Origin of the sequence: Rhizohabitans arisaemae (assembly GCF_025996515.1) — a bacterium.
GTDB classification, from domain to species: domain Bacteria; phylum Actinomycetota; class Actinomycetes; order Streptosporangiales; family Streptosporangiaceae; genus Rhizohabitans; species Rhizohabitans arisaemae.
On sequence record NZ_BLRH01000024.1, the window covers coordinates 1 to 56915 of the forward strand.

Annotated in this window: 51 protein-coding genes (1 of these 51 running past the window's edge); 28 read left to right on the top strand and 23 right to left on the bottom strand. The window is 69.6% G+C overall.

Annotated elements, in window-relative coordinates:
* Positions 1 to 356: 356 nt before the first annotated feature.
* The gene (locus RUR_RS10305; protein WP_283134740.1) at positions 357 to 884 is read left to right on the top strand and encodes a DUF6939 family protein; all 528 of its coding nucleotides are present in this window, start codon (positions 357 to 359) and stop codon (positions 882 to 884) included.
* 136 nt (positions 885 to 1020) lie between these two features.
* On the opposite strand, the gene RUR_RS10310 is transcribed toward RUR_RS10305, so the two are convergent.
* From RUR_RS10310 to RUR_RS10320, 3 genes are all read right to left on the bottom strand, one after another.
* Complete coding sequence (locus RUR_RS10310; protein WP_283134960.1) at positions 1021 to 1908, bottom strand: 1,4-dihydroxy-2-naphthoate polyprenyltransferase; 888 nt, start codon at positions 1906 to 1908, stop codon at positions 1021 to 1023.
* Positions 1909 to 1952: 44 nt separating this feature from the next.
* Positions 1953 to 2501 (bottom strand): GNAT family N-acetyltransferase, encoded by a 549-nt coding sequence (locus RUR_RS10315; protein ID WP_283134741.1) that lies wholly within the window; start codon positions 2499 to 2501, stop codon positions 1953 to 1955.
* A gap of 108 nt (positions 2502 to 2609) precedes the next feature.
* A complete protein-coding gene (locus RUR_RS10320) occupies positions 2610 to 3143 on the bottom strand; it encodes a CGNR zinc finger domain-containing protein (RefSeq protein ID WP_283134742.1) in 534 nt (177 codons plus the stop codon).
* A 146-nt stretch (positions 3144 to 3289) separates the two neighbouring features.
* Here RUR_RS10320 and RUR_RS10325 point away from each other — a divergent pair, with 146 nt between their 5' ends.
* The 10 genes from RUR_RS10325 to RUR_RS10370 all read left to right on the top strand — a co-directional run bounded on the left by RUR_RS10325 (position 3290) and on the right by RUR_RS10370 (position 14318).
* Positions 3290 to 4309, top strand: a complete 1020-nt coding sequence (locus RUR_RS10325; RefSeq protein WP_283134743.1) for a hypothetical protein — start codon at positions 3290 to 3292, stop codon at positions 4307 to 4309.
* Between the two features lie 248 nt (positions 4310 to 4557).
* A complete protein-coding gene (gene dapA / locus RUR_RS10330; RefSeq protein WP_283134744.1) occupies positions 4558 to 5478 on the top strand; it encodes a 4-hydroxy-tetrahydrodipicolinate synthase in 921 nt (306 codons plus the stop codon).
* 61 nt (positions 5479 to 5539) lie between these two features.
* Positions 5540 to 7225, top strand: a complete 1686-nt coding sequence (locus RUR_RS10335) for a ribonuclease J (protein WP_283134745.1) — start codon at positions 5540 to 5542, stop codon at positions 7223 to 7225.
* A 131-nt stretch (positions 7226 to 7356) separates the two neighbouring features.
* Complete coding sequence (locus RUR_RS10340) at positions 7357 to 9891, top strand: DNA translocase FtsK (protein ID WP_283134746.1); 2535 nt, start codon at positions 7357 to 7359, stop codon at positions 9889 to 9891.
* 117 nt (positions 9892 to 10008) lie between these two features.
* On the top strand, positions 10009 to 10758 hold the full coding sequence (locus tag RUR_RS10345) for a helix-turn-helix domain-containing protein (RefSeq protein ID WP_283134747.1): 750 nt from the start codon (positions 10009 to 10011) through the stop codon (positions 10756 to 10758).
* A gap of 41 nt (positions 10759 to 10799) precedes the next feature.
* Positions 10800 to 12206 (top strand): 30S ribosomal protein S12 methylthiotransferase RimO, encoded by a 1407-nt coding sequence (gene rimO / locus RUR_RS10350; RefSeq protein ID WP_283134748.1) that lies wholly within the window; start codon positions 10800 to 10802, stop codon positions 12204 to 12206.
* The gene (gene pgsA, locus RUR_RS10355) at positions 12203 to 12790 is read left to right on the top strand and encodes a CDP-diacylglycerol--glycerol-3-phosphate 3-phosphatidyltransferase (protein ID WP_283134749.1); all 588 of its coding nucleotides are present in this window, start codon (positions 12203 to 12205) and stop codon (positions 12788 to 12790) included. Before rimO ends, pgsA begins: the two co-directional genes overlap by 4 nt.
* On the top strand, positions 12780 to 13244 hold the full coding sequence (locus RUR_RS10360) for a CinA family protein (protein WP_283134750.1): 465 nt from the start codon (positions 12780 to 12782) through the stop codon (positions 13242 to 13244). The genes pgsA and RUR_RS10360 overlap by 11 nt, the downstream gene beginning before the upstream one ends.
* Before the next feature lie 196 nt (positions 13245 to 13440).
* A complete protein-coding gene (locus RUR_RS10365) occupies positions 13441 to 13791 on the top strand; it encodes a helix-turn-helix domain-containing protein (RefSeq protein ID WP_283134751.1) in 351 nt (116 codons plus the stop codon).
* A gap of 59 nt (positions 13792 to 13850) precedes the next feature.
* Positions 13851 to 14318, top strand: a complete 468-nt coding sequence (locus tag RUR_RS10370) for a Dps family protein (protein ID WP_283134752.1) — start codon at positions 13851 to 13853, stop codon at positions 14316 to 14318.
* A gap of 62 nt (positions 14319 to 14380) precedes the next feature.
* Here RUR_RS10370 and RUR_RS10375 read toward each other — a convergent pair whose 3' ends face one another.
* The 3 genes from RUR_RS10375 to RUR_RS10385 all read right to left on the bottom strand — a co-directional run bounded on the left by RUR_RS10375 (position 14381) and on the right by RUR_RS10385 (position 17697).
* On the bottom strand, positions 14381 to 15301 hold the full coding sequence (locus RUR_RS10375; RefSeq protein WP_283134753.1) for a sulfite exporter TauE/SafE family protein: 921 nt from the start codon (positions 15299 to 15301) through the stop codon (positions 14381 to 14383).
* A gap of 103 nt (positions 15302 to 15404) precedes the next feature.
* Positions 15405 to 15854, bottom strand: coding sequence for an RrF2 family transcriptional regulator (locus tag RUR_RS10380; RefSeq protein WP_283134754.1), 450 nt, complete (start codon positions 15852 to 15854; stop codon positions 15405 to 15407).
* A 7-nt stretch (positions 15855 to 15861) separates the two neighbouring features.
* Positions 15862 to 17697 (bottom strand): endonuclease/exonuclease/phosphatase family protein, encoded by a 1836-nt coding sequence (locus tag RUR_RS10385; protein ID WP_283134755.1) that lies wholly within the window; start codon positions 17695 to 17697, stop codon positions 15862 to 15864.
* A gap of 387 nt (positions 17698 to 18084) precedes the next feature.
* Between RUR_RS10385 and RUR_RS10390 the strand changes: the two genes are divergently transcribed.
* Positions 18085 to 19275 (top strand): ROK family transcriptional regulator, encoded by a 1191-nt coding sequence (locus RUR_RS10390; RefSeq protein WP_283134961.1) that lies wholly within the window; start codon positions 18085 to 18087, stop codon positions 19273 to 19275.
* A gap of 75 nt (positions 19276 to 19350) precedes the next feature.
* On the opposite strand, the gene RUR_RS10395 is transcribed toward RUR_RS10390, so the two are convergent.
* The 4 genes from RUR_RS10395 to RUR_RS10410 form a co-directional block, all read right to left on the bottom strand.
* Positions 19351 to 20787: a glycoside hydrolase family 3 protein gene (locus RUR_RS10395; protein WP_283134756.1), complete on the bottom strand. Its 1437-nt coding sequence runs from the start codon at positions 20785 to 20787 to the stop codon at positions 19351 to 19353.
* Between the two features lie 115 nt (positions 20788 to 20902).
* Positions 20903 to 21832: a carbohydrate ABC transporter permease gene (locus tag RUR_RS10400; protein WP_283134757.1), complete on the bottom strand. Its 930-nt coding sequence runs from the start codon at positions 21830 to 21832 to the stop codon at positions 20903 to 20905.
* Positions 21829 to 22845 carry a carbohydrate ABC transporter permease gene (locus RUR_RS10405; RefSeq protein ID WP_283134758.1) on the bottom strand — a complete coding sequence of 339 codons (1017 nt, stop codon included), beginning with the start codon at positions 22843 to 22845 and terminating at the stop codon, positions 21829 to 21831. Before RUR_RS10405 ends, RUR_RS10400 begins: the two co-directional genes overlap by 4 nt.
* 2 nt (positions 22846 to 22847) lie before the next feature.
* On the bottom strand, positions 22848 to 24164 hold the full coding sequence (locus tag RUR_RS10410; protein WP_283134759.1) for an extracellular solute-binding protein: 1317 nt from the start codon (positions 24162 to 24164) through the stop codon (positions 22848 to 22850).
* Between the two features lie 246 nt (positions 24165 to 24410).
* Here RUR_RS10410 and RUR_RS10415 point away from each other — a divergent pair, with 246 nt between their 5' ends.
* Together RUR_RS10415 and RUR_RS10420 are read left to right on the top strand one after the other, a co-directional pair.
* Complete coding sequence (locus RUR_RS10415; RefSeq protein ID WP_283134760.1) at positions 24411 to 25580, top strand: ROK family transcriptional regulator; 1170 nt, start codon at positions 24411 to 24413, stop codon at positions 25578 to 25580.
* A gap of 19 nt (positions 25581 to 25599) precedes the next feature.
* Entirely contained in the window at positions 25600 to 26250 is a 651-nt protein-coding gene (locus RUR_RS10420) for a M15 family metallopeptidase (RefSeq protein WP_283134761.1), read from the top strand.
* On the opposite strand, the gene RUR_RS10425 is transcribed toward RUR_RS10420, so the two are convergent.
* From RUR_RS10425 to RUR_RS10435, 3 genes are all read right to left on the bottom strand, one after another.
* The gene (locus RUR_RS10425) at positions 26238 to 27158 is read right to left on the bottom strand and encodes an oxidoreductase (RefSeq protein ID WP_283134762.1); all 921 of its coding nucleotides are present in this window, start codon (positions 27156 to 27158) and stop codon (positions 26238 to 26240) included. The two genes, RUR_RS10420 and RUR_RS10425, sit on opposite strands and share 13 nt — an antisense overlap.
* Before the next feature lie 63 nt (positions 27159 to 27221).
* A complete protein-coding gene (locus RUR_RS10430; protein WP_283134763.1) occupies positions 27222 to 28748 on the bottom strand; it encodes an NAD(P)-binding domain-containing protein in 1527 nt (508 codons plus the stop codon).
* A gap of 256 nt (positions 28749 to 29004) precedes the next feature.
* A complete protein-coding gene (locus RUR_RS10435; protein WP_283134764.1) occupies positions 29005 to 33567 on the bottom strand; it encodes an ATP-dependent helicase in 4563 nt (1520 codons plus the stop codon).
* 673 nt (positions 33568 to 34240) lie between these two features.
* Between RUR_RS10435 and RUR_RS10440 the strand changes: the two genes are divergently transcribed.
* A complete protein-coding gene (locus RUR_RS10440) occupies positions 34241 to 34435 on the top strand; it encodes a DUF3046 domain-containing protein (RefSeq protein WP_283134765.1) in 195 nt (64 codons plus the stop codon).
* Here RUR_RS10440 and RUR_RS10445 read toward each other — a convergent pair.
* Positions 34432 to 34704, bottom strand: a complete 273-nt coding sequence (locus RUR_RS10445; protein ID WP_283134766.1) for a hypothetical protein — start codon at positions 34702 to 34704, stop codon at positions 34432 to 34434. The genes RUR_RS10440 and RUR_RS10445 overlap by 4 nt on opposite strands.
* A gap of 569 nt (positions 34705 to 35273) precedes the next feature.
* Between RUR_RS10445 and recA the strand changes: the two genes are divergently transcribed.
* From recA to rny, 3 genes are all read left to right on the top strand, one after another.
* Positions 35274 to 36377 (top strand): recombinase RecA, encoded by a 1104-nt coding sequence (recA, locus tag RUR_RS10450; RefSeq protein WP_283134767.1) that lies wholly within the window; start codon positions 35274 to 35276, stop codon positions 36375 to 36377.
* A 2-nt stretch (positions 36378 to 36379) separates the two neighbouring features.
* Positions 36380 to 37018 (top strand): recombination regulator RecX, encoded by a 639-nt coding sequence (recX, locus tag RUR_RS10455; protein ID WP_283134768.1) that lies wholly within the window; start codon positions 36380 to 36382, stop codon positions 37016 to 37018.
* Between the two features lie 312 nt (positions 37019 to 37330).
* Complete coding sequence (gene rny / locus RUR_RS10460; protein ID WP_283134769.1) at positions 37331 to 38926, top strand: ribonuclease Y; 1596 nt, start codon at positions 37331 to 37333, stop codon at positions 38924 to 38926.
* Between the two features lie 33 nt (positions 38927 to 38959).
* On the opposite strand, the gene RUR_RS10465 is transcribed toward rny, so the two are convergent.
* The gene (locus tag RUR_RS10465) at positions 38960 to 40732 is read right to left on the bottom strand and encodes a prolyl oligopeptidase family serine peptidase (protein ID WP_283134770.1); all 1773 of its coding nucleotides are present in this window, start codon (positions 40730 to 40732) and stop codon (positions 38960 to 38962) included.
* Positions 40733 to 40921: 189 nt separating this feature from the next.
* Between RUR_RS10465 and RUR_RS10470 the strand changes: the two genes are divergently transcribed.
* The gene (locus RUR_RS10470) at positions 40922 to 41092 is read left to right on the top strand and encodes a hypothetical protein (RefSeq protein ID WP_283134771.1); all 171 of its coding nucleotides are present in this window, start codon (positions 40922 to 40924) and stop codon (positions 41090 to 41092) included.
* Here RUR_RS10470 and RUR_RS10475 read toward each other — a convergent pair.
* From RUR_RS10475 to RUR_RS10490, 4 genes are all read right to left on the bottom strand, one after another.
* Entirely contained in the window at positions 41089 to 41955 is an 867-nt protein-coding gene (locus RUR_RS10475; RefSeq protein WP_283134772.1) for an amino acid ABC transporter permease, read from the bottom strand. The genes RUR_RS10470 and RUR_RS10475 overlap by 4 nt on opposite strands.
* On the bottom strand, positions 41955 to 42620 hold the full coding sequence (locus RUR_RS10480; RefSeq protein ID WP_283134773.1) for an amino acid ABC transporter permease: 666 nt from the start codon (positions 42618 to 42620) through the stop codon (positions 41955 to 41957). The genes RUR_RS10475 and RUR_RS10480 overlap by 1 nt, the downstream gene beginning before the upstream one ends.
* A gap of 73 nt (positions 42621 to 42693) precedes the next feature.
* Positions 42694 to 43545 (bottom strand): glutamate ABC transporter substrate-binding protein, encoded by an 852-nt coding sequence (locus RUR_RS10485; protein ID WP_283134774.1) that lies wholly within the window; start codon positions 43543 to 43545, stop codon positions 42694 to 42696.
* 20 nt (positions 43546 to 43565) lie between these two features.
* Positions 43566 to 44333, bottom strand: coding sequence for an amino acid ABC transporter ATP-binding protein (locus tag RUR_RS10490; RefSeq protein ID WP_283134775.1), 768 nt, complete (start codon positions 44331 to 44333; stop codon positions 43566 to 43568).
* Positions 44334 to 44484: 151 nt separating this feature from the next.
* Between RUR_RS10490 and miaB the strand changes: the two genes are divergently transcribed.
* On the top strand, positions 44485 to 45987 hold the full coding sequence (miaB, locus tag RUR_RS10495; protein ID WP_283134776.1) for a tRNA (N6-isopentenyl adenosine(37)-C2)-methylthiotransferase MiaB: 1503 nt from the start codon (positions 44485 to 44487) through the stop codon (positions 45985 to 45987).
* Positions 45988 to 46005: 18 nt separating this feature from the next.
* Positions 46006 to 46707 carry a class III extradiol dioxygenase subunit B-like domain-containing protein gene (locus tag RUR_RS10500; RefSeq protein ID WP_283134777.1) on the top strand — a complete coding sequence of 234 codons (702 nt, stop codon included), beginning with the start codon at positions 46006 to 46008 and terminating at the stop codon, positions 46705 to 46707.
* Between the two features lie 24 nt (positions 46708 to 46731).
* On the opposite strand, the gene RUR_RS10505 is transcribed toward RUR_RS10500, so the two are convergent.
* The gene (locus RUR_RS10505) at positions 46732 to 47088 is read right to left on the bottom strand and encodes an Rv0909 family putative TA system antitoxin (RefSeq protein ID WP_283134778.1); all 357 of its coding nucleotides are present in this window, start codon (positions 47086 to 47088) and stop codon (positions 46732 to 46734) included.
* 127 nt (positions 47089 to 47215) lie between these two features.
* Here RUR_RS10505 and miaA point away from each other — a divergent pair, with 127 nt between their 5' ends.
* The 7 genes from miaA (at position 47216) to RUR_RS10540 (ending at position 54090) form a co-directional block, all read left to right on the top strand.
* A complete protein-coding gene (miaA, locus tag RUR_RS10510) occupies positions 47216 to 48100 on the top strand; it encodes a tRNA (adenosine(37)-N6)-dimethylallyltransferase MiaA (RefSeq protein ID WP_428846989.1) in 885 nt (294 codons plus the stop codon).
* A gap of 83 nt (positions 48101 to 48183) precedes the next feature.
* The gene (gene dapF, locus RUR_RS10515) at positions 48184 to 49005 is read left to right on the top strand and encodes a diaminopimelate epimerase (RefSeq protein WP_283134780.1); all 822 of its coding nucleotides are present in this window, start codon (positions 48184 to 48186) and stop codon (positions 49003 to 49005) included.
* A 50-nt stretch (positions 49006 to 49055) separates the two neighbouring features.
* On the top strand, positions 49056 to 49802 hold the full coding sequence (locus RUR_RS10520; RefSeq protein WP_283134781.1) for an SCO6745 family protein: 747 nt from the start codon (positions 49056 to 49058) through the stop codon (positions 49800 to 49802).
* 48 nt (positions 49803 to 49850) lie between these two features.
* Entirely contained in the window at positions 49851 to 52046 is a 2196-nt protein-coding gene (locus RUR_RS10525; RefSeq protein ID WP_283134782.1) for a tetratricopeptide repeat protein, read from the top strand.
* A 26-nt stretch (positions 52047 to 52072) separates the two neighbouring features.
* Entirely contained in the window at positions 52073 to 52837 is a 765-nt protein-coding gene (locus tag RUR_RS10530; RefSeq protein WP_283134783.1) for an SDR family NAD(P)-dependent oxidoreductase, read from the top strand.
* Positions 52838 to 52887: 50 nt separating this feature from the next.
* A complete protein-coding gene (locus tag RUR_RS10535) occupies positions 52888 to 53262 on the top strand; it encodes a phosphomannose isomerase type II C-terminal cupin domain (RefSeq protein WP_283134784.1) in 375 nt (124 codons plus the stop codon).
* A 105-nt stretch (positions 53263 to 53367) separates the two neighbouring features.
* A complete protein-coding gene (locus RUR_RS10540) occupies positions 53368 to 54090 on the top strand; it encodes an HNH endonuclease family protein (RefSeq protein WP_283134785.1) in 723 nt (240 codons plus the stop codon).
* Positions 54091 to 54185: 95 nt separating this feature from the next.
* On the opposite strand, the gene RUR_RS10545 is transcribed toward RUR_RS10540, so the two are convergent.
* From RUR_RS10545 to RUR_RS10555, 3 genes are all read right to left on the bottom strand, one after another.
* Positions 54186 to 54938: an IclR family transcriptional regulator gene (locus RUR_RS10545; protein WP_283134786.1), complete on the bottom strand. Its 753-nt coding sequence runs from the start codon at positions 54936 to 54938 to the stop codon at positions 54186 to 54188.
* A complete protein-coding gene (locus tag RUR_RS10550) occupies positions 54935 to 56161 on the bottom strand; it encodes a (Fe-S)-binding protein (protein ID WP_283134962.1) in 1227 nt (408 codons plus the stop codon). The genes RUR_RS10545 and RUR_RS10550 overlap by 4 nt, the downstream gene beginning before the upstream one ends.
* Before the next feature lie 87 nt (positions 56162 to 56248).
* Positions 56249 to 56915, bottom strand: partial view of an FAD-binding oxidoreductase gene (locus RUR_RS10555; protein WP_283134787.1) — the 3' portion only. Its footprint extends 560 nt past the window's final position; the window shows 667 of its 1227 coding nt (coding positions 561–1227); its start codon lies off the right edge, out of view — the gene reads right to left on this strand; its stop codon occupies positions 56249 to 56251.

Here is a 56915-nt window from a genome sequence, read left to right on the forward strand (position 1 = left end):
CACTGGGGACGGTGTGGGAGAGTAGGACGCCGCCGGACAATTTTTGTGGGAGGGGTCAGCCGTGTAGGCTGGCCCTTTTCTGCTTTTGTGGGGGTCATCTGGGTGGGGTGGCTTTTTCTGTTTTGTGGGGGGGGTGGCCTGTGGGGGTGGCCCCCTTTTTTTGTTTCACGGGGGGTTTCTGGCTGGGGTGGTATGTGGCTGGGTCTTCTGGCGGGGTCCGCGTTTTCGTGGTCTTGGTTTGGCTGGTTGTTGTTCGGGTGTCGTATGTCCGGGGTCGCCTGGCGAGGCGGCCTCTTCCTTCTTGGCGGTACCTCGCGTCGCACCGGACTGTCAGGGCCACGTGGCAGGCTCACGCCATGCCTGTTCACGTTGTGAGCCGCCGCCGTACCACCCTCCATCGGGACTTCCCTGATGCACTGATCCTTGATGTGACGTCCCGCGCCGCCGAGCCCTGGGTTCGCCTCAGCCCGTTCTATCCGCATGGCGGTATCCCGGTGCCGGGCCATCCCGATCGAACCTCGCAGTCCGTCGAGGGCGTCTGGCAGGCGCTGAAGGTGTTCACCACCGAACCGGAGGACTTCACCAAGCTGGACATCACCACGATGAAGGGGATCAAGCGAACGGTCCGGCGACTCGGCCCGCCTCTTGGCCACCGGCTCGACGGCCGGCTGCTCGGCTACGGGGAGGCCAGGCGTGTGCTCTACCTCCCGACCTATCGCTGGATGCTCGACCACAGAACCCCCGAGCTCGTCGACGAACTCCGCGAACTCGACGGTCGTCGAACCGTGGTCCTCCTCGACTACACCACCAACGGGGACGTGGCGGACCTCTCAACGCCGCTGTCGCATGCGGCGCTCATCGCACAACGCATTCGAGAGCCTTGACGGGTTCGCGCACATCGGCGGAGACCCGACCTCACGCTCATGGCTCGGGCATCCCCCCGGGCCGAGCCGAGCCCGGCCCGGGGAGGCAGGCCCGCAGGCCGTACGGAACGGGTCTGCGGGAGGCCTGAGCGTCCGATCAGACGGTGAACGCGAGTCCGACGGAGAAGAAGACGCCGAAGGCGAGCTGGAGGCGGCCGGTCTGCTGGAGGACGCCGATGAGGATGGGTCCCGTCGCGCCGCGGAGGACCCGGGTGGTCGGTTTGATGGCGAGGAAGGCGACGAGCAGGGTGGGCGCGACGAAGGGGCGGAACGGGCTGAGGGAGAGGGCGAGGATGAAGGGAAGGATGGTGCAGCCGGCGTAGAGCAGGCGTGTTTTGCCGTCGCCGAGGACCACGGCGAGGGTGCGTTTGCCGGCGGGCCCGTCGGTGGCGAGGTCGCGGAGGTTGTTGACGACCAGGAGCGCGCAGGCGAGCAGTCCGACGGGGATCGCGGCGACCACGGCGAGAAGGGGGAGCGACAGCATCTGGACGTAGACCGTGCCGCACACCGCGATCAGCCCGAAGAACACGAAGACCGAGATTTCGCCCAGGGCGCGGTAGCCGTAGGGGCGGCGGCCTCCGGTGTAGAACCAGGCGGCGGCGATGGAGGCGGCACCGACGAGGAGCATCCACCAGGTTCCGGTGGCCAGGATGAGGGCGAGCCCGGTGACGGCGGCGAGGCCGAACGCGGTGACGGCGGCTCGGAACACCTGCCTGGGGGAGGCGATTCCGGATCCGACGAGCCTGATGGGGCCGACGCGGACGGTGTCGGTGCCGCGGATGCCGTCGCTGTAGTCGTTGGCGTAGTTGACCCCGATCTGCAGGAGCAGGGAGACGAGGAGGGCGAGCAGGGCCCGCCACCAGCTTGCCGCGTCGTGGGAGGCCGCGACGCCGGTTCCGACGAGTACGGGGATCACGGCGGCGGGCAGGGTCCGGGGCCGGGCTCCGGCGATCCACTGCCTGAGTTTGGGTGGTTTTCTGGCCATCGTGTATTTGGGGGTGCCGGGTGAGATGGGACCTCGGGGGGAGGTCATGCGTCCTCCACGGTGATGTCGGTGGCGAGGCGGACCATGTGGACGGGGGCGCCCAGGTCGATGTCGCGCCGAGCTTCGTCTGGGGCCCATCCGGCCGACTCCAGGAACCCGAGCATCGCCTTGTGCTCGGCGAAGACCCAGACGACGGCGGTGGTGAATCCGTCTTCGCGGAGGTGGTCGACGGTGGCGTTGAGGAGTCGGCTGCCGTGTCCCGCACCGGTGTGGTCGGGGCTGACGAGCAGGGTGAGGAGTTCCGCCACGGTCGTGGGGTCGAGGTCGGGGTCTTCGGCCGGCCCGTGGGAGGCGAGCCCGACGACGCGGTCGGCTTGGAGGGCGACGAGCAGACGGTGGCGGGGGGTGGGTGGTGCGGCGACGGCCGCATCCCACTGGTTGCGCCAGATCTCTTCAGCTTCCGGGCTCGTCATCTGATCGAGTACCGCTGTGGGGATGAAATCTCGGAAACCGCTCTTCCAGGCGTGAAGCTGGATGTCGGTCACCGCTGCCACATCGTCTCGACGCGCGACGCGTACGCCCACGTCTGCCATGAAATTAACCCCTTTCAACCGCTCCTACGCTATCGGGCGGTTCATCGTGCCTGTCCGCAGGCTGTGTTCGGGTGGTGGCGTTCCCAGAGAGGGCTTCACCATGCGGACTCAGCCGGGTGACCCTGCGCCTGACTGCCGGCGAGCTCGATAAGCACGGGTTTTCGTACGGTTTCCGCAGACCCGCATCGAGCACCACGATCGTGATCGGTTCTTGGAGGAGTCGACGAAGGCGTAGAGGCAGCCCGATTCCCCGCAGACCTTCAGTCTGGGCCAGCTGCCGTCGCATCGGGCCTCCACGACCGCGACGGCGAGCCGTGCCAGCCCTTGCCGTGCCCCGCTCTGGAGGGGTTCGAGGGTGGGGATCGGCCCAAGGCCGACCCGCAGGGGCAGTACGGCGAGGAGCGCACCCAGTTCGGCGTCGTGTCCGGGGGACACCGCGCCGTCCGCGCGGAGCGCGTTGCGGAGTCCCTCGCGCAAGGTGATCGCGTCCGCCAGGTCGTCCTCGTCCGTCCGGTCGCCCTCCCGGATCAGGTCCCGTTCCCGGAGCCAGAGGGTGAACTCGGCGGGGGACGCGAGCTCGTCGATGTCACCTTCCACGTCGTAGGTGTTGATGAAGTCGCGCAGAAGCTCGGCCGGGCCCATGACACCACTGTAGGTGAGCGGGGCGTCGCACGGACCACAGAAACCGCCATACGGCATTCGACGGTGTTCAGGCCGAGTCCGCGGGCCTGTTTGCCGCTCCGAGGGTCGGGGAGCATGCTTTGTCTCAGGGAGTGACAGGAGGTCTCATGGACGTGACGATCCCGGAGGGTGGGTTCTGGCCGGCTCCCGAGATACCCCGGCCGAACATCTATCCCATGGAGTGGCGGGTCGAGACGGCCAAGCTCGCGGAGATCTACGAGAAGTCGAAGCGGATGGTCTGGAACCCCGCGGATCTGCCGTGGGATTCGCTGCGCGCCGAGGATTTCACCGTGGAGCAGCGTCTGGGGATCATGTACTGGTTCTCGGTGCTGGCCAACTTCGACGCGTCCGGACCGGCCGTCTTCGCCCGGGCCACGATTCAGGCCTTTGAGAAGCATGAGGAGGACCCCGTCCGCAAGTGCTTCTTCTCCATCACCCGCGACGAGATGAATCACGAGGAGTGCTGTCAGCGGACCATCGCCCGGCTCTGGCCCGGCGGTCCCCTGAACTGGGAACCGGCCACCGACCTGGAACGGGCCGCGCACAACAACATCGGCTGGCTCTACCACAACGGGGGGCGCTACTGGCTCGCCTACAACCGGGCGGTCGGCAAGTACACGCTGCCCGTGCTGTTCACCTCGTTCATGATGGGGGAGCTGGCCGCCTCGACGCTGTTCCGCGGTATGGCCTCGGGGACCACCCATCCGGTCTTCTCGGAGATGTTCCACCGGATCGGCCGGGACGAATCCCGGCACCTGCAGATCTGCATGACCATCCTGGACGTCGAATGGCCCGGCCTGACCGATGAGACCCGGGAGCTGATCACCCGCCAGCTGCGGGCCGGTTTCGTCTTCCTCTCGATGATTCTCTGGGAGCCGCCCGAGGGTTTCTGGGAGATCCCTCCCTACTTCCTGCCCAACCATCGAATCCTGATGAACCACGCCAAGCAGGGTGGTCTCGGCATCCTCTCCTACGAGGAGCAGGCGGAGAACTGGCGGGTCGCCATGGCCAGGGTCCGCGCGATCGTGGAGCGCTGGGGCATCGCCTTCCCGGCCATCCCGGAGCTGGACATCGACGGTGTCGAGGTGGGTGACATCGATCCGGAGGACATCATCCCGGTCTTCTAGACGTGCCGGACTTCGCCCGTATAACGCGATATGACCGACCAGGGCAGTCGGAATAATTTTCTTTAAATTTGGTGTAACGCCCTGAAGCGGGATGTCGATCTCTGGGTAGAGGCCGCCGCTGTGTGTACCCCCGAGCACATAGTGGCGGCCTCTGCTATCGGGACGGGAGAGGCGGTGGGACCGCCGTCGGCGCGTCACCTCGGGGTGGCGGGGTCGAACCGGCTTGCGTGCCCCGGTACCGTTCGGTTATGGCACCCACGGGAACCGACACCGCGCCCTTCGGCCGGATGCTGACCGCCATGGTCACGCCGTTCACCGCCGACGGCTCGGTTGACTACGCAGGAGCACAGCGCCTCGCCACCTACCTGGTGGACGAGCAGCGACACGACGGGCTCATCGTGAGCGGCACCACCGGAGAGTCGCCGACGACGAGCGACGAGGAGAAAGACCGGCTGCTGCGGGCCGTGGTCGAGGCCGTCGGAGACCGTGCCACCGTGGTGGCGGGGGCCGGCACCTACGATACGCGGCACAGTCTGCACCTGGCCGAGGCCGCCGAGCGGGCGGGCGCGCACGGGCTTCTCCTGGTGACTCCGTACTACAACAAGCCCCCACAGGAGGGGCTGTACCGGCACTTCACCACTCTCGCCGACTCGACCGGTCTCCCGGTGATGCTCTATGACATTCCCGGACGTAGCGGAATCCCCATCGAGTGGCCGACGTTGATACGACTGGCGCGGCATCCGCGGATCGTCGCGGTTAAGGACGCCAAGGGCGACCTGTTCGGCGCGTCGCGGATCATGGCCGACACCGGTCTGGCCTACTACTCCGGTGACGACGCGCTCAACCTGCCCTGGCTCTCCGTCGGTGCGGCGGGCTTCGTGAGCGTCGTCGGCCATGTGGTGGGTGCGGACCTGGCGGAGATGATCGACGCGTACCGCGCGGGCGAGGTCGAGCGGGCTGTGGCCGTTCACCGCCGGTTGATCCCGGTGGTTGAAGCGATCATGACCAGGACCCAGGGGGCGATCATGGTCAAGGCCGCGCTCACCCTGATGGGCCTGCCCGCAGGCCCGACGCGGGCGCCGCTGGTCGACGCCACCCCGGAACAGATCGAAGAACTACGTTCAGACCTCGCAGCGGGCGGGGTCAAGCTGGAGGAACAGGCAGCGTGACAGTGCACGACACCTCAACTACAGGTAAGAGACCTACAGGTAAGAGCCCCGAGGCGGGCGTATGAGCCATCCGCACCCCGAGCTCGGCCCCCCACCCCCGCTTCCCGACGGTGGTCTGCGCATCGTCGCGCTCGGTGGTCTCGGGGAGATCGGCCGGAACATGACCGTCTTCGAGTTCGACGGCCGGTTGCTGGTCGTCGACTGCGGGGTGCTCTTCCCGGAGTCGGATCAGCCGGGTGTTGACCTGATTCTGCCGGACTTCGAGTACATCAGGGGCCGGCTCGACGACATCGAGGCCCTCGTCCTCACCCACGCCCACGAAGACCACATCGGCGCGGTCCCCTACCTGCTGCGGGAGCGCCGGGACATCCCGATCGTGGGTTCCACCCTCACCCTGGCGCTGATCGAGAGCAAGCTCGCCGAGCATCGGATTCAGCCGAACAAGTTCGAGGTGGCCGAGGGGGACAGGGTCGCCTTCGGCCCGTTCGACTGCGAGTTCCTCGCGGTCAACCACTCCATCCCCGACGCCCTCGCCGTGGCCTTCCACACCCCCGCGGGGCTGGTCCTGCACACCGGTGACTTCAAGATGGACCAGCTGCCCATGGACGGTCGGCTGACCGACCTGGGGGGCTTCGCCAGACTTGGCGCCGCGGGCATCGATCTCCTCATGTCGGACTCGACCAACTCCGAGGTCCCCGGGTTCGTCACCAGCGAGCGGGAGATCGCGCCGGTCATCGACGACGTGTTCCGTACGGCCGACCAGCGGATCATCGTGGCCTGCTTCGCCTCGCACGTCCACCGGGTCCAGCAGGTGTTCGACGCGGCGCAGGCACACGGCCGCAAGGTGGCGCTGGTGGGTCGTTCGATGATCAGGAACATGGGCGTCGCCCGTGAGCTGGGCTACCTCAAGGTGCCCGGGGGCCTGATCGTCGACTCCAAGGAGATCGAGCAGCTGCCGCCGGAGAAGGTCGTCCTCATTTCGACCGGGTCGCAGGGGGAGCCCATGTCGGCCCTCTCCCGGATGGCCAACCGCGACCACCCGATCCGCATCGCCGCCGGCGACACGATTCTGCTCGCCTCCTCCCTGGTGCCGGGGAACGAGACCGCCGTGAACAAGGTGATCAACGGCCTCACCCGGTGGGGCGCGCGGGTCATCCACAAGGGCAACGCCCTGGTCCACGTCTCCGGGCACGCCGCGGCGGGGGAGCTGCTGTATGTGCTCAACCTGACCCGCCCGTCGAACTTCATCCCGGTGCACGGGGAGTGGCGGCACCTTCGAGCCCACGCGAGGCTGGCGGCCCTGACCGGGGTTCCGGACGACCACATCGTGATCGCCGAGGACGGCGTGGTGGTGGACATGGTCGACGGCCGGATCAAGGTGGTGGGCGCCGTGCCGTGCGGCTACGTCTACGTGGACGGAGCCTCGGTGGGCGACATCACCGACCTCGCGCTCAAGGACAGAAGGCTCCTCGGGGACGAGGGCTTCATCTCCATCGTGATCGTCGTCGATGCGACGACGGGCAAGATGGCGGCCGGACCGGAGATCCACGCCCGGGGTTCGGGGATCGACTCCGCGGCGTTCGACGAGGTCATGCCGCTGGTGGAGAAGGCACTGGTGGAGGCGGCCGAGGACGGGGTCGCCGATCTGCAGCAGATGCGCCGGATCGTCCGGCGGACGGTGGGGCGCTGGGTGAACGAGACCTATCGCCGCCGCCCCATGATCATTCCGGTGGTCGTGGAGGTCTAGGGGTTCTCGACGCAGCCTCGTCAGCCGATTTCGGGTCATGGCGGGACGGGGCTGTCGGCCGGGACGTTTTGGACACGCGCGGTGCCCCTGGGGTGCTCGTGAACGGAGTGGCTGCGCAGTAGCCTCCTACTATGGCCACCCGTACGTCCAAAGGCGCGTCGAAGGGCTCCGCGAAGGGTCGTCCCAAGCCCGGCGCGGCCCGTACGACGGCTCCCCGCCGTCCCGCGGCGACACGGGCCAAGTCGTCGGCGCGCAAGTCCCCCCCGCCTCGCCACGGCGACCCCATCGGCTGGGTGTTCGGAGGTGTGGCCAAGCTCTTCGTCGGCGTGTGGTACGTCCTCGCCCACGGGGTCGGCGGCGCAGTACGGGCCGTCGGCCAGGGTACGCGGGACCACCTCGACCCGGCACATCGGCGAGACGGCCTGGGGCTGGCGGTGCTCGCCGGTGCGGTCGTCGCCGCGGCCATGATCTGGCGCGATCCGAGGGGCGCGGTCTCCGAGGTGGTCAAAGGTGTCGCAGTGGGCACTCTCGGCTCCCTGGCCTGGCTGATCCCCATTCTGCTCGCCCTGCTGGCCTGGCGCTACCTGCGCCACCCCGAGCAGAACGCCGACACCGCGCGCATGGTGATCGGATCCGCGGCTCTGATCATCGGCATCCTCGGCATCGTGCACGTCGCCCACGGCACGCCCTATCCGTCCGGTGGCCCGGCCGACGGCTTCGACAAGATCAAAGCGGCCGGTGGCATGGTCGGTTTCATCGTCTCCGCCCCGCCGATGAGCATCCTGCCCGCCTGGCTGACGGTCCCGCTGCTGGCGCTCCTGTCCGGTTTCGGCGTCCTGGTCATCACGGCCACGCCGGTCCACCGGATCCCCGAGCGGCTGGTGGAGATCCGCAGGCTCGCCCTGCGCGGGGACGTCGCCGCCGGGCCCAAGACGCCGCTGAAGCCCGCCCGGAAGTCGCGCAGGCCCCGGCGTCCGGCCGTGGTCCCCGAGTCGGACTCCGAAGGCGATCCGCCGTACGACACCCCGGTGCTCAGCGACGAAGGCGAGCCGGGGAACGCCGCGGAGATCGTGCCCGGCCTCGCCGGCGACGAGACGGCCGGCCTTCCGGACGATCCGGACGCCCCCTCCCGCCTGTCCCCGCCCCCGCCGCCGAGCCGGCCGCCGCGGAAGGTGGAGCAGCTCGTCCTGCCCGGCGGCGCCGGGACCTACACCCTGCCCGATCCGCAGGTGCTCCGGATCGGGTCGGTCCCCAAGCCTCGGACCAAGGCGAACGACACGGTGGTGGACGCGCTCACCAGCGTGCTGGAGCAGTTCGCCATCGACGCCCAGGTGGTGGGGTTCACCCGGGGTCCCACGGTCACCCGGTACGAGATCGAGCTCGGCCCGGCGGTCAAGGTCGAGAAGGTCACCGCGCTCACCAAGAACATCGCCTATGCCGTCAAGTCGGCAGATGTCCGGATCTTGTCGCCTATCCCGGGTAAGTCGGCGATCGGGGTGGAGATCCCGAACGCCGACAAGGATTTGGTCAGCCTCGGCGACATCCTCCGATCCCCGGTCGCCTCCAGCGACCACCATCCGATGATCGTCGGGCTGGGCAAGGACGTCGAGGGCCGGACGATCGTGGCCAACCTCGCGAAGATGCCGCACATCCTCATCGCCGGGGCCACCGGTGCCGGTAAGTCCACCTGTATCAACGGCTTGATCTGCTCGGTCCTCATGCGGGCCACCCCGGACGAGGTCCGGATGGTGCTCGTCGACCCCAAGCGGGTGGAACTCAGCGCCTACGAGGGCATCCCCCATCTGATCACGCCGATCATCACCAACCCCAAGAAGGCCTCCGAGGCCCTCGAGTGGGTGGTGGGGGAGATGGACCGCCGTTACGACGACTTGGCGGCGAGCGGGTTCCGGCACATCGACGACTTCAACAAGGCGGTGCGGGCGGGCAAACTGGTGCCGCCGCCCGGCTCGGAGCGGGTATACGAGCCCTACGCCTATCTGCTGGTCATCGTGGACGAGCTCGCCGACCTGATGATGGTCGCCCCCCGCGACGTGGAGGACTCCATCGTCCGCATCACCCAGCTCGCCCGGGCGGCCGGTATCCACCTGGTCGTCGCCACCCAGCGGCCCTCCGTCGACGTGGTCACCGGGCTCATCAAGGCCAACGTGCCCTCCAGGCTCGCCTTCGCCACCTCCTCGCTGGCCGACTCCCGGGTCATCCTGGACCAGCCCGGCGCGGAGAAACTGGTGGGGCAGGGCGACTCGCTCTTTCTCCCCATGGGGGCGAGCAAGCCGATGCGGCTGCAGAACGCCTACGTGTCGGAGAAGGAGATCTCCCTCGTCGTCGCGCACTGCAAGAGCCAGATGGCGGCCGAGTATCGCGAGGACGTCGCGGCCGGGCCCACCGCCAAGCGGGAGGTCGAGGATGACATCGGCGACGATCTGGAGCTGCTGATCCAGGCCGCGGAGCTCGTCGTCACCACCCAGTTCGGCTCCACCTCGATGCTGCAGCGCAAGCTCCGGGTCGGCTTCGCCAAGGCGGGCCGGCTCATGGACCTGCTGGAGTCCCGAGGCGTGGTCGGTCCGAGTGAGGGGTCCAAGGCGAGGGAGGTCCAGCTCAAGCCGGACGATCTGCCGGGCCTCCTGGTCGAGCTGCGCGGCGGCTGATCGGGCGACAATAGCCGTCACTGGTGTGTTTCGGTCCCGAGGTGGGCAGGACCTCCCCGTAGACTCGTAACAAATCGCAGTCGAGCGATTACTCAATGTCGAGGCGGGGGTTGTGCGGTGAGCATCGGTACGGCTCTGGGGGAGGCGCGGCGAGCGGCCGGGCTCACCGTGAGCCAGGTCAGCAGGCGGACTCGGATCCGCGAGACCGTGATCCACGCGATCGAGCGGGAGGACTTCTCCCTCTGCGGGGGTGATTTCTACGCCCGAGGGCATGTCCGCAACATCGCGAAAGTCGTCGGCATGGATCCCGAGGCGGCCGTACACACCTTCGACGAGGCCCACGGCGGCGTTCCGCAGCCCGTCCGCGCCGCGAGCGTCTTTCAGGCGGAGACCCCGATCAAGCTGCGGGACCGCCGCTCGCCCAACTGGACGGCGGCCATGATCGTGGCTCTCGCCGTCGTCGTGGTCTTCGGGGCGGCCCGGATGATGGGGAGCGCCGCGGGTCCCGCCGACATCAGACCCGCCTCGGTGCCCAGCCTGATCGTCACCCAGGCGCCCGCGACGCCCAAGGCGAACGCCATGGCCGAGCAGGATCCGGCCAAGCGGAACCGTAACGTTGTGGTCAAGGTCAAGGTGATCAAGGCGTCCTTCCTGCAGGTGCTGGACGCCAAGGGAAAGAAGCTCTACCAGGGAACGGTTCCCGCCGGGAAGACGGTGACCTGGAAGTCGAAGGACAAGATCCGCCTGACCATCGGAAACGCGGGCGGGGTCCGGCTCAACGTCAACGGAAAAGATCTTGGTGTGCCGGGTAAGACCGGGGAGATAGTGAACCGTTCCTTCGGGCCCGAGGTTCCTGAGTCCTCCTGAGTGTCACGTGGTCCGCATGGCCGGATACCGTAGTGTTCACCATGTCATCCCGCAGAACAGCATCGCTCATCACATTGGGCTGCGCACGCAACGAGGTCGACTCCGAGGAGCTCGCGGCCCGACTTGAAGCTGCCGGATGGCAGCTCGCAGAAGCAGACGACAATCCCGACGTCGTCGTGGTGAACACGTGTGGGTTCATCGAGTCCGCCAAGAAGGACTCGATCGACACGATGCTCGCCGCGGTCGACACCGGGGCCAAGGTGGTCGCGGCCGGCTGCATGGCCGAGCGTTACGGTGACCAGCTCGCGGAGGCGCTTCCCGAAGCGTCGGCCGTACTCTCATTCGACGACTACTCCGACATCGGGTCACGGCTCGACGACGTGCTCGACGGGCGTCCGCTGACGGCGCACACCCCGCGCGACCGCCGTGCGCTCCTGCCCATCACCCCGGTCGAACGGGCGAACGCCCGCCCGCCGGGGCACGGGGACCGGCACGCCGAGCTGCCCGACGGGCTCGCCCCGGCGTCGGGTCCCAGGCCCCTGCGCAAGCGGCTCACCGGAGGACCCACGGCCTCGCTCAAGCTGGCCAGCGGCTGCGACCGGAGGTGCTCGTTCTGCGCGATCCCCGCGTTCCGGGGCGCCTACGTCTCCAGAAACCCCGACGAGCTGGTCGGCGAGGCGGTGTGGCTGGCGGGCGAGGGGGTCAAGGAGCTCGTCCTGGTCAGCGAGAACTCGACCTCCTACGGCAAAGATCTCGGCGATCTCAGGCTTCTGGAGAAACTGCTGCCCCGCCTGGCGGAGACGGTCGACCGGGTCCGGGTGAGCTACCTGCAGCCGGCCGAGCTGCGGCCGGGGCTGATCGACGTGATCGCCTCGACCCCGGGCGTGGTGCCGTACTTCGATCTCTCCTTCCAGCACGCCAGCGGGCCCGTGCTCCGGAGAATGCGGCGTTTCGGGGATCCGGAGCGGTTCCTCGCCCTGCTTGAGCAGATCAGGGCGAAGGCTCCCGAGGCGGGGGTGCGCTCCAACTTCATCGTCGGGTTCCCCGGGGAGACCGAGGAGGACTTCGCGGCGCTCGCGGGGTTCCTGACCGAGGCACGACTGGACGCGATCGGCATCTTCGGCTACTCCGACGAGGAGGGCACCGAGGCGGCCGGCTTCACCGATCAGGTTCCGGCCGAGCTGGTGGAGGAACGGGTCGCCGAGCTCACCGTGCTGGCCGAGGAGCTCACAACTCAGCGAGCCGAGGACCGGGTCGGCGAGTGGCTGGACGTGCTGGTCGAGGAGGATCTCGGTGACGGGCGGTTCGAGGGCCGCGCCGCGCATCAGGCCCCCGAGGTCGACGGCGCGGTCGTCGTCCGCAGCCCCCGGGTGCTGCACCCAGGTGATTTCGTTCGAGCTCGGGCCGTCTCTGCAGAAGGTGTTGATCTGTTCGCGGAACTCCCATGAACAAGCCGCCGCGGGCGGGTGCCGACCCGCTCGCCACACCCCCGGCTCGCCAGGTCAGCGTGGTCAACATCGCGAACGCGGTCACCGTGGTCCGGCTGATTCTCGTCCCGGTCTTCATCGTCTTCCTGTTTCAGGACGGCGGGGGCTGGCGGATCGCCGCCTTGGCCGTGTTCGCCGTGGCCTCCTTGACGGACCGCCTCGACGGTGAGCTGGCTCGGCGCCGCGGGCTGGTCACCGACTTCGGGAAGATCGCCGATCCGATCGCCGACAAGGCGCTGATCGGGGGCGCGCTGATCGGCCTCTCCCTCCTGTACGAGCTGCCCTGGTGGGTGACGATCGTCATTCTGGTCAGGGAGATCGGTATCACGCTCGTCCGGTTCATCGTGATCAGGTATGGGGTGATTCCGGCCAGCTACGGGGGCAAGGTCAAGACGGCTCTCCAGGTGGTGGCGATAGGACTGTTCATCGCGCCCGGAATCCCCGGCGTGGTCCGCTGGGCGGCCATGGGCGCGGCCGTCGCGGTCACCGTCGTGACCGGGCTGGACTACCTGGTGCGCGCGTGGCGGCTGAGCCGTGGATCTTAGCGTGCTGGCGGCGCGGGGGCAGACCCTCGCGGTCGCGGAGTCGCTCACCGGCGGTCTGCTCGGCGCCGCGATCACCGCGGTGCCCGGCGCGTCGGCGTTCTTCCGCGGCGGCGTCATCGCGTACGCGACCGAGTTGAAGGCGGAGCTGCTGGGTGTTCCGCGTGAGCTGCTCGCGAGGCACGGGGCGGTTCACCCGGAGGTGGCCGCGGCCATGGCCCGGGGGGTCTGCCGGTTGACGGGGGCGTCCTGGGGGCTGTCCACCACCGGGGTCGCCGGACCCGACCTTCAGGACGGTCAACCGGTGGGCCGGGTCTTCGTCGGCCTGTGCGCTCCCGGGGGAGCGGAGTCGGCCCGGAGGTTTGCACTGGTGGGATCGAGGGAGGAGATCAGAAATTCCACAGTGATCCACGCGATGAGTCTTCTCCAAGCCGCCATTGGGGAACATAAGGGTTGATTACCGTGTTACGTCACCAGCGAACATGCTCTGCTCGGTCTGCCGGACAGTCGGCAGGTGCGGGTACGGTGGAACAGTGAGTGACGTCCGCGAGTCATCGGCAAGGAGACAGTACGGCGAACGCCCGGCGATCGGGCGCAACCAACCGGCTGCACGGGGTGTGGCAAACCACTCCGGGCCGGGGAGGGAGCGAGAGATGGTCCTGCTGCGTCAGCTGCTGGGTGACGTTCTGCGGCGGCTGCGGGTGCGGCAGGGACGCACCCTCCGTGAGGTTTCCACGCTCGCGCGCGTCTCCCTGGGTTATCTGTCCGAGGTTGAACGTGGACAGAAGGAGGCGTCTTCCGAGCTGCTCGCCTCCATTTGCGGCGCCTTGGGGGTGCCGCTCTCCCAGGTCCTGCGTGAGGTGTCCGACCAGTTCCTGCTGACCGAGCTGCAGCACGCTCCGGTCCTCGGCGATGAGCGGGAGCGTATCCCCGTCCACGAGACCGTGCCCGCTGAGGGTCCGCTTGGTGGGTTCCCGCAGGTCAACGACATGGTGGCCGCGTAGAATCGAGGAGTACGGCCAACGCGGCGGCACTGTCGCGCCTTGACAAGGGGGGTTCAAGGATGTCCGTAATCACGAGTCCGCTGTCCGAGGATGCCCGTAGGGTCACCGGGGATGCCCTGCAGGGAGCGCTGACCGACTTGATCGGCCTGTCCTTGCTGACCAAGCAGGCCCACTGGAACGTCATCGGCAGACACTTCCGCTCGCTTCACCTGCACTTCGACGAGATCGTGGCCATCGCCCGGGAACACGCGGATTCCGTCGCGGAGCGGGCGATCACCATCGGGGTGAACCCGGACGGACGTCCGGCGACCGTCGCGCACAATCCCAAGCTGCCGCAGCTCGAAGCCGGCTACCTCGACGACGGCAAGGTCGTCACCGCGATGGTGGAGATCGTCGAGTCCATCGTCGGCCGGATGCGGGAGCGGATCCTGGTGACCGAGGAACCCGACCCGGTGACCCAGGATCTGCTGATCGAGGTCACCAGGGACCTGGAGAAACAGCACTGGATGCTCCAGGCCGAACAGTGACCTAGCCCAGCCGGAGCGGCGCGTGACCCACCTTCACGTGCCGCTCCCTTCGTGTCCGCGGGTCAGGCGGCCAGCGAGGGCTCCTGCTCGGCGGGGGAGCTTTCCGCCTCCCGCCGTGCCGCGGACCTCTCGGCGCGTACGGCGCGCAGCGCGATCGCGATCGCGGAGGCCCAGACGACCGTGACGATCACATAGCCGGCGAGCCGGGCGCCGGAGGCGACCTCGAACTCGTTGAAGAGGGTGCGCAGGTTGGTCAGCACGATCAGCCCGCCGACGGCCGCGCCGAGCATCCGCGGCGGGATGACGCGGACGAGCCATGCGGCGATGGGGGCGGCGATGAGCCCGCCGATCAGCAGGGCGAGCACGACCGCCATGGGGATGCTCTGGGTGCCGAGTCCGAGGATGAACCCCGCGCTCGCGCCGATCGCCACCAGGAACTCGCTGGTGTCGACCGATCCGATCACCTTGCGGGGCTCCATCTTGCCGCTGGCCAGGAGGGCGGGGGTCGCCACGGGGCCCCAGCCACCGCCTCCGGTGGCGTCGATGAAGCCGCCGAATCCGCCGAGCGGGATGAGGAACCGGTTGCGCAGGGGCCGGTCGGTCACGGTGGCGCGGGGGCCCTTGGCGGTGAACCGGAGCAGGACGTAGGCGCCGAGGGCGAGCAGGATGCCGGCCATCCACGGGGTGGCCGCCTCGGTCGAGACGGAGCTCAGGAAGGTGGCTCCGGCGAAGGCGCCGATCGCCCCGGGGACGGCGATGCGGCTGACGGTGCGCCAGTCGACGTTGCCGAAGCGCCAGTGCGCCGCCCCGGACGCCAGGGTGGTCCCGATTTCGGCGAGGTGGACGGCGGCCGAGGCTGTGGCGGGTGCGATTCCCGCGGTGAGCAGCAGGGTTGTGGAGGTGACACCGTAGGCCATACCGAGGCTGCCGTCGACCAGCTGGGCGAGGAGGCCGACGACACCCAGTACCAGCAGTTTGCGCATGAAGGAGCCGCCTTCTGTCGATCCCCGGCCGCACCAGTATTCCGACCAGTTAAGTAGGAATGGTAGGTAAGAAACGGACAGATGGCAACAGGTGTGGTGTGGGTCAGTCCCAGGCGGCGGGATCGGCGGCGAGCGCGCGCACCCGATCGGGCAGCGTGCCCTTGGCGACCTGCTCCAGGGTGACCTCTTCCAGGATGGAGCGCTCGGTGGCGCGCAGGGCGATCCAGACCTCCTGCAGCGCCTGGGCCGCGCCGTGATAGCCGAGGTCCTGCGGCCGTTCCCCCCGGACGTTGGCGAGCGGGCCGTCGACCGCGCGGATCACGTCGGCCAGGGTGATCTCCGCGGCGTCCCGGGCGAGCACGTACCCGCCCTCCGGCCCCCGCTGGCCTCGCACCAGCCCCGCACGTCGCATCTGCAACAGGATGTTCTCCAGGTACTTGGGCGGGAGTTCCTGTGCTTTGGCCAGCTCCCCGACGGTCGTTGGCCCACCCCCCGAGGCGGCGAGTTCGGCGGCGGCACGGAGGGCGTAGTCGACACGGGCAGAAAGGCGCATGTAACCATTATCCGTTCATCCGCACAGTGACCATGACAGGCAGGTGGTCGGAGTACCGGAGACGTGGTGCCTGGGCCGATTCCACCTTTAGTCCCGCCGTGACGAAGACGTGGTCGATCTGCTGGGCGGGGTTGTCGGCGGGGGAGGTGGGCAGGGGCCGTACCGCGGCGAGGCCGTCGACCAGCCCGGACCGGATGAGGTCCTCAAAGGGCTTTTCCCCCGGTTCGACGTTCATGTCGCCGGCGAGGATGACGGGGCCCTTCTCCGCCAGGCCCGCCGTGAGCCTGGCGACGTCGCGCGCCTGCTCGGCCGGGGCCTGGAGGTGGGTGTTGACGATCGTCACCTTGTGCCGCCCGACCTCGACCGTCGCGCTCTGCACCTGGGCGCCGGTGGGCGCGCCGTAGGAGTCCAGCCGACGGCTGGTCAGCTCCGTGACGGGGAGGTTGGTGAGGATCGCGTCACCCCACAGGGGATCGGCTGCCGGGGCGAAGTAGTGGCGCATCCCCATGCGCTCGGCGAGGCGGGCGACGCCGTCGTGGCCGCCGTTGAGCATCCATCCCCGGTCGACCTCGCTCAGCAGGACGACGTCGGGCTGCTGGTCGCGCGCCCATTCGGCGATGCGATCGAGGGCGAGGGTTCCGTCCAGGCCGAAGCCCATGCGGATGTTGTAGGCGATCAGCTTGAGGGAGTCCCCGTTCGACGTCTTCCGTTCGACGGCCGCCGGCCAGGTCGCGGCGGTCACCAGGAGGGCGACGGCCACCACGACGGCGACCCCGCGGACGACGGTGGCCCGGGGGAGGCTCTCCTGCGGTTCGGGGCTGCCCTTGCGCAGGGCGATCCCGAGGATGACGGCGGCGACGACGGCGGGGATCCACTGGTTGGGGTAGCCGAGGTCGTAGGCGGCGTAGTAGCCGAAGGTCGCGAGCACGAAGACCACCATGCCCAGCAGGAGCGCGAGCCCCTGCCGTCCCTTGGCGGCGGCCCCAGCGGTCACCGCGAGGCAGCCGGCCAGGCCGACCGCCATGAGCACGGCGAAGAGGGCGCTCGGGGAGAAGAAGCCGAACACCCCGTAGACGACGAAGAAGGCGACGGCCCGATTGGCCCCGTAGCGGGCCGCCACCACGGCCGCGAGGTGCCCGATGAGGAAAAGGGCGACCAGGAGCGGCCCGTTCCCGAGCAGGGGGTGCGCGCTCACCGGGGAGGTGTGCGCGAACACCCCGCTGAACACCCCGTTGACGAGCAGGACGGGTCCGGCCAGGAACCAGGCGGCGGACGAGGCCGGTTCGTCCTGCTCGCGCGGCGTCAGCCGTACCACGACCAGGAAGGCCAGGACGAGGGCGACGCTCCCCACCCAGGGGAGGACGCCGTCCCGCCAGACGAAGTCGACGGTGCCGAGTGCCACGTGGACAAGGGTGGACAGGGTGAGCCCGCCGATGAGGCCGACGGGTACGGCGCGGCGAGGGAGGGTGTGCGCGCAGCCGTACAGCCAGAGCAGGCCGGCGGTCGTCCCGGCGGCGGCGAGGAGGAGCTGCGGCTGCCCGCCGTCGGTGGCCTGCAGCGCGACCCTGATGAGTGCGAGCAGGACGGCGCCGCCGAAGGCGATCCGGCCGAAGCCGATCCGGGATCCGAACGGGACGATCGCGAACGGGAGCAGGAACCAGAGGAGGGCGAAGAGCCCGAGCTGCTCGGCGGGGGTCTCCGCCGCCCGCCCGAAGATCGTGATCAGGGACGGGAGGAAGACCCGCTGGACGTCGAGGAGGAGGAGTACGCCAAGGGCCAGGCTCGCGACGGCCCAGGGATCCACCTGGCGAGGCCGCTTCGGGGTCTCGGCGGCGCCGGTCACCGATCCTCCTTGCGCGCGCGAGACCACCCGGCGATCGGACGATCGCACGACGGAAGCGTCGTTGATCTCAGTGGCATTGTCATGGACCCTCCTGATGGTTAGGAGGAATCTTCACGTCCCATCGCACCGGACGGCAAGTGAGGGAACACCTTCCCGGCGTCGGCTCTGCCCCTGCGAGAGCCGGGGTCGGCCGGGTTCCAGCGGCATTCTCCTTACACCTCGGGTAAACATGCCGATCACCGACCGGTCGGGACCCGTCGGGAGTGGGCATCGCAAGCGCTAAACTAACAAGAAGGGTTCTTAAGAGATAGATGTCGTTAGCGAATTGAAATAGACAACCGGCCGTTTTTGCGAGATTAATGAGCTGCGGCGGGAGGGAATCGCATGGTGGAGCGTCGGCCGGGCGTGCCGAGACTATTACGGGAGATCAACGACCGTGCCGCTTTGGAGCTGCTCCTGCGATCGGGGCCTCTGACGCGGGCGCAGATCGGTCAGTTGACCGGGTTGTCAAAGGTCACCGCCTCGCAACTGCTGGCCAGGCTGGAAGAGCGCGGCCTTGTCGCGGTGGTCGGTGAACAAGCGGGGGGAAGGGGGCCGAATGCGGCTCTCTACGCGATCGTCCCCTCCTGTGCCTATGTGGCGGGACTTGACGTCGGTCCGGAAAGTATCACCACTGGAATTGCTGACATAAGTGGTGAAATTGTTGCCGAGATCACAGTGGATCCCAATGGTGGCGGGGATCCCGTCAAAATTGTGCATAGCGCGGTAACCAAGGCCTGCCGTACCGCCAAGGTGGCCCTGTCGAAACTGCGCTCCGTCGTGATCGGGACCCCCGGAGTCGTCGACCCGCGCACGGGCGACGTCCGGTTCTCCTTCGACCTTCCCGGCTGGCATGAGGGCATCCACAGCGCGCTCGCCGCGAGCCTGCGCCGCCGCGTCACGATCGAGAACGACGTCAACCTCGCCGCGATCGCCGAGCGCGAGCAGGGCGCGGCACGGGGCGCCGACGACTTCGTCCTGCTCTGGGTGGGCCGGGGTATCGGGCTCGCCGTCATCCTCGGCGGCCGGGTGCACCGCGGCCGTTCGGGCAGCGCGGGCGAGATCGGCTACCTTCCCGTGCCCGGGGTGCCGCTCGCCGAGGACGTCCTGGCCCGGCCCGGCCGGCTCCCGTCGCTCGCCGGAGGACTCCAGTCCCTGGTCAGCGCGGTCGCGGTCGCCGAGCTCGCCGAGAGTTACGGCGTCGCCGCGGCCGGGCAGTCCGCCGCCGAGTGCGTCGCCGCCGCCGTCGACGGCGGGGAGCGGGGAGCCGCCTTCCTGGACGAGGTCGCGGGGCGGCTCGCCCTCGGCGTCGCGTCGGTCTGCGTGGTCCTCGATCCCGGGCTGGTCGTGCTCGCCGGGGAGGTCGGCCAGGCCGGCGGGGCCCGGCTGACCGGCCGGGTGGAGGAGGCCGTCGCCAGGATGTGCCCGATCCGTCCCCAGGTCGTGGTGAGCGAGGTGCCGGGCAACCCGGTCATGGCGGGGGCCGTCCTCGCCGCTTTGGACCAGGCTCGCGAGGAGGTCTTCTCCCCGAAGGCCTGAGCCTGCGGGCGAAAACGTCAGGCGCCGCCGCACCGGGGTGAGGTGCGGCGGCGCCCGAGTCTGTGCGACGGCCGCTCAGATCGTGAGCAGTTCGGCGGCGGCTTGGGCGTTGGCCCGCGCGGCGCCGTACGTCGCCAGGTAGATCTCGGCCGGCGGGCGCCAGATCGGCAGCCCCATCTCCACGACCGTCGCGTCGGGCCGGCCTGCCAGCACCGATGAGACGATCTTCTGGGTGGTGGGGTAGCGGTGGGCGTCTCGGACCACAAGGATCAAGGATCGGTTTGTGGCGCGTTCCAAGATCGCGGTCGGTTCGGCCGATTCGTGGTCGACCCGGGTGACTTCCGCGCCGTCCAGGGGGAGTCCCCACGGCACATCGCCGACCGCGATCGTCGGCGGGGTCTGGATCTCGACCACGAGCGGGTTCACCAGCGTCTTGGGGGTCCCGGTGAGGTGTACGGCGCGGCGGGCGGCGGAGATGCCGACCCCGTTGCCGGTGATCTCGGTACGGGGGGTGGTGCGGAACCAGGCGTGCAGGCGGGAAACCCGCTCGGCCGCCTCCTCCAGACGGGAGGCGGGAAGACGGCCCTCGACGATCGCGGTGACGATGGCGTTCCGGATCGACTCGACGACGTCGGCGGTCGGGAGGGGGCCGAGGCAGATCAGGTCGGAGCCGGCGGCGAGCGAGAGCACCGCTCCCTGCTCGATGCCGACGCTTTCGGTGATCGCGTGCATGTCGAGGGCGTCGGTGACCACGACACCGTTGTAGCCCATCTCATCGCGGAGGAGATGGGTGAGCGCCGCTGGGGAGAGCGTGGCCGGCGCGGTTCCGGTCAGGACCGGGACCCGGACGTGCGCAGTCATGATCGACTTGGTGCCGGCCTTGATCGCGGCGCGGAAGGGGGCGAGCTCCCGGGACTCCAGGACCTCCCTGGAGACGTCGACCGTCGGGATCTCCACATGGGAGTCCTGCTGGGTCGCCCCGTGGCCGGGGAAGTGCTTGACGCAGGCCGCCACACCGACGTCCTGCAGACCCTGGACGGCCGCGACGGTGTGCCGGCTGACCAGGTCGGTGGATGAACCGAAGGAGCGGGTCCCGATGATGGGGTTGTCGTCCGCCGTGTTGACGTCGGCGGATGGCGCCATATCCAGGTTGACCCCGCACTGGGCGAGTTCGGAGCCGATGGACCGGTAGACGCTCTGGGTCAGGTCGAGGTCGTCGATCACTCCCAGCGCGGCGTTCCCCGGGTAGAGGCTGCCGACGTTGTAGGCGAGACGGGTGACGTCGCCGCCTTCCTCGTCGAGGGAGATGATCATGTCGCCGTGGGTGCGGAGTTGCGCGGTCAGCGACGTGAGCTGCTCGGCTCCGGTGATGTTGAAGCCGAAGAGCGTGACACCGCCCAGTCCGTCGGCGAGGTCCCGCCGGAGCCACTCGGGTGGGGTCGTTCCCTGGAAGGCGGCGAGCAGCGTACCGGACGCGAGACGAAGGAGCTCCCGGTCGTTCGTAACGGACATGATCGTGCTCGTCTCCTTAGATGTGCTCGGGGATGTGGGGGATGTCGCCGTACGGCGTACCCGCGTGGTTGTCACACGCGTACGTCGCACGGCGGAGGTGACGGCGAGCTGTGGCTCAGCCCTTCACGGCGCCGGCGACGAGGCCGGACACCATGCGGCGTTGGACGAGCATGAAGAACACGATAACCGGGAGGGTCATCAGGGTGGATGCGGCCATGATCGCACCCCAGTCGGTCCCGCGTTGTCCGAAGAAGAACTGCAACGCCACGGGCATGGTGTACCGCGTGGAGTCGGTCATCAGGATGAGCGCGAAGATCAGCTCATTCCAGGCCGTGATGAAGGAGAAGATGCTGGTGGCCACCAGACCGGGGGCGACCAGCGGGAACAGCACCCGCCAGAAGGTGGTGAACCGGCCGGCCCCGTCGATCCACGCGGCCTCCTCCAGTTCCCTGGGGACCGCCGCCACGAAGGTGCGCAGCATCCAGATCCCGAACGGGAGGGTGAGCCCGACGTTGATCACGATGAGGCCCAGGAACTGGTCGAACAGGCCGAGTCGCTTGACCATCAGGAACAGCGGGATCAGCAGGGCCTCGGCGGGCACCATCTGCACGATCAGCAGCAGGATCAGGAACGAGGTACGGCCTCTGAACCTGAACCGGGAGATCGCCGTGGCGGCGAGCAGGGCGAGCACCGCTCCGATCAGCACGGTGGAGACCGCGACGAGCGCGCTGTTGCGCAGGTAGAGCCAGATCGAGTTGCCCGCGACCCCTTCGGTGAACACCCGCGACAAGTGGTCGAGGGTGGGATCGGTGGGGATCGGGATGAACTCGGTGGTGAAGATCTGTTCGTTGGACTTGAAGGCGGAGGCGACCATCCAGTACACCGGGAAGATCGCGGCGAGGAACACCAGGATCCCCGTCGCGTTCAGCGCCACCCTGCGAAGTCGCGCGACGGTGCGGGTTCGCTTGGCGCCCTTGCGGAGATGCTTGGGCGTCTGGTGGGGTTTCCCGGGGGTGCGGAGGCGCTCGGCCGTGAGGTCGCTCATCGGATGTCGTCCTCCTGTTTGACGATCTGCCGGATGTGGATCAGCGTGACGATGAGCAGGATCAGCGTCAGCACGACCGCGATCGCCGCACCGGTGCCCATTTTGGGCGGGCTGCGGAACGCCTCGGCAAAGGAGAACAGGGAGAGGTTGAGCGCATCCCGGTTGGTGGGGCCGCTCATCAGGACGTACAGCTGACCGAAGACCTTGAAGTCCCAGATGATGGAGAGCACGGTGAGCACCGCGAACACCGGCTTGAGCATCGGGAAGGTGATCTTCCGGAAGATCCGGACGGGGGTCGCCCCGTCAACCCTGGCCGCCTCGTACAGCGAGGTGGGGATGCTCTTCAGACCGGCCAGCACCGACACCGCGACGAACGGGAAGGACTGCCAGACCACCATGACGACGAGCACCAGGTAGATCGTCAGCGGGTCGTTGAGCCAGGGCTCGCCGGTCCAGTCCGAACGACCGAAGAGCAGCTGGGAGAGCCAGTCGGGCAGAAAGTTGAGCGCCCAGTTGATGATGCCCTGCTCGGCGTCGAACAGCCAGCGCCAGATGATGGCCGCGGCGACCGGGGGGACGGCCCAGGCGGCGATGATCCCGACGATCACGGTGTTGGCCATCTTCTTGCCCAGGCGGTGGATCAGCAGCCCGACGAGGGTGCCCAGGATCAGCGTGAGCGAGACGGCGGCGACGGCGAAGAACACCGTGTTCCGGAGCGACGACCAGAAGAGCGGGTTCTCCAGGATCTGCCGGTAGTTGTCGGTTCCGACGAACTCCGCGGGTGCCCCCCGGACCTGGCGGATGCCCACCTTCTGGAAGGACATCACCACCATCTGGAAGAGGGGGTAGATCAGGAGCGCCGCGATAACCGCGAGACCGGGGAGGAGCAGGAAGTAGGGAAGGGACCAAGTCGGCAAGGAACGTGACGGCCGCGGGGCGCGGTCCTTCCGATCACCCCGTGCCGGGGCGGAGGAGTCGTCTCCGCCCCGGACGGCCGATTGCGTCTGAGTCATGGTTACTGGTTAAGGATGGTCTCGAGTTCCGTGTTGGCGTCAGCGAGAGCGGTATCCACGTTCTTCTTGCCCTCGATGACCGCCCGGAGGGCGTTCTGCAGGACGGCCTTGGTCTCGTTGGCCTCGGTCCAGTTGGCGTCGTTGGGGAAGGTCCGCGCCTTGGGGAAGGTCGCGGCGAACGGCGCCTGAACCGGGTCGCTGGCCAGCGCGGCCAGGGCGTCCGGGTAGAGCGGCAGGAGGCCGCCGTCGGTGGCGTACCGGGTGCCCCACTGCTTGCCCGCGGCGAGCTTGACGAACTCGTACGCCAGTTCCTTGTTCTTGGCGTCGTTCCAGACGGCGATGTCGTTACCGCCCTGGAAGGCGGGAGCGGGGGAACCGTCCTTGGCGGGGATCGTGAAGAACCCCATCTGCTCGTCCTTCAGCTTCTTGTTGGCCTCCTTGATGGTGGCGATGTCCCAAGGAGCCGTGATGTACATGCCGACCTTGTTGTTGGCGAAGCGGGTCCGGATGTCCGTGGCGTTCTGGGTGAGCGCGGACTTCCGGGAGACGCCGTGCTTGGCCACCAGGTCGGCGTAGAAGGTGAAGCCCTCCTTGAAGGTGGGGTCGGTCAGCTTGCCGACCCACTTGTCGCCTTCCTTGACGGCGTACTCGCCGCCGAGGGACCAGGTGAAGGGGGCGAGGGCGTGGTTGGAGTCGCTGCCGCCGTTGAAGGCGAAGCCGTCGACGTCCTTACCCTTCTTCTCCACGATCTTCTTGCCGGCCGCCACGAGCTCGTCCCAGTTCTTGGGGATCTCGATGCCGAGCTCCTTGAACCAGTCCACGCGGTACAGGATCGCGCGGGTGCCACCGCCCCACGGCACGGCGTAGACCTTGCCGTCGACCGTCTCCAGGCCCCACAGGTTCGCCGGGATGGCCTTGAAGTCCTCGGTGGCCTGGACGACCGCGGTGAGGTCGGCGAGCGCGTCCTCGGTCTGCCAGGTGAGCACCTGGTCGTTACCGATCTCGGTGACGTCCGGGCCCTCGCCGCCGGCCGCGGCCGCGGTGAACCGGTTGTTCACCTCGGGCCAGGGGATCCACTGGGTGTTGACCGTGGCTCCGGTGGCGGCGGTGAAAGCCGCGCTGAGGTCGTCCTGGTACTTCTTGACGACGTCGTTCGGGTCGCCAAGACGCCAGACCGTGAGCGTCTGGCCTGCGTACTTCGGCCCGGTGGGCGCGGAGGAGTCCGCGGCCTTGGGCGGCTCGGCAGGTTCGGCGCCCCCGCACGCGCTGAGACCAAAAGCGAGTGCGGCGGTGACGGCCGCGAATTTTGCGATCTTCACTCGGGTTCTCCCTTCCCGGCATCGCCTCGCGGAAGCGCCACTTGGGTACAGGGGCTGGCTCTCCGTCGGCTTTGTGTCGCATTGAGGGTTTGAGCGGTGTCGGCATCCGGCATTAAAACCTTGATGTCGCTGGTCCAGGTCACCTGCCGGAGTACCTTGCCCGCCCGATGTCTGCCGCTAAACTAACAAGAAAGTTTCCTAAAAAATACCCGCTGTTAGCGGATCGATATAGACAGGAGCAGCCGCATGTCACGCCGCCCGGGGACACCGCGGCTACTGCGCGAGTTGAACGACCGCGCAGCGCTGGAACTACTTCTCTCCGAGGGCCCGTTGACCCGCTCTCAGCTGGGAGAACGTACGGGACTGTCCAAAGTGACCGCCGCTCAGCTTCTCTCCCGGCTGGAGAGCCGAGGCTTGGTCGCCGTGGTGGGGGAGCACTATGGGAGCAGAGGGCCCAACGCCGCCCTCTACGCCGTGGTCCCGTCAAGTGCCTATGTGGCCGGTTTGGAAGTTCTGCCGGAAAAAGTTACCGCGGGTGTCGCCGACATCACCGGAAAGATTGTCGCCGAGGTCACGCTCAACCCCAACGACGGGGAGGATCCGGCCAAGAACATCCACGACGCGGTGATCCAGGTCTGCGAGTTGGCCAAGATCACGATTTCCCGGCTCAGCGCCTTCGTGATCGGCACTCGGGGGATCATCGACCCCCGGACCGGCGACGTCCGGTTCTCCTACGACCTCCCGCCCTGGCACAACGGGATGCTCGCGGTGCTCCGCCGCGACCTCAACCTGCCGGTGGTCGTGGAGAACGACGTCAATCTCGCGGCGATCGCCGAACGCGAGTACGGCGCTGCGGTGGACATGGATGACTTCGTCCTGATGTGGGTGGGGGTGGGGCAGGGACTCGGCGTCATGCTGGGCGGCCGCCTCTACCGCGGACTCACCGGAGGCGCCGGCGAGATCGGCTGGCTGCCCGTACCCGGCGAACCTCTGCCCACCGACGTCGGGTCACCCCAGTCCGGGTCGTTCCAGCGACTCGCCGGCGGTCTGGCGGTCCAATCGCTGGCCAACGCGTACGGCTTCGCGGCCCCCACCCCCGGGGAGTGCGTCCTGGCCGCGCTCGACGGAGGAACCGAAGGCGAGGCGTTCCTCGACGCGCTCGCCGACCGGCTCGCGGTCGGGGTGGCGGCGGTGTCGGTCGTCCTCGACCCCGGGCTCATCGTGCTCGGCGGCGAGGTGGGCGGCTCGGGCGGCGTCGAACTCGCCGAGCGCGTGGCCGACGCCGTCGCCCGGGTCTGCCCCAGCCAGCCCCGGGTGACCGTGACCGAGGTGCGGGGGAACCCCGTCCTGCGCGGCGCGTTGCTGGCAGCGCTTGACCAGGCACGGGAGGTGGTCTTCACGAGCACGACCTCGTGATGTGCAAGGATTTTGGGTCATGCGCGATGTGGTGTTGATGTCGGATTCCCGGGTAGGCGCGATCCCCGTCGAGGAGTGTGGGGAACCGCTCCACGACGTGCGGGGCCGTCTCCGCATGGACGATCGGCTCCGCGATCACGAGGGCGCGTACGCGCAGCTGCGCTCGGGCCTGCTCGACCGCCTACTTCAGGCGCAGCGGCTGCTTCCGGACGGGTACCGGCTCCTGGTCGTGGAGGGTTTCCGGCCGAAGGACCTTCAGCGCAAGTACTTCGACGAGTACGCGAGCGAGCTCCGCGCCGCCCATCGGGACTGGTCCGAGGAGCAGCTCCGGGTGGCCGCCAGCCGATACGTCGCACCGATCGAGGTGGCCCCGCACATCGCGGGGGCTGCGGTCGACCTGACCCTGTGCACCGAGGACGGCGAGGAGCTGGACCTGGGCACCCCCGTCAACGCCACGCCGGAGGCGAGCGCGGGCCGCTGCTACACGGCGGCCGAGGGGATCGGCGCGGAGGCGACGCACAATCGCCGGATCATGGCAGCGGCGCTTGAGCCCGCGGGGTTGGTGAACTATCCGACCGAATGGTGGCACTGGTCCTACGGCGACCGCTACTGGGCGATGTCCGTCGGCGCCCGGGCGGCGATCTACGATTTCGCGGACTATCCCGCCTGACCGTCGTCCAGGTACCGCACCCCGGTGAGCTCCTCGGAGAGCTCCCAGAGCCGGCGTGCGGTCGCCTGGTCGCGGGCGGCGGCGCTCGAGGCGACGAGCACGGGGTAACCGCGCATCTCCACGAAACCGCCGGGGCCGACGTAGCTCCCACCCGGCAGGTCGGGCTCGGTCGCGGCGTAGAGGATCGGCAGGGCACCCTGGTCCGCGCTCTGCGCGATCAGGCGGGCGACGAGCGCCCAGCCGGCGTCGGTGAGGCGGTTGTGCGTCATCCGCGACTCGCTCGACTGCAGGTTGGTGGAGGCCAATCCCGGGTGGGCGGCGACGGAGCGCAGGGCGGTACCGGCGGCCCGGCGCTGGAGTTCGAAGGCGAAGAGCAGGTTGGCCAGCTTGGACTGTGAGTACGCGCCCCACTTGCGGTACCTGCGCTCGCCGTTCAGGTCGTCGAAGTCGATCCGCCCGCCGCGGTGCATGCCGCTGCTCACGGTGACCACCCGGGGTCGCGGGCGGGCGAGCAGGGCGGGCAGCAGCAGCCCGGTCAGCGCGAAGTGTCCGAGATGGTTGGTCCCCAGCTGCATCTCGAACCCGTCGGCCGTCTTCCGGTACGGCGTCGCCATGACCCCGGCGTTGTTGACGAGCAGGTCGAGCTCGCCGATCTCCTCGGCGAACCCGCGGACGGAGCCCAGGTCGGCGAGGTCCAGGGCCCGTACGCTGAGGCGGGCGTCCGGCGCGGCGCCGCGGATCCGGTCCGCGGCCCGCTCGCCTTTGCCGACGTCCCGGCAGGCGAGGACGACCTCGGCTCCCCGCCGGGCCAGCTCACCCGCCGTGACCAGCCCGATCCCGCTGTTGGCACCGGTCACGACGGCCGTCATGCCGGTTTGATCCCCGATCTGAGCCGCTGTCCAACGCATGACCGTCACACTAACCGATCAGTGATCGGTACGGACTCCGGCCGGGACGGGGATTCCGGGGCGCTACGGCTTGCCCGCGAGGAACTCCCGGAGCGGCGTGATGTGGCGTTCGGGCTGCCGCCAGTCGGCGAGGAGGTCTTCGAGCAGGTGGAGCTCGTCGACGAGCCTGCCGTGCTCGTACCGCCTGATCACGGGGTGGATGAAGGCGCTCTTGGCCGCGTTCTCGGGCTGGGGGTGGCGCTGGATGGCGAAGATGTCGGGGTGGTTGGCCCGCCCCCACCGCAGCGTCACGGTGTACAGGTCGCGAAATCGCCGTACGGCGTAGTCCTCGGGGAGGTCTTCGTAGCGCCAGGCGCGCTCCCCGTCGTCGGAGAGGACGATCGCGTCGCACAGGTACTCGAACTGCGTCCACAGCGCGGAGCTCCAGTTCACCCGATCGAGGATCGATTCGGTGAGCCCGGCGACGGGGACCTCGTGGCGGGGGAGCGGCACGCCGTCGTAGCGTTCGGAGAGGAGCCGCCGCATCGTGCGGAGGTTGTATCGGAATCCGTCGATGAACGCCGAAGAGGCGCGTTTGAAGTCGCGGGCCTGCATCATGGTCCCCGCGAAGTAGAGCCCGTCGACGTTCACGGACTGCCAGTCGGGGTTTATCGCGGGAATTCGGTTACCCGGCGCCAATTCCGGAAGGCAGTCGTCGGCGAATATGTCACGCCGCATTTGGAAACCTGTGCACCGAATCACCGACTCGTACTCCAGGGTGGCACGCTCCCCGTCCGCATGCGTGTACGTGATGTCGACGATGTATCGGTCGCCCTGGCGGCGAATCGAGTCGACCGTGCAATCGAGAACCGAATCCAGGGTTTTGAACTGGTAGCTGTCCAGGAGCATTCCGTACATTCCCCGGACATGGCCGGGGTGTTTGGTGTTCCACGCGAGCCGGAGGGGGTTCGGGCTCGCCAGGTGAACCATTGCGGCATGTCCCAAAAGCGAATCGGCGGTCTCGAAGGCCGAGTTCCCCTTGCCGATGATCAGCACCCGCCGTCCGTCGTACCACGACGGGTCGACGGGGGCGTCCTCGTAGCCGAGCGCGTGCTCGATCCCGTCGATCGGGGGGACGTAGGGAGCACCCCAGCCGGTGGCGGCGATCAGGCATTCGCAGCGAATCGTCCGGCCGTCGGCGGTCGTCAGGGTGAATCCGGACCGGGTACGGCTGACGCGGGTCACCTCGGTGCCGTACCGGACCCGGAGCCGATGGGTGCGGGAGAAATCCGCCAGGTACCGCAGGAGATCGTCGGCCTGAGGGAAGTAGTCCCGGCTGTAGTCGGGAAACATCAGTGAATCGTTGAGCAGGGAGTTCCAGTCCCAGCGGAGCCTGATCTCCGGGTCCTCACTCCGCACCTGGACCTTGTTCAGCGAGATGAGGCGCCGGTGTCGTGGAAATGTTCGGAAGAAACAGCCGGGTTCCGCTTCGCGTTCCAGGCAGAGGTAGTCCGCTCCGACTTCCTGAAGGAAATAGCTGAGCTGCAGGCCCGCAGGTCCCGCGCCGATCACGACATACTTGGGGTTGTCCCGGTCCACTGGGTCGGTCACACTCGCCCCTCTGCCTGCTCTTCGCCGAATTATCAATTAACGGTGATTTCCCTAACATCGCCCCTTATATCACTAAATCGGAAGAATGGCGGCCACAGGTCCCCGGGGAATCCCGCCCGGGTCGCGCCGTTCCGGAGGACGGGTGCGAGGCGCCCCTCGGGAGACGTCGTTTCGAGGCGCGGCACCGCCCGGGTGGCCCACCGGAATGCCGAGGCGGCGGCGTTTCCGATCGGCGGAGGCGACATGCGCCGTCGGTTCAGGCCCGCAGACGCAGACCCCGGGGAGTGGGGTGGAATCCGGCCGCCTCCAGCGCCGCGGCGAGGGGGGAGTCCGCGACGGGGACCCCGTCCGCGCGCTCGACCGTGAGCTTACCGAGGGCGCCGGCCCGGATCGTGGCGGCCAAGGCGTCGACGGCGGGCTGCAACTCCTGTTCGCCCCAGGAGAGTACGGTTTTTCCGCCCTTCTCCACATAAAGGGTGAGACGTCCGTCGACCAGTACCACGAGGGCTCCGGCCTTGCGTCCCGGCCGGTGCCCCGAGTCCGTCTCCGGCCAGGGCAGCGCGGCGCCGTACGGCTGCGCGGGGTCGGTCGCGGCCAGGACCACCGCGGCGGGTGCCCGGTCCGCGGCCCCGGCGGGCGCGGTCGCGTCGGCGGAGGAGGCATTGATTGAGGAGGCATCGATTGAGGAGGCATTGATTGAGGAGGCATCGATTGAGGAGGCACGGAGCCGGTCGACGGCCCCCGGCAGCGCGAACTGGGCGCCGCCCAGGCCTTCCACGAAGTAACCCCGGCGGCAGCGGCCACCCTCCTCAAAAGCCCGCAAAACCGGGTAAACCCCGGCGAAACCCCCGGGTACCCGTTCGGCGGCCACCGCGCCGCGGGTGAGCACGCCGTGCCGTTCGAGCAGGGCTTCGGCGAGCGCGTGGGCCCGCTCGGTGGGTGCCCCCGACGGCTGCGGCAGGAGCCACCAGCGGCCGGAGACGGTGGGCGGTCCGCTCCGGGTGGGGAGCACCGCGCGGCCACGCCGCCGCGCGGTTGGGGGACGGTGCGCGGGCCGTCCGGTGCCGAGCGCCGCCCGGAGCGGGGCGAGCGTGTCCCCGGTGACCCGGCCCGACCACACCAGGTCCCACAGGGCCAGGGCGAGCGCCCCGTCGTCGAGTGAGCCGAGCCGGTCCGACAGCGCGCGGAAGAAGAGCGCCCCGCCGCCGTCGAGCGCGGTGAGCACCCCCTCGTGCAGCGGGGTCAGTGTGATCTCGGCCGGTTCCGGCATGAGCAGCGGCGCGGTGTCGGCGAAGTAGAGCGCGACCCACCCGTCCCCGCCGGAGAGCCCGCCCTGGCCCGCCCAGACGACCTCGCCCGAGGAGGTGAGCGCGTCCAGGAGCGCCGGCTCGTATCCGGGGACACGCGCCGGGAGCACCAGGGTCTCCAGCGCTGACGCGGGGACCGCCGCACCCTGCAGCCGCTCGATCGCCGTCACCAGGGCGTCCGTCGCGGCAAGCCCTCCGCCGCGCGGCCGCGGCCCGCCCACGCCGTGCCAGCGGGGGGCGAACACGGCGAGCGTCTCGGGGGTGACCGGCTCCACCTCCTTGCGGAGCCGGGCCAGCGACCTGCGGCGGAGCATCCGGAGCACCTCGGCGTCGCACCACTCCTCGCCCCGGCCGCCGGGGGTGAACTCCCCGGAGAAGACCCGTCCGGCCGCCGCGAGCCCGCGCAGCCCGTCCACGACGACGGCGACCCCGAGGCCGTACCGCGCCCCGGCGGCGTCGGCGGTGAACGGCCCGTGGGTCCGGGCGTGCCGGGCGAGCAGGTCGCCCAGCGGGTCCGCCACCGGTTCGAGGAAGACCTGCGGGATCCCCACGGGCATCGGCACCCCGAGCGCGTCCCGCAGCCGTCCGGCGTCCTCGATCGCCGCCCACTGCTCGGCCCCCGCGATCCGGACCCGGACGGCCCGGCGCTCCCGCTCCAGCGCGACGAGCCACTCAGCGGTCCCGCCTCGCACCCGGACCTGCTCCGGCGGGAGCGGGCCGTGGGTCCGGAGCAGATCGGCGAGGTCCTCGGCGTCTTTGAGCGGGCGTGTCCGCCGCCCGAGTTCGAGTCCGGCCTCCTCGACGACCGCGGGGTCGAGGAGCTCGCGCAGATCGGCTTCGCCGAGCAGCTCGGCGAGGAGCGCGGTGTCCAGGGTGAGGGCCTGGGCCCGTCGCTCGGCGAGCGGCGCGTCGCCCTCGTACATGAACGCGCCGATGTAGTGGAAGAGGAGCGACGCGGCGAACGGCGACGCCTGGACCGTCTCCACCTCCACGATCCGCACCCGCCGCGCGGCGATGTCCCGCATGAGCCGGACGAGCCCCGGAACGTCGAAGACGTCCCGCAGGCACTCCCGCACCGTCTCCAGGACGACGGGGAACCCCGGGTAGCGGCTCGCCACCTGCAGCAGGTGGGCGGCGCGGCGGCGCTGCTGCCACAGCGGCGTCCGCCTGCCGGGGCTGCGCCGGGGGAGCAGCAGCGACCGGCCCGCGCACTCGCGGAACCGCGCGGCGAACAGCGCGGAACCGCCCAGCTCCTCGGTGACGATCCGCTCGATCTCCTCGGGGTCGAAGGCGGCGACGTCGGTGGGCGCCCCCTCCAGGGTGTCGGGGACCCGGATCACGATGCCGTCGTCGGTGTGGACGGCCTGGGCGTCCACGTCGTACCGCTCCCGGAGCCGCCGGTTGACGGCCAGGGCCCACGGGGCGTGGACCCGGGCCCCGTACGGCGAGTGCACGACCACCCGCCAGTCGCCCAGCTCGTCGTGGAAGCGCTCCACCACCAGGGTCCGGTCGTCGGGGACGTACCCGGTCGCTTCGCGCTGCTCCCGCAGATAGGCGAGGAGGTTCGCGGTGGCGTGGTCGTCCAGACCGGCAGCCCGCACCCGCTCGGCGGCCGGTCCGGGCTCCAGGGAGGCGAGCTCCCGCAGGAACGTGCCGAGGGCGCGGCCGAGCTCGGCGGGCCGGCCGGCCGAGTCTCCGTGCCAGAAGGGGAGTTTGCCCGGCCTGCCGGGCGCGGGGGAGACCAGGACCCGGTCGTGGGTGATGTCCTCGATCCGCCAGGAGGTGGCGCCGAGGACGAAGACGTCGCCGACCCGGGACTCGTAGACCATCTCCTCGTCGAGCTCGCCGACCCTGCTGCTCTGCCTGCCCGAACCTCCGGCGAGGAAGACCCCGAACAGTCCCCGGTCGGGGATGGTGCCGCCGCTGGTGACGGCGAGGCGCTGGGAGCCGGGGCGGCCGTGCACGGCACCGGTGACCCGGTCCCACACGACGCGCGGGCGCAGCTCGGCGAACTCCTCGCTCGGGTAGCGACCGGCGAGCATGTCCAGGGTGGCCTCCAGCGCCGACCTGGGCAGGGTCGCGTACGGCGCGGCCTTCTTGACCAGCTCCTCCAGCTCGTCCACGGTCCAGGGGTCCATCGCGGTCATCGCGACGATCTGCTGGGCGAGCACGTCCAGCGGGTTGCGCGGGTAGTGCGTCTCCTCGATCTCCCCGGCCTTCATCCGCTCGGCGACCACGGCGGTCTGCACCAGGTCGCCGCGGTACTTGGGGAAGATCACTCCCTTGGAGACGGCCCCCACCTGGTGGCCCGCGCGCCCGATCCGCTGGAGCCCGCTCGCCACGCTGGGCGGCGCCTCCACACAGGCGACCAGGTCGACCGCGCCCATGTCGATGCCGAGTTCGAGACTGGAGGTCGCCACCACCGCGGCCAGCCGCCCGGACTTCAGCTCCTCCTCGATGTGGGCGCGCTCCTCCTTGGAGACCGAGCCGTGGTGGGCCCGGACGATCTCGGTGGAGACGTCCCTGGCCTTGGACGAGCCCGCCTGGGCCATCATCGCGGCGGGCACCGCCCCCGGCGCGGCGGGGCCGTGCACCCGCTCGGAGGAGAGCTCGTTGAGGCGGGTGCAGAGCCGCTCCGCCAGCCGCCGCGAGTTGGCGAAGACGATCGTCGACTTGTGGTCGTCGATCAGGGTGAGCAGGTGCTCCTCCATGTGGGGCCAGATGCTCCTGGCCCGCTCCGGCGAGTCGGAGACGTCGGCGCCGCCGGCGGGCTCGGCCATGTCCTCCACGGGCACGATCACGTCGATCTCGATGCGTTTGCCGGCGGGCGGCTGGACGACCGCGGCCGGCCGGGAACCCCCCAGGAAGGCGGCGATCTCGGCCGTCGGCCGTACCGTCGCCGACAGCCCGATGCGCTGGGCCCGCTTGGCGAGGAGTGCGTCGAGCCGCTCCAGGCTGAGGGAGAGGTGGGCGCCGCGCTTGGTCCCGGCCACCGCGTGCACCTCGTCCACGATCACCGTCTCGACCCCGCGCAGGGACTCCCGGGCCTCGCTGGTGAGAAGGAGAAAGAGGGATTCGGGGGTGGTGATGAGGATGTCGGATGGTTTGACGGCGAATCGGCGCCGATCCTGCGCGCTGGTGTCGCCCGAGCGGATCGCCACGGTGATGTCGGCGGGCGGCAGGCCGAGGCGGCGCGCGGTGTGCCGGATCCCGGCGAGCGGGGCGCGCAGGTTGCGCTCCACGTCCACGGCGAGCGCCTTCATCGGCGAGACGTAGACGACCCGGCAGCGCCGCCGGGGGTCGGCGGGGACGGGTTCGGCGGCGAGCCGGTCGATCGACCACAGAAACGCCGACAGGGTCTTGCCCGATCCGGTGGGCGCCACCACCAGGGTGTCGTCCCCTCGCGAGATCGAATCCCACGCCCCTTCCTGCGCCGCCGTGGGCGCCGCGAAGGCCCCGGTGAACCACTCCTTGGTCACCTGGGTGAAGCGGTCGATCGATGAGGACCCCACATCGCCATCTTGCCCGGTCCGACCGACAGTTTCCGCCCGGGATGTTTACCGGATTCTGTCATGAACATTTACCGGCCTGCGGCCGTCTCACCCCTTGGGCGGTATCGGCGATCCACGAGGAGACGGTCCATGACGTACGGCGAGACGGCTCGGCCGGGTTTCGCCGTGCCCGTCCGGCCCGGCTCCGGCCGTACCGGTACGGAACGGACCGTACGGCCTCTTCCCCGCCGTACGGCGCGTCCTCCGGACCGGTTCCGGATCGGCCGCGCGGTTTCGGGTGACCGTCGTGACGTGCGTGTCCGGGGGACGTACGCACGGCGGCGGTCACCCGGGCCGGGGCCTGCGGAGCCCGTACCCGATCCGCCCTGCGGGGTGCGCGGCACGTCGGCCGTGGGTCCCGCGACTGACTCGTCTCGGTGCCGTGGTGTCTTGAACAGGGGCGACACCACGGCACCGGCGGTCAGTCCCGGTCGTCGCCGGGTTCGGGGAGACCGTGTCGGAGGCGGCGGTCGGCTTGGCGTCGTTGCAGCTGGATCGCGCGCAGATACCGGCGTCTGGACCGTCGTGCCTGCCGGATCGGCCGCGGGGTCCTGCCGCGCTTGACGGATACCATGGTCCCATCGTCACCCGCGGGAGGGGTTCGCGCCAGTCCCGGTGCCCCGATACTGGGTTCATGCGCCTCACGGATTTCTGGAATCGGATGAACGATCAGTTCGGCGCGGTCTACGCGGAATCGTGGGCCAAGGACTTCGTTCTCGCCCCCCTCGGGCACCGGACCGTCGAGCAGGCACTCGCCGAAGGCGTCGCCGCCAAAGTGGTGTGGGGGGCCGTCTGCGAGGTGGCCGACGTCCCCGCCCGGCTCCGTTAGGGCTCCGGCTCCGTCCCGAGCAGGGACTTGATGGCCTCGGCGGCCGGTCCGGGGTGCTCCGCGTCCCCCTGCCCGCCGCGCGCCCAGAGGAGGAGCCAGCCGTCCTTGACCGGTGTGGCGAAGACGACGGTCTGGCGGCCGGTCCGGGGGTTCCAGACCCACAGGATCGGATTGTCCTTGATCAGGAACCGGCCGGCCAGGCCCCGGGACGGCAACTGTCCGGCGAGCGCTTCGAGATGGGTGCGGCGCTGCCGCGCGTACGTGCTCATCGCTGACACCTTCAAGGCTTTGAACGGCAGGCGGGGATCGAGGGCGGTACGGCTGTTCGCGGGGCGGCGCCGAGGCGGTCGGCCCGCCCCGCCGGGCGGGGAGGGGCGGGGTCGGGGATGCCGGGCCTTCTCGATCCGTACGGCCGGTACGGCATACGCGAGGTGACCGCCTGGCCGGCGTCGACGGAACCGGCCGGGCAGGCGCGGCGGAAGGGCTGGTCGCGTTCCTACAGTGACGTGTTACCCCACTGGTCCGCGGTCTACCTCGGTCCGGATGCCGAGGTAGACCCCACTTTCCGGCGCGTGGGCCGCCGAGTGTCGCGCTCTGCGCCGAGGGGGATGCCGCCGACGGGGCTCGGCCGTTCGCGGGGTGCGATCCGGTGGGGAAAGTCTGGCGTGTTCTCTTCATGATCGAACAGATGTTCGTCTATGCTTGAGGCCGGAGTGGTCTTCAGGTTGCGCGCACCGAGGTTGTCCAACCCCGGCGTGGGTGAGCGGAAAATGTCGGCGGCACCCCGTAGCTTCTCCTTCGACACGACAGACCTCACCCACGCAAGGCGGGACTCCCCATGGCAGCTAACGACCGAGAGAAGGCTCTAGAGACCGCGCTCGCGCAGATCGAGCGGCAGTTCGGCAAGGGTTCCGTGATGCGTCTCGGCGACGACGTCCGGCCGCCGATGGAGGTCATCCCGACCGGTTCGATCACGCTGGACGTGGCGCTCGGCATCGGCGGACTCCCTCGCGGCCGGGTCGTCGAGATCTACGGGCCCGAGTCGTCCGGAAAGACCACCGTCGCGCTCCACTCCGTGGCGAACGTGCAGAAGGCCGGGGGCATCGCGGCCTTCATCGACGCCGAGCACGCCCTCGACCCCGAGTACGCCAAGAAGCTCGGCGTCGACACCGACGCGCTCCTCGTCTCCCAGCCGGACACCGGTGAGCAGGCGCTGGAGATCACCGACATGCTCATCCGCTCCGGGGCGATCGATCTGGTGGTCGTGGACTCGGTGGCGGCGCTGGTGCCCAAGGCCGAGATCGAGGGCGAGATGGGCGACAGCCACGTCGGCCTCCAGGCCCGACTGATGTCCCAGGCGCTCCGCAAGATCGCCGGCGCTCTCAACAACACCAACACCACCGCGATCTTCATCAACCAGCTCCGCGAGAAGATCGGGGTCATGTTCGGCAGCCCGGAGACGACGACGGGCGGCAAGGCGCTGAAGTTCTACGCCTCCGTCCGGCTGGACGTGCGCCGGATCGAGACGCTGAAGGACGGCACCGAGCCGGTCGGCAACCGGACCCGGTGCAAGGTGGTCAAGAACAAGGTGGCCCCGCCCTTCAAGGTCGCGGACTTCGACATCATCTACGGCCAGGGCATCAGCCGCGAGGGCGGCCTGATCGACATGGGCGTCGAGCAGGGCTTCGTCCGCAAGTCCGGCGCCTGGTACACCTACGAGGGAGACCAGCTCGGCCAGGGCAAGGAGAACGCCAGGACCTTCCTGCGCAACCATCCGGACATGACCGACGAGATCGAGAAGAAGATCAAGGAGAAGCTCGGCATCGGCCCCCGCGTCGACACCCCGGCGGACAAGGCGCCGGCGGTGAAGCCGCCCGCGGCCCCGGCGCCCGCCGCCGCGGCCTCGACCCGTAAGGCGGCGGCCAAGTCGGCCGAAGCCTGAGCATGACCTATCCGAACAGGCGTCGCCGCCGTGCCTTCACCCGGGAGGACGGCGGCGGATCGCCCGAGTGGGCGGCGGATCCGGAGGAGGGCTCCTCCGGTGAGCGGTCCGGGCGCCGCGGGGAGGACCCGGAGGCGAAGGCGCGGGCCGTCTGCCTGCAGATGCTGACCGCGGCCCCCCGCACCCGGGCTCAGCTCGCCGACGCGCTGCGCAGGCGGGGGATCCCCGAGGAGACGGCGGAGGCCGTCCTCGGCCGGTTCTCCGAGGTGGGCCTGGTCGACGACGAGGCGTTCGCCGACGCGTGGGTGAGTTCCCGGCACGCCGGGCGGGGCCTGGCCAGGCGGGCGCTGGCGACCGAGCTCCGCCATCGGGGCGTGGACGAGGAGACCGTCCGGGAGGCGGTCGAGCGTCTCGACCCCGATCAGGAGCTGGAGACCGCCCGCCATCTGGTCGCCCGCAAGCTCCGGGGGACCCGCGGGCTGGATCCGGCGGCGAGGATCCGGCGGCTCTCCGGGATGCTGGCGCGGAAGGGGTATTCGCCCGGCACGGCTTATCGGGTTGTCAAGGAGGCGCTGGAAGCCGAAGGCGTGGAAGATCTTTACGGGCTGGACGGCCTGGACGAGACCGAAATCGACGGATGACCGTCATCGGTCAATGGGGGCGCCGGGAACGGCCTCGGTGGGCAAACGGGCTGGACACGGCTGCTTTGCTTGCTCGTTACCTCTCAGACGCTTAACCTCGACGACAGTGAGGAGTTACTCCGCGCAGTGCGGATTGCCATAAGGGTAAATACGGACGAGGAAGCTGAACGAGGGTGGGAGATAGTCGGCCGACGATATTCAGTCGGTGATATTACTCTGCCTTTTTGAGGCGTCTGTCTAATATGCGGTCCGCGCCGCGCGTGTGACGCTTCGCGTCCACATAGGCTCGATGCGAGGAGGGCGGGGCTCGCCATGGAACCCCTGACCGTGCTGCTGGTCGGTGCGGCACTGCTGCTCCTCGTCGTGATTCTCTTCGTCCTGCTGCGCAGGCCCGGCGGATTCCACGGCCCGACCCCCGAGCAGGTCGCCGAGATCCAGCTGGAGCTGGACATGGCCCGCCGGGAGGCCGTCGTCATCCGCGCCAACGCGGAGGGGGACGCCCGGGAGATCCTGCGCAAGGCCGAGTCGCTCGCGGACAACCTGGGCAGGGCGCGCAAAGAGCTCGAAGAGGAGTCCCTGACCCTCAAGACCGAGCTCAAAGGCCTGCGCAGGGACCTGGAGCGGAGGGAGAACCGGCTGGCCGAGCGCGAGCAGCGGCTCGACGAGGAGAGCCGCAGGCAGACCGATCGGTCTCGCCGGCTCGCCGAGACCGAGAGCGAGCTGGCCGCCCGGCGCAGCGACCTGGACCGTGCCGACGAGGAGCGGCGTGAGGTTCTGGAACGTGCCGCGGGCCTCACCTCCGACCAGGCCAAGGCGGAGCTGGTCGCCGGCATCGAGAACCAGGCCAAGCGCGAGGCCGTGCTGATCGTCCGCGACCTTGAGGCCGAGGCGCGCCGGGAGGGCGAACGCCGCGCCTGCAAGATCGTCGCCCTCGCGGTCCAGCGGGTGGCGACCGAGCAGACCGCCGAATCCGTGGTGAGCGTGCTCCATCTGCCCGGCGACGAGATGAAGGGGCGCATCATCGGCCGGGAGGGCCGCAACATCCGGGCCTTCGAGTCCACGACCGGGGTCAACCTGATCATCGACGACACCCCGGAGGCCGTACTCCTCTCGTGCTTCGACCCGGTCCGCCGGGAGGTCGCCCGCCTCACCCTGGAGAAGCTCGTCCTGGACGGCCGGATCCACCCGCAGCGGATCGAGGACGCCTACGAGCGGAGCAAGGCCGAGGTCGAGTACCTCTGCGTCCGCGCCGGGGAGGACGCCCTGGTCGAGCTGGGCATCACCGACATGCACCCCGAGCTGATCACGCTGCTCGGGCAGCTGCGCTACCGCACCTCCTACGGGCAGAACGTGCTCGGCCACCTGGTCGAGTCCGCGCACATCGCCGGGATCATGGCGGCCGAGCTCCGGCTCGACCCGACGCTGCTCAAGCGGTGCACCGTGCTGCACGACATCGGCAAGGCCCTCACCCACGAGGTGGAGGGGAGCCACGCCCTGATCGGTGCGGAGATCGCCCGCCGGTACGGCGAGCACGAGGACGTCGTGCACGCCATCGAGGCCCACCACAACGAGGTGGAGGTCAGGACCGTCGAGGCGGTGCTGACCCAGGCGGCCGACGCGATCAGCGGCGGCCGGCCGGGGGCGCGGCGGGAGTCGCTGGAGGCCTACGTCAAGCGGCTGGAGCGGCTGGAGGAGATCGCGGGCTCCTACGACGGGGTGGAGAAGGTGTTCGCGATGCAGGCCGGCCGGGAGATCCGGGTCATGGTCAAGCCGGACGCCGTCGACGACATCCAGGCCCAGGTGATCGCCCGGGATGTGGCCAAGCAGGTCGAGGAGGAGCTGACCTACCCCGGTCAGATCAGGATCACCGTGGTCCGCGAGTCGCGGGCCACCGAGTTCGCCCGGTAGCCTCCCCGGCCGGGGCCGGGGAGGCCCGCCGGATCAGTCGGCGAAGATGTCCCGGTAGAAGGCGATCTCCGCTTCCAGGGCTTTGATCTGGGTGTCGGCCCGCCGGAAGCCGTGTGACTCACCCGCAAAGGTGATCAAGGTGCAGGGGATTCCGTTGTCCTTCATCGCCGCGGCGAACACGGTCGACTGCTGCGGGGGTACGACGGGGTCGTCCAGCCCTTGGAGGAGCAGCATCGGGCAGCGCACCGAGGACGCCGAGGAGAGCGGCTGGCGGGCGTCGTACAGGATCGGGTCGGGCGGGCCGACCAGCCATTCGACGTACCGGGACTCGAAGTCGTGGGTGGTGTCGTTGAACGTGCTCAGGTCGCTGACCCCGTAGACGGAGACCCCGCCCGCGAACACCGTCGACGCCGCGCACGCGGCCATGACCGTCCAGCCGCCCGCACTCCGTCCGCGGATGGCGACCCGGGAGGCGATCCTGGCGTCGAGGAGCCACCGGGCGGAGGCGATCGCGTCCTCCACGTCGACCACCCCCCATTGGCCGCGGAGCCGGTCGCGGTAGGCCCGCCCGTACCCGCTCGACCCGCCGTAGTTGAGGTCCAGGATGCCGATGCCCCGGCTGGTCAGGTACGCCTTGCTCAGGTCGAGCGCGGTGTCGGCGTGCCCGGTCGGCCCCCCGTGCACGTTGATCACGTAGGGGGGCAGGCCCCGCCATTCGGCGGTGGGGTTGCCCGGGGGATGCCGGTAGGCGTGGATCATGCGCCCGAAGCGGCTCTCGATCTCCACCGGGTGGGGGATCGGGAGGTAGGCGATGTGCGGCGGCGTCTCGATCTCCCTGCGGAGCTCGGCCGTCTCCCCGGTGGCGAGGTCCAGGCGGATCAGCGTCCTGCCGGACGTCGGCCCGGACGCCACCCCGACCAGCAGGTTCCCGTCGGCGGTGAGCGCGGAGTCCCACACGTTGTAGTCGAGGTCGAGGTCGGCCAGGGTGCAGTCGTCGGGGTCGAGGATGCCGAGCCGCTGGTCGCCGCCTTGGCCGTGCAGGACGGCGAGCCTCCCGTCGGCGAGGATCTGGTACGGCTTGCCGCCGAGCCGCCAGAGGGGGCGGGCGAACTCCTCCTCGGCGGGGTAGAGCGCCTGGGACGAAGTGCCATATATCCCGATCTGGTAGATGTTCCACCAGCCAGACCAGTCGGAGATCAGGTACAGGGTGGAGTCGTCCAGCCACTGGGGGGCGAGGATCGACTCGGTCTGCCCTCCCTTGACGGTCCAGGACTTGCCGCTCTCCATCCGCATGATCTTCAGCTCGGTGCTGACCCAGGGCAGCCTGGGATGATTCCAGCAGATGAACGCGAGATGCTCCCCGTTTGGGGAGAACGCCAGTCCGGCGTAGAAGTCCGACCCGGTGGCCACCTCCCGGCACGCCGCCGAGCCGTCGAGCGGGACGGCGACGACGGCGCGGGTCACCCGGCCGTCGGCGGCGTGGCTCTCCCGCACGCACCAGACCTCGTCGCCGTGGAGTGTCGTCTCCGCGTAGCGAAGGCAGCCGGGGCGCTCGGGTTCCGGGGTGAGGGGCCGGACCTCGCCCCGGCCGGTAAGGAGGTAAAGCCGTTGGTCGGGGTGGTGGGAGAAGACGATGCCGTGGCCCGGCACCACCAGATAGGAGCGCCCGCCGTACTCGTGTACCCGGGTACGCGCGTCCCACGGCGCGGGAAGTGTCTCGTGGAGGCCGTCCGGGGTGTGGTGCATGATCGTGGTCCGTCCGCCCTCGTCGGGGCGGTCCTCCTGCCACCAGACCTCGCGGCCCATCGCGGTCGGGTAGCTGATTCGGAGGCCGGTCCGCGCGACGTCGGCTGCGGAGATCGGAGACGGCCACGTTGCGTAAGGCGCCATTACGCGTTGGGGGGTCATATCGGCATCGTGCCCCAAAAACGGAGATGGCATAACCCGTTTCACGCCCGTCTCGCGGTATGCGCCGAGCGGGGTTAGCGTGGAAGGATGAGCCTATTGCCCGACTGGCCGGAACCCCGCTCCGCCACGCCCTGGTGCGACACCCTCACCGGTCTCCCCAAGGCGGGGAGACCGGCGGATAAATCACCGGAGAACGTCGTCGCCGAGGTGCTTTCGGCGATCCTGCTCGGCTCCGATCGGCGCCGCCCGGAGCGTTAGACGCCCGTGCTCATCGACATGGACGCCATGACGGGTTTGGCCGAGGTACGGCGGCTGCGCCTGCTCCGCCGCTCCAGCCAGACGGCGACGCCGCTCAGCGCCATGTTGAGCCCGACGTAGATGACGCCGATCACGATCGCCGCGGGGATCAGGCTGCCGAAGTGGACGGCAGGGATGATCTTGAATCCCATGTTGAGCAGGTCCACGTAGGCGATGATGTAGCCGAGCGCGGTGTCCTTGAGCAGGACGACGAGCTGGCTGACGATGGCCGGCATCATCGCGGTGACCGCCTGCGGGAGCAGGACCAGCCGCATCACATTGGTCTTGCGCAGTCCGAGGGCGTAGGCCGCCTCCGACTGCCCTCTGGGCACCGCGCGGATGCCCGCCCTGACCACTTCGGCCAGGACCGATCCGTTGTACAGGGTGAGTCCGGCCACCACGGCCATCAGGGTGTAGTCCCCGCCGCCGAAGACCCAGGGCGACGCGTAGAAGATGAAGAAGATGAGCAGCAGGAGCGGGACCGCTCGGAAGATCTCCACGACGGCGCCCGCGGGGACCCGGATCCATTTGTGGTCGGAGAGCCGGGCGATACCGAAGACCGCACCGAAGACCACCGCGAAGACCGCGGCGAGCCCGGCGGCCGTCAAGGTGCCCAGCAGGCCGGGAATGATGAAGTTCACCCAGGTCGAGGACTGGAGGAACGGCTCCCAGATCCTGCCGTCCCACTGCCCCTCGGCACCGAACTCGGCGATGACGAAGTACGCGATCGCCGCCAGCACCACGACGGTGACCAGCGTGAGGGCGTTGTTGCGCAGCCGGGCCCGGGGTCCCGGTGTGTCGAACAGGATGTTCGCCTGGGTCATCAGGTCACCGCCAGTCGCTTGGCCAGCCATCCGGTGAAGAAGCCGATGGGCAGGGTCACCGCCATGAACGCGACGATGAGACCGAGGAAGATGGGGATCGAGACCCCGGTGTCGTCGAAGATGTCCTTCATCGTGAACGCCGACTCCGCCAGGTAGCCGGCGGCGATCGCCACCGTGGTGTTCTTCATCATCGCGATCATCACGCTGCCCAGCGGGGCGACGACCACGCGGAACGCCTGCGGCAGGATGATCATGCGCAGGGACTGGACGAACGTGAAGCCGAGCGCCCGGGCGGCCTCGGCCTGACCCAGCGGCACCGTGTTGATCCCCGACCGGAGCGCCTCGCAGACGAAGGTCGCGGTGTAGGCGGACAGTCCCAGGACCACCAGCCAGAACCCGTTGGTGCTGGGTGTCTGGGAGAAGGACAGGCCGAGGGTGTCGCTGAGCCCGAGCGCGGAGAAGGCCAGGATCAGGGTGAGCGGGGTGTTCCGCACGACGTTGACGTAGACCGTCCCGGCCGCGCGCAGCACCGGGGTCGGCGACACCCGCATGGACACCAGGATCGTGCCGAGGATCAGCGACAGGACCGCGCACACCGCGGCGATCTGCACGTTCTTCAGGAAACTCAGCAGCAGATCCGGTGCGTACTTGATTAATTCATCCATCGTGCTCCACCCGTGGATACGGCGGCGGCCGGTGACCCGGACGCCGGGTCACCGGCCGCCGTAGGGAATCGGATCAGCTGCAACCCTCGGCCGGGGGAGTCGCGGCGGGCGCGGTGAGTCCCTGAGTCTTTCCGAACCACTTGTCGAAGAGCTGCTTCATGGTGCCGTCCTGGTACATCTTGGCGACCGCGGCGTTGATCGCCTCACAGGTCTTGGTGTCGCCCTTCTTCAGGCCGACGCCGTACTTCTCGTCGGTGAACGGGTCACCCAGGATCTTGAGGTTGCCCCCCTGGGCGGCGAACCCGGCGAGAATCAGGTCGTCGGTGGTGACCGCGTCCAGGTTGCTCCCGTTGAGCTTGGCGAAGCACTCGGAGTAGTTGCTCGCGCCGACCAGCTGGACGTCGAGGTCGAGCTTGCCGTCCGGCGGCGGGTCGGTGATCCGCTTGTAGGAGTTGGATCCCGCGGCCTGGCAGATCCGCTTGCCCTTCAGGTCGGTCGCCTTGGTGATCGCGGTGTCGCCTGCACGCACGATGGTGTCCTGGTGGGCGATGATGTAGGGCCCACCGAAGGTGACCTTGCCCTTACGGGCCTCGGTGATGGAGTAGGTCGCCACGATGATGTCAACCGTGCCGTTGGCCAGGAATGCCTCCCGGTTGGAGGAGGCGGACTCCTTCCACTCGATCTCGACGTCCTTACCGCCGGCCAGCTCCTTCAGCAGGTACTTGGCGACGTCGACGTCGAAGCCCTCAGGGGCGTCGCCCTTCTTGAGGCCGAGGCCGGGCTGGTCCCACTTGGTGCCGACCACGATCTTCTCGCCGGCCTTGGCCCGGTCGACCAACGGGCCGTCGGAGCCTCCGCCGCACGCGGCCAGGCTCGCGGTGAGGGCTACGCCTACCAGGGCGGTTCCTACTTTGCGTACACGCATTCCCGCAACCTCGTCTCAGGTCAGTGAGTCAGAATCTTGGAGAGAAAATCCTTGGCGCGGTCGGTGCGCGCGTTGGTGAAGAACTCCTCAGGGGTGTTCTCCTCGACGATCTGGCCTTCGGCCATGAACACGACGCGGTTCGCCGCCCGGCGGGCGAACCCCATCTCGTGGGTGACGACCATCATGGTCATGCCCTCGCCGGCCAGCTCGATCATGACGTCGAGGACCTCTTGGACCATCTCGGGGTCCAGGGCCGAGGTCGGCTCGTCGAACAAGATCATTTTTGGGTTCATCGCGAGCGCCCGGGCGATGGCCGCGCGCTGCTGCTGGCCGCCGGAGAGCTGGGCGGGGTGCTTGTGGGCCTGGGCGGCGATGCCCACCCGCTCCAGCAGCTCCAGCCCGCGCTTCTCCGCGTCCTTGGGCGGGATCCCGCGGACTTTGATCGGGCCGAGGGTGACATTTTCCAAGATTGTCTTGTGTGCGAACAGGTTGAACGATTGGAAGACCATGCCGACCTCGGAACGGAGCCGGGCCAGACCCTTTCCTTCGGCGGGAAGGGGGCGCCCCTCAAATGTGATTGTCCCGGAATCGATGGACTCAAGCCGGTTGACGGTCCGGCACAGCGTGGATTTACCGCCCCCGGACGGGCCGATGACCACGACGACCTCGCCACGCTCGATGCCGAGGTTTATATTCCTAAGAACATGTAAATTTCCGTAGTACTTGTTGACATTGTCTAGGACAACAAGTGCTCCCTGCCGATCCGTGGCATTACCGGTCTCCGTCATGACGCATAAGTTAATACCCGAGAATGGAAATGTCAGGGTCTTTATCGGTACCGATCCGATTACGCCGCCCAACCTCTTCCACGGTGTGCGTACCCCGGGTTCGGCGCATCATGTGACCGCGCTCCGCGGAGCGCCTACCCTTGTCGGTGAGATGACAGTCACCGCAGAGGGCACCCGCACGTACGAGGTACGGACCTATGGGTGTCAGATGAACGTTCATGACTCCGAGCGCCTGTCCGGTCTGCTGGAGAGCGCCGGCTATGCCCGCGCGGCCGCCGGGGAGACCGCGGACATCGTGGTCTTCAACACCTGTGCCGTCCGGGAGAACGCCGACAACCGCCTGTACGGGAACCTCGGCCACCTGCGCCCCGCCAAGCTCGCCAATCCGGACATGCAGATCGCGGTGGGCGGCTGCCTGGCGCAGAAGGACCGTGGGGAGATCGTCCGGCGTGCGCCCTGGGTGGACGTCGTGTTCGGCACCCACAACATCGGATCCCTGCCGGTGCTGCTGGAGCGGGCCCGGATCGGGCGCGAGGCCCAGGTCGAGATCGAGGAGTCGCTGACGACCTTCCCCTCGACGCTGCCGACCCGCCGCGAGTCGCCGTACGCCGCCTGGGTCTCGATCTCGGTGGGGTGCAACAACACCTGCACCTTCTGCATCGTCCCCGCGCTGCGCGGCAAGGAGAAGGACCGGCGTCCCGGCGACGTCCTCGCCGAGGTCCAGGCGCTCGTCGACGAGGGCGCGTTGGAGATCACGCTGCTCGGCCAGAACGTCAACACCTACGGGGTGGAGTTCGGGGATCGGCTGGCGTTCGGAAAACTCCTCCGCGCCTGTGGTGGTGTCTCCGGGCTTGAGCGGGTTCGTTTCACCTCACCGCATCCGGCGGCCTTCACCGACGACGTCATCGCCGCGATGGCCGAGACGCCGAACGTCATGCACCAGCTCCACATGCCGCTGCAGTCGGGTTCCGACCGGGTGCTCAAGGCGATGCGCCGCTCCTACCGCGCGGAGCGGTATCTCGGGATCATCGAGCGGGTCCGCGCGGCGATGCCGGACGCGGCGATCTCCACCGACATCATCGTGGGCTTCCCCGGCGAGACGGAGGAGGACTTCCAGGGGACCCTGGACGTCGTCCGCCAATCGCGGTTCGCGAACGCCTTCACCTTCCAGTACTCCAAGCGTCCCGGCACCCCCGCGGCCACCATGGACGGGCAGGTGCCCAAAGAGGCGGTCCAGGAGCGGTACGAGCGGCTCGTCGCGCTACAGGAGGAGATCTCCTGGGCGGAGAACAAGGCTCAGGTGGGACGGACCGTGGAGATCCTCGTCGCGGAGGGCGAGGGGCGCAAGGACGACGCGACGCGCCGGATGTCGGGGCGTGCGCCGGACAACCGGCTGGTGCACTTCGCGGTCCCCGGCGGGACCGAATCGGTCCGGCCCGGCGACATGGTCACCGCGGAGATCACCTACGCGGCGCCGCACCACCTCGTCGCCGACGTCGTGCACGGGGTACGGCGGACGCGGGCCGGGGACGTCTGGGCCGCGCGGCAGGACGGCGCGGAAGCGGGCAAACCCGCGGTGCTGCTCGGGATGCCGACGATCGGCCGGCCGGTCCGCGAGGACGCCGAGGCGCCGTCGTGCTCGGCCCGGCCGTGACGCGGAATCGGTAGCGGGGTGCTCGCCGCCGCAGCGGTCTGCCCGCACCCGCCGCTCCTGGTCCCCGAACTCGCCGGTGCCGCCTCCGCCGAGCTGGACGGGCTGCGCGCGGCGTGTGACCTGGTGGTCGGCTCGCTGATCGAATCGCGTCCGGACGTTCTCGTCGTGGTCGGCGGCGCCGGGAGCACGGCGAGCCATCCGCCGGACAGCGCCGGAAGCTTCGCCCCATATGGGGTGGACGTCCGGGTGGGGGAGGGGGAGCCGACGCTCCCGCTCTCCCTTACGGCCGGACGCTGGCTGCTCGACCGGGCCGGCTACCCGGGGCGGCTGGCCCTGGAGGCGGTGGCCTTCGACGCGCCCGCCGAAGACTGCCTGCGCCTCGGGCGCGACCTGGCGGCTTCCGCCGGCCGCGTCGCCTTACTGGTCATGGGCGACGGCTCGGCCTGCCTGACCGAGAAGTCACCCGGATACCTCGACCCCGCCGCGCGCCCGTACCAGGAGATGCTGGTCCGGGCGCTGGAGCGAGCCGACGCGGATGCGCTGGCCGGGCTGGACCCGGGCGAGGCGGACCGGCTGCTCGTCGCCGGACGGGCCGCCTGGCAGGTGCTCGCGGGCGCGGCGGGTGGCCGAGGTTGTCGTGGCGGACTCCACTACGCCGCGGCGCCGTACGGTGTCGGCTACGTCGTCGCGGAGTGGGTTCCGGAGCCGGCGGGGCGCTGAACGTCCCCGCCGACCGGCCGGGCGTTATGCCGGTCCGGTGGGTCCGCGTCCGGTCTGTCCGGGTCCCGGCGGCATTCCGGTCCCGGTCTGTCCGTCGATCTTGTCTGCCGCGTTCTTGGCGGCGTCGGCGGCCTTCTTGATCTGCTCGGTGAACCTGCCGCCGGTGGCGCTGTCCGCGGCCCGGGCGCCTCTCTCGATGCCTTCGCGGATGCCGGCCTCCAGCTTGGTGCGGAACTCGGCTTCCATCTTGTTCCGCATGTCCTCGGGCTTGCCGGTCGTGGTGCCCGGCGCTCCGGCCTGAGGTGGGACCTTGGTGCCGGACATCTGCTCGTCCTTGGCGGCGACGGAGAACATCTCCTTCACCTTGTCGATGATCGACATAGTCTCCCCCGAACGAAATAGACAAATCGCCCTTTGGGTACATACCCATTCTGGCATGGCAAAACAGTCAGGCTGCTCCGAGGAGTCTCCGGGGGTTGGCACACTTGAGCCCGTGGGCCAGCAATCAATCGTCGCGATCGTCGGCGCGACCGCGAGCGGCAAGTCCGACCTCGGAGTGGAGATCGCGCTACGGCTCGGCGGGGAAGTCGTCAACGCCGACTCCATGCAGCTTTACCGAGGCATGGACATCGGCACGGCCAAACTCACCCCGGAGGAGCGCCGGGGGGTGCCCCACCATCTCCTCGACGTCTGGGACGTACGGCATACCGCGAGCGTCGCGGAGTACCAGCGCGCGGCCCGGCGGCTCGTCGAAGACCTCGCCGTACCCATCCTGGTCGGCGGGTCGGGCCTCTACATTCGGGCGGCCGTCGACGACCTGGAGTTCCCGGGGACCGATCCGGAGATCAGGGCCCGGCTGGAGGCGGAGCTCGACGAGGCCGGGCCGGACGCGCTGCACGCCCGGCTCCGGCGGCTGGACCCCGCGGCCGCGGCGGCGATCCTTCCCACCAACGGCCGCCGGATCGTCAGGGCGCTGGAGGTGATCGAGTTCTCCGGGCGGCCGTTCAGCGCGACGATGCCCTCCTACGAGGGGCTCCACCGATGCGTCCAGATCGGCCTGGAAGTCCCCCGCCCCGAACTCGACCGGCGGATCGCCCTCCGGGTGGACCGCATGTGGGCCGCGGGACTCGTCGCCGAGGTGCGCGCGCTGGAGGCCGCGGGACTGCGATCGGGGCGTACGGCGAGCCGCGCGCTCGGCTACGCGCAGGTGCTCCGGTACCTCGCCGGAGAGTGGACCGAGGACCAGGCGAAGGAGGAGACCGTCCGGGCCACCCGGCGCTTCGCGCGGCGCCAGGAGTCCTGGTTCCGCCGGGACCCCCGGGTCGTCTGGCTCCCTTACGACGCCGAGGACCTGGTCGAGCGGGCACTCGATCACATTGCCGACATCATGTGAGGTTTTTGCCCGGTACGGCGGTTCGCAGGGCCTCGCCGTCACCGGATGACGGCTCCGCCGCCGTACGGCCGTACGATCTGCACATGCGGTTTGTCAAAGGACACGGCACCGAAAACGACTTCGTGATCCTGCCCGACGTCGAGGGCGCCCTGGAGCTGACCGCGGCGGCGGTCGCGGCGATCTGCGAGCGGCGTTCGGGCGTCGGGGCGGACGGGGTGCTCCGGGTCGTGCGGACCAAGTCCTGCCCGGAGGTCGCCGACCAGGCGTCGGAGGCCGAGTGGTTCATGGACTACCGCAACGCCGACGGGTCCGTCGCCGAGATGTGCGGAAACGGGCTCCGGGTTTTCGCCCGATACCTGGTGGACGCGGGACTGGCCGCCCCGGGCGAGCTGAGGGTGGCGACGCGGGCGGGCCTGCGTGGAGTGAGCCTGGGCGCCGTCGGCGAGGTCACCGCCGACATGGGCAGGCCGGAGGTGCTCGGCGCCGGCCGTACCGAGATCGCGGGAGAGGTCCTCGTCGGACTCCGCGTCTCCATGGGGAACCCCCATCTCGCCTGCGTGGTCGACCGGCCGGTGGGCGACTTCGACCTGTCCCGGCCGCCCGTGGTCGACGAAGCGGATTTCCCGTCCGGCGCCAACGTCGAGCTCGTGGCCGCGCGGGCCGAGCCCCGGCACCTCGCCATGCGCGTCCACGAGCGGGGTTCGGGGGAGACCCGGTCGTGCGGGACCGGTGTGGTGGCGGCCGCGGTCGCGGTGGCCCACGCCGCCGGCGAGGAGACGGGAACCTGGTTCGTCACCGTGCCCGGCGGCGGGCTCACCGTGCGGTTGGACGGCCGGACGAGTTATCTCACCGGGCCGGCGGTTCTCGTCGCCGAAGGGGAGCTCCGGCCGTCGGTCTTCGGGTAGGACATGATCAGAGGATCCGGCGGACATACAGGGCGATTCACGGAGACGGTATGACGAAGACACAGACCCTTGCCGCAGCGGTGAAGACGCCGGTCGGGGCGCTGGGCAGTGGGTTCATGATGTCGCGTGAGGCCAAGGCGGCGTGTGAGCTGACCGGGCTCGGCTCCTGGCAGATGTACTTCCGCGGCCGATTCGGGGTGCTCGGCGAGACGGACGCGGACGTCGTCGTCGCGGTGGCGGTCTTCTACCCGGCCGATCACGTCAGGGAGTCCTGGGACGGCGGGCGGGCGGTTCCCGCCCACCAGGCCGCCGAGCGGTACGCGCAGGCCTGCCAGGCGTGGGGGCGCCGCAGGTTCGCCGGGTTCGCCGAGGCCGGCCGGCTCGCCGAACTCCTGCTCACCGTCGTCGACAACGCCGATGTGACCGGGGCGCCGCTGTTCGCCGGATGGCGGGCCGTGCCGCTCGCCGAGGACGCCCCCGCCCGGCTCGCCCAAGCCCTCTACGTGCTCCGCGAGCTCCGCGGAGGACTGCACGGAGTGGCGGTGCTCGCTTCCGGGGTGAGCCCGCTCGACGCCACCTTGATCGGCTCCGAGGGCACCGACGCGTCCGAGGGCAGGGCGATGGCCGGGTTCCTCGGCTGGCACGAGCCCTTCCCCGACCCCACCGCCGAAGCCGTGGCCCGGCGAGCCCAGGCCGAACTGCTCACGGACACGCTGATCGCTCCGGCGTTCGAGGTTCTGGACGACCTTGAGCAGGAAGAGTTGGCGCGGCTCCTGCACGAGGCGCACACCAGGTAGGCCGTAGACGTTTGGGGCACGTCTCACGAGCTGGCAGACTGGCCAACCATGGACGTGGACATCTGGGCCTGGGTCGGCGACACCCAGCGGCAACTACACGACTCCGGCGAGGGCGGGATGGCCTTCGCCCTGGGCGAATTGCCCGCTCAGGCACAGGAGGGCAGGTACGCGCAGCTCGACGTCATGGCTCCCGCCGTGGCGATGCGCGGACAGGAGCTCGGTCTCCCTTGGGTGGAGCTGTACGCACGGCACTGGCATCTGCAGGGGCGGCTCGGCAGCCGCATGCAGGGTGCGAGCGCACTCCAGGACGCGATCGGCCTCCGGGAGTTCGCCAAAGGCGTCGAGGACTGTCCCGACGCGGCCTGTTCGATCGTGGACCTCGCCCTGTGTCAGGCCAACATCGACGGTCCCGGATACGCCGAGGACCGGATCGCCCTGATCACCGGGGCGTTGGACGGCGACGCCGGCCCGTGGACCGAGGCGCTCAACCAGGAGCTGGCCACCGCGCTGCTGGACGCCGGGTCCCCCGAGGAGGCGCTGCAGCTCGTCGGGGTCGGCGTGGTCGGCGCGCGCGCTCTCTTCGACCTCGGCCGCAACGAGGAGGCGTTGATCGCCCTCGACGTGGCCCTGGAGGACGACCGCGCCGCGGGGATCATGCGGGCTCGGGTCCTCGCCCGGCTCGGCAGGCATGAGGAGGCCGGTGACGCGCTCCCCGGCCTCGACGAGATCGGCGAGACCCCCCGGCACTGGCTCGGCTGGTCCACCGCGGTCTCCGAGCTCGTCGGCAAGGCCGACCAGGTCGTCAACAGCTGGCAGCTGGGCCGGGTGCTCCGCGGCTGGATCGAGTACTTCGAGTCCGTGGGCGCGTTCCGGACCCGGGTCGAGCTCGCCCTGGTCGCCGGTGACCTGGCGGTCTCCCGCAAATCGGCCTGGATGGCCCGGCAGCTCGCCGACCTCGCCGAGGCCTCGCTCGACGGCCTCCACGACCGGGACGGGCTGCTGGACCGGGTCGCGGCGCTGCGCTCCGCGGCCGGCAAGGTGGCCGGTGCCCCGGCGCCGGGCCCGGACGACGAGCTGGCCGCCTACTTCGACGCCGCGGACGTCGGCACCGCCGACCCCGAGCAGTGGGTCGCCTGGCTGCTCCCCGCCCACGGGGTCAATCCGGAGGTCACACAGCGGCTCGTCACCACGATGGGCTTCCTCGGGTTCCCGCGCTCCGGGGCGGACCTGCTCTGGGACCAGGTGGTCAAGGCGCCGGCGGCCGACGACGCCTCGGCGACCCTCGCCGGGCTGCTGATCGAGGCCGGTGACGACGAGCGGGTGCTTCAGCTGGTCGGCATGCTCCCCACGGCGGCGGGTCACATGACCCTCGCCCGGCTCCACCAGGCTCGGGAGCGCTGGGAGGAGTGTGCCGCGGAGGCCGCCAAGGTGATCGAGGCCGAGCCCGCCTCGGCGGACGCCAGAAGGCTCGCCGCCGTCGCCGCGCAGCAGCTCGACGACTACACCACCGCCGCGGGCCTGCTCAAGGAGCTCACCGCCGACGGAGGCGGTGAGGCGGAGGACGTCTGGCGGATGGTCGTCTTCGCCACCGCCGCCAAGGACTGGGAGCTGGTACGGGCCGGAGCCGCGCGGCTCGACCTCCCCGCGCTCTCCACCGAGGAAGGGCCCATCGAGGAGCGGTGGCACCTCGCCCGGGTGCTGCTCCCGGCCGCGGACGGCACCACGCGGGAGATCATCGCCCAGCGGACCGGCCCCGCGACGGCCCGCCTGCTCATGCCGCAGCCGACGGGCTCGGACTTCAACGCCGGGGACGTCGTGGTGGTCGACCCGCAGCCGCTGGAGCCGATGCCGGAGAGCGAGGAGGAGCGCCAGTCGTGGATGGTCCCCTTCGCCGCGGTGACGCTGCTTCAGCCTGGCGGCTACATGAGCTGGTTCTTCGACGGGGCCGCGCCGGACGAGCGCGCCTGGGAGGAGTTCAGCCAGGTCCTCGCCGAGCGGGACTGGCCGATGTGGGTCTACAGCGATGAGAACTACACGGTCACCCACCCGGGGACCGGTGAGCGGCTTCCCGGGATCTACGGCTGGGTCGCCGTCCCGCCCGCGGTCACCCCCCAGGAGGTGGACGCGCTCCTCGACGACGTGACCGAGCGGTGGGTGCATCCGCTGGCCTGGCTCGACCTGGCCAAGGCGGCTGAGATCGAGGTCGAGCGGCACGAGCGGATCGTCAAGGAGTACGGCCTCTAGGCGTCGTCCCGTCCTGGGGAGGTTTCATGTCGCTGCTCGCCCGATTTCGGCTCGACGGCCGGGTCGTCATCGTGACGGGGGCCTCCTCAGGACTGGGTGTGGCCTTCGCCCGGGGGTTCGCGGAGGCGGGCGCGGACGTCGCGATCGGGGCCAGGCGTCTCGATCGGCTGGCGGAGACGAAGAGCCTGGTCGAGGAGACGGGGCGGCGGTGCGTCGCGACGGCCGCCGACGTGACCGATCCCGGTTCCTGCCGTGGTCTGGTCGAGGCGGCGATGGCCGAGTACGGCAGGGTCGACGTTTTGATCAACAATGCCGGGATCGGCACCGCGGTACCGGCGCTGCGGGAGACTCCCGAGCAGTTTCGCCAGGTGATCGACGTCAACCTGCACGGGGCGTATCTGATGGCGCAGGCCTGTGCCCGGGTCATGAAACCCGGCTCGTCGATCGTGAACATCGGCAGTGTGCTCGCCGAGACCACGGTCGGCCTTCCGCAGGCGGCCTACAGCGCCTCGAAGGCGGCGCTCAACGGGCTTACCCGGGACCTGGCGCAGCAGTGGACGGCTCGGCTCGGCATCCGGGTGAACTGTCTGGAACCGGGGTTCTTCCACACCGAGATGACCGAGGGCTACCGGCCTGGCTATCTCGAGAGGCAGCTGGAGACCCGGGTGCTCGCCGGCCGTGCCGGGGACCCGTACGAGCTGGTGGCCGCGGCCGTCTTCCTGGCGAGCGAGGCGGGTTCCTACGTCACCGGCGCGGTGCTCCCCGTTGACGGCGGAATTCTGATCACCTAGTGTCGTCGGCTTTCCCGATGAGAGAGGCCGTTCACATCATGGATGGACCGATGGGGGGCGAGTTGGTGAAGACCGACCGGCTGGGGGAGGTGCTCGACGAGGAGCGGCCGTGGGGCCGCTTCGAGCGCTTCACCGTCAACGAGCCGAGTACCGTGAAGATCATCCATGTGGCGCCCGGCCAGCAGCTCAGCCTGCAACGCCATGTCTTCCGCGACGAGCTCTGGGTTGCCCTAGACCCCGGTGCGGTCTTCGAGGTGGACGGGGACAGGGTGGAGCCCGACGTGGGGGACCGGCTGCTGATCCGGGCCGGTCAGACCCATCGGCTCGGATCGCTCGGACCGGCGGTGCGCGTGCTGGAGATCGCCTTCGGGCACTTCGACGAGGAGGACATCGAGCGGCTGGCGGATGTCTACGGTCGTTCCTGATCGGCGACCGCCCGTCGGGGAGATCTCTCATCGCGCACGTGTAAAAGATGATTTACGGTGAATAACGAATATCGCTAGGTTTTTCGCGAGCGGGATGGGTGCCGGTTGTACGGGCTGCGGGCACGGGTCGCGGGCATGGTCGTGGGCGGCGTCGTCACCGCGACGGCCCTGACCGGATGCACGGCCGTCATCGGGGCGGAACCGTCCCCGGACGAGCCGGGCACCGGCCGGGTCGTCGCGGGCACGGCGGTCAAAGCGCTGCAGGGCCTTGACGTCAAAGGCCGGGCACCCATGACCGGCTACGACCGGGACGAATTCGGCCCGGCCTGGGCGGATGTGGACCGCAACGGCTGCGACACCCGCAACGACATCCTCAAACGCGACCTGGAAGGGGAGAGGTTCCGCGCCGGCACCCGCGACTGTGTCGTGATCAGCGGTACCTTCCGCGACCCGTACAGCGACCGGGTCATCGACTTCGTACGCGGGCAGCACACCAGTACGGCGGTGCAGATCGATCATGTGGTGGCGCTCGCCGACGCCTGGCAGAAAGGCGCCCAGCGGTGGTCCGCCGACCGCAGGAAGGAGTTCGCCAACGACCCCCTCAACCTGCTCGCGGTGGACGGCGCCCTCAACAACCGGAAACAGGCCAGTGACGCCGCCAGCTGGCTGCCGCCCAGGAAGGGCTACCGCTGCCCATACGTGGCCAGGCAGATCGCGGTCAAGGAGAAGTACGACCTCTGGGTCACCTCCGCCGAGCGGGAGGCGATGGCCGCGATCCTGCGCGACTGCCCCAAGGAGCGGCTCCCCGTCTCCGAACAGGGCGAGTGATCGAACAGGGCGAGTGACTGACCTCACGCGATTGGCCCGACCTCACGTGATTGGCGCGGTGGGCTAGGAGGCGGCACTTCCCGGCGAAGACTTCCTTACTTCCCGGCGAAGACCTCCTTGCCGAGTTCGTCGGCGATTTCGCGCATGCCGGAGGCGAGCTCGGCGGGGCCGACGGTGTCGACCCGTTCGGCGGGGCCGGAAACGGAGAGCGCCGCGACGACCCGGTCGCCGTCACGGACGGGTACGGCGAGGCAGTGCACGCCGATCTCCTCCTCCCCGAGGTCGAGCCCGAAGCCCCGGTCCCTTACGACGGTGAGTTCGGCGAGCATGACATCGAGGTCGACGATCGTGTTCGCGGTGCGCCTGGGCAGCCCGGCCCTGGTCAGGATCGCCGCGGCCTCCTCGGCGGCCCGGTCGGCCAGGAGCACTTTGCCGACCGCCGTGCAGTGCGGCAGCACCCGGCGGCCCACCTCCGCGAACATCCGCAGCTTTCTGGGGGAGGCCACCTGGGCCACGTAGACCACGAAGTCGCCTTCGAGCACCGCGAGGTTGGCGGTTTCACCGGTCAGCTCGACGACACGGGAGAGGTAGGGGCGGGCCCACAACCCGACCATGCGCTCCGCCGCGCCGCCGACCCTGAGCAGCGAGCCGCCGAGGGCGTACCTGCGGTCGGCCTCCTGGCGGACGTAACCACGGCGGAGAAGCGTCCGCAGCAACCGGTGGATCGTGCCGTAGGGGAGCCCGGTCCGCGCGGCGATCTCCGACACCCCGCCTTCGCCGCCGTGGTCGGCGAGGGCCTCCAGGATGTCGAGGGCCCGTTCGACGGATTGAACGCCTGACTCGCTCATGCACGCAACGCCTTTCGCGACAGACCCCGCAGCGAGGCGTCCAGGACCTGCGCCGTGTGGGCGACCGGGAGACGCACCCCGGCCCGGGAGAGGGCGGAGGCGATCTGCAGGGAGCAGCCCGGGTTGCCCGAGACGAGGAGATCGACGCCGGTGGACCGCACATTGGCGGCCTTGAGGTCGCCGAGCTCCCGCGCCGCATCGGGCTGGAACAGGTTATAGGTACCGGCCGAGCCGCAGCACGTCTGTCCCGAGGGTATCTCGCGGAGGGTGAGCCCGGGGATCTGCCGGAGCAGCGTCCGCGGCTGAGCGGTGATCCCCTGCGCGTGGGCGAGGTGACACGCGTCGTGGTAGGCGACGCTCAGGGGGAGCGGGTGGCGTTCGGCCCGTGGACCGAGCTCCATGAGGAACTCCGTGAGGTCGTGGAAGGCGAGGGGGGCCGCCCTTTCCCGGAGCGGGGAACCCTCCTTGAGGGACGACCCGCAGCCGGCCGCGTTGACCACCACCGCGTCCACCCCGGCCCGGGTGAACACCTCGCCGAGCCGGTCCGAGAACCGGGCCGCCTCCTCGGCTCTGCCGGAGTGTTCGGAGAGCGCGCCGCAGCAGCCCTGCGCTCCGGGGATGATCACATCGCAGCCCTCCATCGCGAGCACCCGCGCCGTCGCCGAGTTCACCTCGGCGAAGAAGGCGTCCTGGACGCATCCGGTGAGCATCCCGACGACCGCCCGGCGCTCGCCGCGTGCCCGGACCACCCGGGGGAGCCGGATCCTAGGCCGGATCGGCGGCACGAGCTCGGACATCGCGGCCACCGGCGCGGGGAGGAGGGGACGGATCCGCCGCCTGAGCCCGGGGTGCTGATAGAGGCGGAGCGGCCCGCGCAGCAGGCGCAGCCGCCGGGGGTAGGGGAAGAGGTGGAAGACGAGCGTGCGCAGCGCCCGCTCCCACGGCGGTCGCCGGTACGACCTCTCCACCTCGGCCCTGGTCTGCTCGATCAGTAGGTCGTATCGCACCCCTGAGGGACAGACCGGTACGCACGCCATACAGCCGAGGCAGGCGTCGAAGTGCCCCGCCATCTCCGGGGTGATCGGGACACCGCCGACGTGCTGCTCCATCAGGTTGATCCGGCCGCGGGGTGAGTCCATCTCCTCACCCCACAGCAGATACGTGGGGCAGGCCGGCAGACAGAAACCGCAGTGCACACAGTCGTCGATGAGTTCGGGGTCTATGCCGCTCACCGCTCACACACCTCCTGTTCGCACACGGCTTGTTCACACACGGCCTGTTCACATGCCGCTGTTCGCACACCTGCCAAGTCACACACCCCCCACAAGCCGACCCGGGGAGAGGAGACCCTGGGGGTCGAAGCGCTCCTTGACCCGGCGCATCAGCCGTACCGCACCGCCGGGTCCCCAGACGTCGACTCGATCGCGTACGGCGCCCGCCGCCCGCCGCACGATCACCACCCCGCCCAAGGCGGCGAGGTTCCCACGGATTCTCATGATGAACGCGGCGGTGTCCGGGGCGTCGGCGGGATCCTCGGAAACCCCCACGTGGAGCAGTCCGAACCCGCCGCGTGTCCGAGCGGCCACCGCATGGTCGCGGGCGGCCTCGTCGATCTCGCCGAGCACCTCCGAGAACCGCCCGACCGGGAACCGGACCTCGATCAGCGTGCCGTCGGGGTGGGTGCCCCACCAGGGTGGCGGCCGGTCCGACGTCCGGCCGTCGCCGAGCGACCGCCGCAGCGCCGCCGCACGGCTCTCCGCGGCGCCGCCTTCGAAGAGCGCCGCCACCTCGGGCGGCCCCTGGGCGGAGTCCCACTCGATCGCGCTCGGTGCCGCCTGCGAGTGCAGCAGGGTCCGCATGGCCGACACGGCGGTGGCCCGGTCGGCGGGATTCAGGATGAGCCAGGCACATGCGGCGGGGAGCGGGTGGAGCCGGAAGACGGCCTCGACGACCAGGCCCAGGGTGCCGAAGGCGCCG

Coding starts and splice junctions, on each gene's coding strand:
- RUR_RS10525 (WP_283134782.1), top strand. CDS start 49,851: ATGGACGTGGACATCTGGGCCTGGGTCGGCGACACCCAGCGGCAACTA.
- RUR_RS10365 (WP_283134751.1), top strand. CDS start 13,441: ATGGTCCTGCTGCGTCAGCTGCTGGGTGACGTTCTGCGGCGGCTGCGG.
- RUR_RS10530 (WP_283134783.1), top strand. CDS start 52,073: ATGTCGCTGCTCGCCCGATTTCGGCTCGACGGCCGGGTCGTCATCGTG.
- RUR_RS10545 (WP_283134786.1), bottom strand. CDS start 54,938: ATGAGCGAGTCAGGCGTTCAATCCGTCGAACGGGCCCTCGACATCCTG.
- RUR_RS10325 (WP_283134743.1), top strand. CDS start 3,290: ATGGACGTGACGATCCCGGAGGGTGGGTTCTGGCCGGCTCCCGAGATA.
- pgsA (WP_283134749.1), top strand. CDS start 12,203: ATGAACAAGCCGCCGCGGGCGGGTGCCGACCCGCTCGCCACACCCCCG.
- RUR_RS10480 (WP_283134773.1), bottom strand. CDS start 42,620: ATGGATGAATTAATCAAGTACGCACCGGATCTGCTGCTGAGTTTCCTG.
- RUR_RS10470 (WP_283134771.1), top strand. CDS start 40,922: ATGAGCCTATTGCCCGACTGGCCGGAACCCCGCTCCGCCACGCCCTGG.
- RUR_RS10320 (WP_283134742.1), bottom strand. CDS start 3,143: ATGGGCCCGGCCGAGCTTCTGCGCGACTTCATCAACACCTACGACGTG.
- RUR_RS10535 (WP_283134784.1), top strand. CDS start 52,888: ATGGGGGGCGAGTTGGTGAAGACCGACCGGCTGGGGGAGGTGCTCGAC.
- dapF (WP_283134780.1), top strand. CDS start 48,184: ATGCGGTTTGTCAAAGGACACGGCACCGAAAACGACTTCGTGATCCTG.
- recX (WP_283134768.1), top strand. CDS start 36,380: ATGACCTATCCGAACAGGCGTCGCCGCCGTGCCTTCACCCGGGAGGAC.
- RUR_RS10440 (WP_283134765.1), top strand. CDS start 34,241: ATGCGCCTCACGGATTTCTGGAATCGGATGAACGATCAGTTCGGCGCG.
- RUR_RS10485 (WP_283134774.1), bottom strand. CDS start 43,545: ATGCGTGTACGCAAAGTAGGAACCGCCCTGGTAGGCGTAGCCCTCACC.
- RUR_RS10465 (WP_283134770.1), bottom strand. CDS start 40,732: ATGGGCCGCGAGGTCTGGTGGCAGGAGGACCGCCCCGACGAGGGCGGA.
- RUR_RS10400 (WP_283134757.1), bottom strand. CDS start 21,832: ATGAGCGACCTCACGGCCGAGCGCCTCCGCACCCCCGGGAAACCCCAC.
- RUR_RS10310 (WP_283134960.1), bottom strand. CDS start 1,908: ATGGCCAGAAAACCACCCAAACTCAGGCAGTGGATCGCCGGAGCCCGG.
- RUR_RS10315 (WP_283134741.1), bottom strand. CDS start 2,501: ATGGCAGACGTGGGCGTACGCGTCGCGCGTCGAGACGATGTGGCAGCG.
- RUR_RS10395 (WP_283134756.1), bottom strand. CDS start 20,787: ATGTCCGTTACGAACGACCGGGAGCTCCTTCGTCTCGCGTCCGGTACG.
- RUR_RS10380 (WP_283134754.1), bottom strand. CDS start 15,854: ATGCGCCTTTCTGCCCGTGTCGACTACGCCCTCCGTGCCGCCGCCGAA.
- miaB (WP_283134776.1), top strand. CDS start 44,485: ATGACAGTCACCGCAGAGGGCACCCGCACGTACGAGGTACGGACCTAT.
- RUR_RS10425 (WP_283134762.1), bottom strand. CDS start 27,158: ATGCGTTGGACAGCGGCTCAGATCGGGGATCAAACCGGCATGACGGCC.
- dapA (WP_283134744.1), top strand. CDS start 4,558: ATGGCACCCACGGGAACCGACACCGCGCCCTTCGGCCGGATGCTGACC.
- RUR_RS10375 (WP_283134753.1), bottom strand. CDS start 15,301: ATGCGCAAACTGCTGGTACTGGGTGTCGTCGGCCTCCTCGCCCAGCTG.
- RUR_RS10505 (WP_283134778.1), bottom strand. CDS start 47,088: ATGTCGATCATCGACAAGGTGAAGGAGATGTTCTCCGTCGCCGCCAAG.
- RUR_RS10520 (WP_283134781.1), top strand. CDS start 49,056: ATGACGAAGACACAGACCCTTGCCGCAGCGGTGAAGACGCCGGTCGGG.
- RUR_RS10490 (WP_283134775.1), bottom strand. CDS start 44,333: ATGACGGAGACCGGTAATGCCACGGATCGGCAGGGAGCACTTGTTGTC.
- RUR_RS10475 (WP_283134772.1), bottom strand. CDS start 41,955: ATGACCCAGGCGAACATCCTGTTCGACACACCGGGACCCCGGGCCCGG.
- RUR_RS10340 (WP_283134746.1), top strand. CDS start 7,357: ATGGCCACCCGTACGTCCAAAGGCGCGTCGAAGGGCTCCGCGAAGGGT.
- RUR_RS10415 (WP_283134760.1), top strand. CDS start 24,411: ATGTCACGCCGCCCGGGGACACCGCGGCTACTGCGCGAGTTGAACGAC.
- rny (WP_283134769.1), top strand. CDS start 37,331: ATGGAACCCCTGACCGTGCTGCTGGTCGGTGCGGCACTGCTGCTCCTC.
- RUR_RS10305 (WP_283134740.1), top strand. CDS start 357: ATGCCTGTTCACGTTGTGAGCCGCCGCCGTACCACCCTCCATCGGGAC.
- rimO (WP_283134748.1), top strand. CDS start 10,800: ATGTCATCCCGCAGAACAGCATCGCTCATCACATTGGGCTGCGCACGC.
- recA (WP_283134767.1), top strand. CDS start 35,274: ATGGCAGCTAACGACCGAGAGAAGGCTCTAGAGACCGCGCTCGCGCAG.
- RUR_RS10445 (WP_283134766.1), bottom strand. CDS start 34,704: ATGAGCACGTACGCGCGGCAGCGCCGCACCCATCTCGAAGCGCTCGCC.
- RUR_RS10405 (WP_283134758.1), bottom strand. CDS start 22,845: ATGACTCAGACGCAATCGGCCGTCCGGGGCGGAGACGACTCCTCCGCC.
- RUR_RS10335 (WP_283134745.1), top strand. CDS start 5,540: ATGAGCCATCCGCACCCCGAGCTCGGCCCCCCACCCCCGCTTCCCGAC.
- RUR_RS10370 (WP_283134752.1), top strand. CDS start 13,851: ATGTCCGTAATCACGAGTCCGCTGTCCGAGGATGCCCGTAGGGTCACC.
- RUR_RS10420 (WP_283134761.1), top strand. CDS start 25,600: ATGCGCGATGTGGTGTTGATGTCGGATTCCCGGGTAGGCGCGATCCCC.